This is a genomic window from Bradyrhizobium sp. UFLA05-108 (assembly GCF_059803455.1).
This window is the reverse complement of record NZ_JBANAZ010000026.1, coordinates 52550-107316: the sequence shown is the minus strand read 5'-3', so window position 1 is coordinate 107316 and position 54767 is coordinate 52550. Positions and strand designations below refer to the sequence as shown.

Annotated in this window: 59 protein-coding genes, 1 tRNA gene and 11 pseudogenes (2 of these 71 running past the window's edge); 38 read left to right on the top strand and 33 right to left on the bottom strand. The window is 57.8% G+C overall.

From position 1 onward, the window contains the following. A pseudogene (locus SO140_RS20600) lies at positions 1 to 95 on the top strand (FAD binding domain-containing protein); its annotated part reaches 18 nt to the left of the window's first position; the annotation flags it as partial. A gap of 453 nt (positions 96 to 548) precedes the next feature. Here the strand turns inward: SO140_RS20600 and SO140_RS20595 are convergent. Continuing rightward, the gene (locus tag SO140_RS20595; protein ID WP_498541822.1) at positions 549 to 794 is read right to left on the bottom strand and encodes a hypothetical protein; all 246 of its coding nucleotides are present in this window, start codon (positions 792 to 794) and stop codon (positions 549 to 551) included. Positions 795 to 823: 29 nt separating this feature from the next. Here SO140_RS20595 and pqqA point away from each other — a divergent pair. From pqqA to SO140_RS20550, 9 genes and pseudogenes are all read left to right on the top strand, one after another. Next, positions 824 to 921: pseudogene (gene pqqA / locus SO140_RS20590) on the top strand (pyrroloquinoline quinone precursor peptide PqqA). 92 nt (positions 922 to 1013) lie between these two features. Then, the gene (gene amoC / locus SO140_RS20585) at positions 1014 to 1805 is read left to right on the top strand and encodes a bacterial ammonia monooxygenase, subunit AmoC (protein ID WP_449384496.1); all 792 of its coding nucleotides are present in this window, start codon (positions 1014 to 1016) and stop codon (positions 1803 to 1805) included. 36 nt (positions 1806 to 1841) lie between these two features. Next, the gene (amoA, locus tag SO140_RS20580) at positions 1842 to 2789 is read left to right on the top strand and encodes a bacterial ammonia monooxygenase, subunit AmoA (RefSeq protein WP_498541821.1); all 948 of its coding nucleotides are present in this window, start codon (positions 1842 to 1844) and stop codon (positions 2787 to 2789) included. Positions 2790 to 2816: 27 nt separating this feature from the next. Next, complete coding sequence (amoB, locus tag SO140_RS20575; protein WP_498543068.1) at positions 2817 to 4139, top strand: bacterial ammonia monooxygenase, subunit AmoB; 1323 nt, start codon at positions 2817 to 2819, stop codon at positions 4137 to 4139. A 95-nt stretch (positions 4140 to 4234) separates the two neighbouring features. Then, complete coding sequence (locus SO140_RS20570) at positions 4235 to 4702, top strand: hypothetical protein (RefSeq protein WP_438101693.1); 468 nt, start codon at positions 4235 to 4237, stop codon at positions 4700 to 4702. A 127-nt stretch (positions 4703 to 4829) separates the two neighbouring features. Further along, positions 4830 to 5273 carry a copper resistance CopC family protein gene (locus SO140_RS20565; RefSeq protein ID WP_498543067.1) on the top strand — a complete coding sequence of 148 codons (444 nt, stop codon included), beginning with the start codon at positions 4830 to 4832 and terminating at the stop codon, positions 5271 to 5273. A gap of 9 nt (positions 5274 to 5282) precedes the next feature. Then, complete coding sequence (locus SO140_RS20560; protein WP_498543066.1) at positions 5283 to 7274, top strand: c-type cytochrome; 1992 nt, start codon at positions 5283 to 5285, stop codon at positions 7272 to 7274. Between the two features lie 43 nt (positions 7275 to 7317). Then, a complete protein-coding gene (locus tag SO140_RS20555; protein WP_498543065.1) occupies positions 7318 to 7830 on the top strand; it encodes a hypothetical protein in 513 nt (170 codons plus the stop codon). Further along, a pseudogene (locus SO140_RS20550) lies at positions 7827 to 8057 on the top strand (acetyl-coenzyme A synthetase N-terminal domain-containing protein); the annotation flags it as partial. The gene SO140_RS20555 and the pseudogene SO140_RS20550, both read left to right, overlap by 4 nt. Before the next feature lie 285 nt (positions 8058 to 8342). On the opposite strand, the gene SO140_RS20545 reads toward SO140_RS20550, so the two are convergent. Next, positions 8343 to 8430 (bottom strand) — tRNA-Met (locus SO140_RS20545). A 920-nt stretch (positions 8431 to 9350) separates the two neighbouring features. Between SO140_RS20545 and SO140_RS20540 the strand changes: the two genes are divergently transcribed. Continuing rightward, positions 9351 to 9587, top strand: a complete 237-nt coding sequence (locus SO140_RS20540; protein WP_498543064.1) for a nuclear transport factor 2 family protein — start codon at positions 9351 to 9353, stop codon at positions 9585 to 9587. 438 nt (positions 9588 to 10025) lie between these two features. Here SO140_RS20540 and SO140_RS20535 read toward each other — a convergent pair whose 3' ends face one another. Further along, complete coding sequence (locus SO140_RS20535) at positions 10026 to 10259, bottom strand: LuxR C-terminal-related transcriptional regulator (protein ID WP_498543063.1); 234 nt, start codon at positions 10257 to 10259, stop codon at positions 10026 to 10028. Positions 10260 to 10271: 12 nt separating this feature from the next. Further along, positions 10272 to 10643 (bottom strand): response regulator transcription factor, encoded by a 372-nt coding sequence (locus SO140_RS20530; RefSeq protein WP_498543062.1) that lies wholly within the window; start codon positions 10641 to 10643, stop codon positions 10272 to 10274. On the opposite strand from SO140_RS20530, the gene SO140_RS20525 reads away from it, so the two are divergent. The 3 genes from SO140_RS20525 (at position 10642) to SO140_RS20515 (ending at position 14386) form a co-directional block, all read left to right on the top strand. Beyond that, positions 10642 to 11007 (top strand): hypothetical protein, encoded by a 366-nt coding sequence (locus tag SO140_RS20525; protein ID WP_498543061.1) that lies wholly within the window; start codon positions 10642 to 10644, stop codon positions 11005 to 11007. The two genes, SO140_RS20530 and SO140_RS20525, sit on opposite strands and share 2 nt — an antisense overlap. A gap of 407 nt (positions 11008 to 11414) precedes the next feature. After that, entirely contained in the window at positions 11415 to 12299 is an 885-nt protein-coding gene (locus SO140_RS20520) for a hypothetical protein (RefSeq protein WP_498543060.1), read from the top strand. Between the two features lie 563 nt (positions 12300 to 12862). Next, positions 12863 to 14386 (top strand): hypothetical protein, encoded by a 1524-nt coding sequence (locus SO140_RS20515; RefSeq protein WP_498543059.1) that lies wholly within the window; start codon positions 12863 to 12865, stop codon positions 14384 to 14386. Positions 14387 to 14920: 534 nt separating this feature from the next. On the opposite strand, the pseudogene SO140_RS20510 reads toward SO140_RS20515, so the two are convergent. Together SO140_RS20510 and SO140_RS20505 are read right to left on the bottom strand one after the other, a co-directional pair. Then, a pseudogene (locus tag SO140_RS20510) lies at positions 14921 to 15420 on the bottom strand (IS66 family transposase); the annotation flags it as partial. A gap of 9 nt (positions 15421 to 15429) precedes the next feature. Continuing rightward, positions 15430 to 16128, bottom strand: coding sequence for a hypothetical protein (locus tag SO140_RS20505; RefSeq protein ID WP_498543058.1), 699 nt, complete (start codon positions 16126 to 16128; stop codon positions 15430 to 15432). 852 nt (positions 16129 to 16980) lie between these two features. Here SO140_RS20505 and SO140_RS20500 point away from each other — a divergent pair. Beyond that, entirely contained in the window at positions 16981 to 17268 is a 288-nt protein-coding gene (locus SO140_RS20500; protein ID WP_498543057.1) for a hypothetical protein, read from the top strand. Between the two features lie 292 nt (positions 17269 to 17560). Beyond that, on the top strand, positions 17561 to 17857 hold the full coding sequence (locus SO140_RS20495; protein WP_498543056.1) for a transposase: 297 nt from the start codon (positions 17561 to 17563) through the stop codon (positions 17855 to 17857). Positions 17858 to 17935: 78 nt separating this feature from the next. On the opposite strand, the gene SO140_RS20490 is transcribed toward SO140_RS20495, so the two are convergent. Beyond that, positions 17936 to 18232 (bottom strand): hypothetical protein, encoded by a 297-nt coding sequence (locus tag SO140_RS20490; RefSeq protein ID WP_498543055.1) that lies wholly within the window; start codon positions 18230 to 18232, stop codon positions 17936 to 17938. A 249-nt stretch (positions 18233 to 18481) separates the two neighbouring features. Further along, the gene (locus tag SO140_RS20485) at positions 18482 to 18754 is read right to left on the bottom strand and encodes a hypothetical protein (protein WP_498543054.1); all 273 of its coding nucleotides are present in this window, start codon (positions 18752 to 18754) and stop codon (positions 18482 to 18484) included. Between the two features lie 297 nt (positions 18755 to 19051). Here SO140_RS20485 and tnpA point away from each other — a divergent pair, with 297 nt between their 5' ends. The 4 genes and pseudogenes from tnpA to SO140_RS20465 all read left to right on the top strand — a co-directional run bounded on the left by tnpA (position 19052) and on the right by SO140_RS20465 (position 21380). Continuing rightward, positions 19052 to 19432 carry an IS66-like element accessory protein TnpA gene (gene tnpA, locus SO140_RS20480; protein WP_498543072.1) on the top strand — a complete coding sequence of 127 codons (381 nt, stop codon included), beginning with the start codon at positions 19052 to 19054 and terminating at the stop codon, positions 19430 to 19432. Then, a pseudogene (gene tnpB / locus SO140_RS20475) lies at positions 19429 to 19780 on the top strand (IS66 family insertion sequence element accessory protein TnpB). The gene tnpA and the pseudogene tnpB overlap by 4 nt, the downstream one beginning before the upstream one ends. 464 nt (positions 19781 to 20244) lie before the next feature. Continuing rightward, a complete protein-coding gene (locus tag SO140_RS20470; RefSeq protein WP_498543053.1) occupies positions 20245 to 20532 on the top strand; it encodes a hypothetical protein in 288 nt (95 codons plus the stop codon). A gap of 305 nt (positions 20533 to 20837) precedes the next feature. Further along, positions 20838 to 21380, top strand: a complete 543-nt coding sequence (locus tag SO140_RS20465; RefSeq protein ID WP_498543052.1) for a hypothetical protein — start codon at positions 20838 to 20840, stop codon at positions 21378 to 21380. Between the two features lie 146 nt (positions 21381 to 21526). Here SO140_RS20465 and SO140_RS20460 read toward each other — a convergent pair whose 3' ends face one another. Then, positions 21527 to 21946, bottom strand: a complete 420-nt coding sequence (locus tag SO140_RS20460) for a hypothetical protein (RefSeq protein WP_498543051.1) — start codon at positions 21944 to 21946, stop codon at positions 21527 to 21529. 1532 nt (positions 21947 to 23478) lie between these two features. Here SO140_RS20460 and SO140_RS20455 point away from each other — a divergent pair. Continuing rightward, a complete protein-coding gene (locus SO140_RS20455) occupies positions 23479 to 23784 on the top strand; it encodes a hypothetical protein (protein ID WP_498543050.1) in 306 nt (101 codons plus the stop codon). 82 nt (positions 23785 to 23866) lie between these two features. Next, positions 23867 to 25546, top strand: coding sequence for a methyl-accepting chemotaxis protein (locus tag SO140_RS20450; RefSeq protein ID WP_498543049.1), 1680 nt, complete (start codon positions 23867 to 23869; stop codon positions 25544 to 25546). 166 nt (positions 25547 to 25712) lie between these two features. On the opposite strand, the gene SO140_RS20445 is transcribed toward SO140_RS20450, so the two are convergent. The 4 genes from SO140_RS20445 to SO140_RS20430 all read right to left on the bottom strand — a co-directional run bounded on the left by SO140_RS20445 (position 25713) and on the right by SO140_RS20430 (position 28809). Further along, the gene (locus SO140_RS20445) at positions 25713 to 26213 is read right to left on the bottom strand and encodes a hypothetical protein (protein WP_498543048.1); all 501 of its coding nucleotides are present in this window, start codon (positions 26211 to 26213) and stop codon (positions 25713 to 25715) included. 2 nt (positions 26214 to 26215) lie between these two features. Beyond that, positions 26216 to 26587, bottom strand: a complete 372-nt coding sequence (locus SO140_RS20440; protein ID WP_498543047.1) for a hypothetical protein — start codon at positions 26585 to 26587, stop codon at positions 26216 to 26218. A gap of 505 nt (positions 26588 to 27092) precedes the next feature. Then, positions 27093 to 28433 carry an LLM class flavin-dependent oxidoreductase gene (locus SO140_RS20435; protein ID WP_498543046.1) on the bottom strand — a complete coding sequence of 447 codons (1341 nt, stop codon included), beginning with the start codon at positions 28431 to 28433 and terminating at the stop codon, positions 27093 to 27095. Positions 28434 to 28473: 40 nt separating this feature from the next. Then, a complete protein-coding gene (locus SO140_RS20430) occupies positions 28474 to 28809 on the bottom strand; it encodes a hypothetical protein (protein WP_449384069.1) in 336 nt (111 codons plus the stop codon). A gap of 275 nt (positions 28810 to 29084) precedes the next feature. Between SO140_RS20430 and SO140_RS20425 the strand changes: the two genes are divergently transcribed. The 5 genes and pseudogenes from SO140_RS20425 to SO140_RS20405 all read left to right on the top strand — a co-directional run bounded on the left by SO140_RS20425 (position 29085) and on the right by SO140_RS20405 (position 32833). Then, positions 29085 to 30014 (top strand): TauD/TfdA dioxygenase family protein, encoded by a 930-nt coding sequence (locus tag SO140_RS20425; protein ID WP_498543045.1) that lies wholly within the window; start codon positions 29085 to 29087, stop codon positions 30012 to 30014. 43 nt (positions 30015 to 30057) lie between these two features. Next, on the top strand, positions 30058 to 31086 hold the full coding sequence (locus SO140_RS20420; protein WP_498543044.1) for an ABC transporter substrate-binding protein: 1029 nt from the start codon (positions 30058 to 30060) through the stop codon (positions 31084 to 31086). Beyond that, positions 31083 to 31964 (top strand): annotated as a pseudogene (locus SO140_RS20415) (ABC transporter ATP-binding protein). The gene SO140_RS20420 and the pseudogene SO140_RS20415 overlap by 4 nt, the downstream one beginning before the upstream one ends. Continuing rightward, positions 31957 to 32457 (top strand): ABC transporter permease, encoded by a 501-nt coding sequence (locus tag SO140_RS20410; protein WP_498543043.1) that lies wholly within the window; start codon positions 31957 to 31959, stop codon positions 32455 to 32457. Before SO140_RS20415 ends, SO140_RS20410 begins: the two are co-directional and overlap by 8 nt. After that, the gene (locus SO140_RS20405) at positions 32447 to 32833 is read left to right on the top strand and encodes an ABC transporter permease (protein WP_498543042.1); all 387 of its coding nucleotides are present in this window, start codon (positions 32447 to 32449) and stop codon (positions 32831 to 32833) included. Before SO140_RS20410 ends, SO140_RS20405 begins: the two co-directional genes overlap by 11 nt. 326 nt (positions 32834 to 33159) lie before the next feature. Here the strand turns inward: SO140_RS20405 and SO140_RS20400 are convergent, their stop codons facing one another. The 10 genes from SO140_RS20400 to SO140_RS20355 all read right to left on the bottom strand — a co-directional run bounded on the left by SO140_RS20400 (position 33160) and on the right by SO140_RS20355 (position 40835). Beyond that, the gene (locus SO140_RS20400; RefSeq protein WP_449384074.1) at positions 33160 to 33990 is read right to left on the bottom strand and encodes a hypothetical protein; all 831 of its coding nucleotides are present in this window, start codon (positions 33988 to 33990) and stop codon (positions 33160 to 33162) included. 364 nt (positions 33991 to 34354) lie between these two features. Continuing rightward, entirely contained in the window at positions 34355 to 34894 is a 540-nt protein-coding gene (locus SO140_RS20395) for a HipA domain-containing protein (RefSeq protein WP_498543041.1), read from the bottom strand. Further along, on the bottom strand, positions 34818 to 35234 hold the full coding sequence (locus SO140_RS20390; protein WP_498543040.1) for a HipA domain-containing protein: 417 nt from the start codon (positions 35232 to 35234) through the stop codon (positions 34818 to 34820). The genes SO140_RS20395 and SO140_RS20390 overlap by 77 nt, the downstream gene beginning before the upstream one ends. A gap of 410 nt (positions 35235 to 35644) precedes the next feature. Further along, complete coding sequence (locus SO140_RS20385) at positions 35645 to 35905, bottom strand: hypothetical protein (protein WP_498543039.1); 261 nt, start codon at positions 35903 to 35905, stop codon at positions 35645 to 35647. Between the two features lie 239 nt (positions 35906 to 36144). Then, positions 36145 to 36504: a hypothetical protein gene (locus tag SO140_RS20380; protein ID WP_498543038.1), complete on the bottom strand. Its 360-nt coding sequence runs from the start codon at positions 36502 to 36504 to the stop codon at positions 36145 to 36147. Positions 36505 to 36596: 92 nt separating this feature from the next. Further along, positions 36597 to 37187: a hypothetical protein gene (locus tag SO140_RS20375; RefSeq protein ID WP_498543037.1), complete on the bottom strand. Its 591-nt coding sequence runs from the start codon at positions 37185 to 37187 to the stop codon at positions 36597 to 36599. 570 nt (positions 37188 to 37757) lie between these two features. Then, positions 37758 to 38471: a hypothetical protein gene (locus tag SO140_RS20370; protein WP_449384078.1), complete on the bottom strand. Its 714-nt coding sequence runs from the start codon at positions 38469 to 38471 to the stop codon at positions 37758 to 37760. A 381-nt stretch (positions 38472 to 38852) separates the two neighbouring features. Next, positions 38853 to 39035 (bottom strand): DUF3363 domain-containing protein, encoded by a 183-nt coding sequence (locus SO140_RS20365; protein WP_498543036.1) that lies wholly within the window; start codon positions 39033 to 39035, stop codon positions 38853 to 38855. A 265-nt stretch (positions 39036 to 39300) separates the two neighbouring features. Continuing rightward, complete coding sequence (locus SO140_RS20360) at positions 39301 to 40224, bottom strand: nucleotidyl transferase AbiEii/AbiGii toxin family protein (protein WP_498543035.1); 924 nt, start codon at positions 40222 to 40224, stop codon at positions 39301 to 39303. After that, positions 40221 to 40835, bottom strand: a complete 615-nt coding sequence (locus tag SO140_RS20355; RefSeq protein WP_449384583.1) for a type IV toxin-antitoxin system AbiEi family antitoxin domain-containing protein — start codon at positions 40833 to 40835, stop codon at positions 40221 to 40223. Before SO140_RS20355 ends, SO140_RS20360 begins: the two co-directional genes overlap by 4 nt. 89 nt (positions 40836 to 40924) lie before the next feature. On the opposite strand from SO140_RS20355, the gene SO140_RS20350 reads away from it, so the two are divergent. After that, positions 40925 to 44980, top strand: coding sequence for a helix-turn-helix domain-containing protein (locus SO140_RS20350; protein WP_498543034.1), 4056 nt, complete (start codon positions 40925 to 40927; stop codon positions 44978 to 44980). 297 nt (positions 44981 to 45277) lie between these two features. Here the strand turns inward: SO140_RS20350 and SO140_RS20345 are convergent, their stop codons facing one another. Together SO140_RS20345 and SO140_RS20340 are read right to left on the bottom strand one after the other, a co-directional pair. Further along, positions 45278 to 45475, bottom strand: coding sequence for a conjugal transfer protein TraD (locus SO140_RS20345; RefSeq protein WP_498543033.1), 198 nt, complete (start codon positions 45473 to 45475; stop codon positions 45278 to 45280). Between the two features lies 1 nt (position 45476). Then, a pseudogene (locus SO140_RS20340) lies at positions 45477 to 45689 on the bottom strand (conjugal transfer protein TraD); the annotation flags it as partial. Here SO140_RS20340 and SO140_RS20335 point away from each other — a divergent pair. Further along, a pseudogene (locus SO140_RS20335) lies at positions 45659 to 45910 on the top strand (MobA/MobL family protein); the annotation flags it as partial. The pseudogenes SO140_RS20340 and SO140_RS20335 sit on opposite strands and share 31 nt — an antisense overlap. 84 nt (positions 45911 to 45994) lie before the next feature. Here the strand turns inward: SO140_RS20335 and SO140_RS20330 are convergent. Then, positions 45995 to 46120 (bottom strand): annotated as a pseudogene (locus SO140_RS20330) (MobA/MobL family protein); the annotation flags it as partial. Between SO140_RS20330 and SO140_RS20325 the strand changes: the two are divergent. After that, positions 46113 to 46316: pseudogene (locus SO140_RS20325) on the top strand (hypothetical protein); the annotation flags it as partial. The pseudogenes SO140_RS20330 and SO140_RS20325 sit on opposite strands and share 8 nt — an antisense overlap. A gap of 63 nt (positions 46317 to 46379) precedes the next feature. Here SO140_RS20325 and SO140_RS20320 read toward each other — a convergent pair. Both SO140_RS20320 and SO140_RS20315 read right to left on the bottom strand, forming a co-directional pair. Beyond that, entirely contained in the window at positions 46380 to 46520 is a 141-nt protein-coding gene (locus SO140_RS20320) for a hypothetical protein (RefSeq protein WP_449384441.1), read from the bottom strand. Positions 46521 to 46963: 443 nt separating this feature from the next. Beyond that, positions 46964 to 47500 carry a hypothetical protein gene (locus tag SO140_RS20315; RefSeq protein ID WP_449384442.1) on the bottom strand — a complete coding sequence of 179 codons (537 nt, stop codon included), beginning with the start codon at positions 47498 to 47500 and terminating at the stop codon, positions 46964 to 46966. Between the two features lie 570 nt (positions 47501 to 48070). Between SO140_RS20315 and SO140_RS20310 the strand changes: the two genes are divergently transcribed. The 8 genes and pseudogenes from SO140_RS20310 (at position 48071) to SO140_RS20275 (ending at position 52327) form a co-directional block, all read left to right on the top strand. Continuing rightward, entirely contained in the window at positions 48071 to 48259 is a 189-nt protein-coding gene (locus tag SO140_RS20310; protein ID WP_449384443.1) for a hypothetical protein, read from the top strand. A gap of 317 nt (positions 48260 to 48576) precedes the next feature. After that, positions 48577 to 48819, top strand: coding sequence for a hypothetical protein (locus SO140_RS20305; protein ID WP_449384444.1), 243 nt, complete (start codon positions 48577 to 48579; stop codon positions 48817 to 48819). 47 nt (positions 48820 to 48866) lie between these two features. Next, positions 48867 to 48965, top strand: a pseudogene (locus SO140_RS20300) (helix-turn-helix domain-containing protein); the annotation flags it as partial. A 428-nt stretch (positions 48966 to 49393) separates the two neighbouring features. Further along, on the top strand, positions 49394 to 49834 hold the full coding sequence (locus tag SO140_RS20295) for an Hsp20 family protein (RefSeq protein WP_498543032.1): 441 nt from the start codon (positions 49394 to 49396) through the stop codon (positions 49832 to 49834). 78 nt (positions 49835 to 49912) lie between these two features. Continuing rightward, complete coding sequence (locus SO140_RS20290) at positions 49913 to 50410, top strand: Hsp20/alpha crystallin family protein (protein WP_498543031.1); 498 nt, start codon at positions 49913 to 49915, stop codon at positions 50408 to 50410. A 159-nt stretch (positions 50411 to 50569) separates the two neighbouring features. Further along, on the top strand, positions 50570 to 51007 hold the full coding sequence (locus SO140_RS20285) for a hypothetical protein (protein ID WP_498543030.1): 438 nt from the start codon (positions 50570 to 50572) through the stop codon (positions 51005 to 51007). 518 nt (positions 51008 to 51525) lie between these two features. After that, positions 51526 to 52023, top strand: a complete 498-nt coding sequence (gene greA / locus SO140_RS20280; RefSeq protein WP_449384448.1) for a transcription elongation factor GreA — start codon at positions 51526 to 51528, stop codon at positions 52021 to 52023. Between the two features lie 70 nt (positions 52024 to 52093). Further along, the gene (locus SO140_RS20275; RefSeq protein WP_498541644.1) at positions 52094 to 52327 is read left to right on the top strand and encodes a hypothetical protein; all 234 of its coding nucleotides are present in this window, start codon (positions 52094 to 52096) and stop codon (positions 52325 to 52327) included. 490 nt (positions 52328 to 52817) lie between these two features. Here SO140_RS20275 and SO140_RS20270 read toward each other — a convergent pair whose 3' ends face one another. The 5 genes from SO140_RS20270 to SO140_RS20250 all read right to left on the bottom strand — a co-directional run. After that, positions 52818 to 53012 carry a hypothetical protein gene (locus SO140_RS20270; protein ID WP_498543029.1) on the bottom strand — a complete coding sequence of 65 codons (195 nt, stop codon included), beginning with the start codon at positions 53010 to 53012 and terminating at the stop codon, positions 52818 to 52820. After that, positions 53009 to 53227: a hypothetical protein gene (locus SO140_RS20265; RefSeq protein WP_498543028.1), complete on the bottom strand. Its 219-nt coding sequence runs from the start codon at positions 53225 to 53227 to the stop codon at positions 53009 to 53011. The genes SO140_RS20270 and SO140_RS20265 overlap by 4 nt, the downstream gene beginning before the upstream one ends. Then, positions 53224 to 53490 (bottom strand): hypothetical protein, encoded by a 267-nt coding sequence (locus SO140_RS20260; RefSeq protein ID WP_498543027.1) that lies wholly within the window; start codon positions 53488 to 53490, stop codon positions 53224 to 53226. Before SO140_RS20260 ends, SO140_RS20265 begins: the two co-directional genes overlap by 4 nt. After that, the gene (locus SO140_RS20255; RefSeq protein ID WP_498543026.1) at positions 53487 to 53777 is read right to left on the bottom strand and encodes a hypothetical protein; all 291 of its coding nucleotides are present in this window, start codon (positions 53775 to 53777) and stop codon (positions 53487 to 53489) included. The genes SO140_RS20260 and SO140_RS20255 overlap by 4 nt, the downstream gene beginning before the upstream one ends. A 67-nt stretch (positions 53778 to 53844) precedes the next feature. Continuing rightward, positions 53845 to 54767: the 3' portion of a tyrosine-type recombinase/integrase gene (locus tag SO140_RS20250; RefSeq protein WP_498543025.1), read on the bottom strand. It continues 223 nt past the right edge of the window; the window shows 923 of its 1146 coding nt (coding positions 224-1146); the start codon falls outside the window, past its right edge; its stop codon occupies positions 53845 to 53847.

The window sequence follows — 54767 nt, the reverse complement described above, 5'->3', positions numbered from 1 at the left end:
CATCGCGCCTCCTCGGTCGACGAAGCGCGAGCCTGTTCGCCAAGGGCAAAGATTCGAAGCATCTCGCCGGCGGCCACACGCTGCTGCCGGTCATGGCGAGGCTGATTGAGGTATGTGCACGCGTCGAGCCTCAAGTTAATGATCCTCTGCGGATTCCGACGAAAGAAGCGCGAGGCGAACCCGCTTTCTCGACACTTGCCTCAATCAGCCTCGCTACAGCCATCAAGGCTTGATTCGTACGTGGCGTGAGGTTGTAACCTGAGACCGAACGCGCGGCCAATTTCCAAATTGAAGCCGGAGCAGGACGGCTCGTTTGAGATGAAAGCGGACCGTCTTGCGTCTATACGGGCCAGGTTCAAACCCGACGTGCCGCACCGCTCTTTCAAAAGGAGGGTGCGGGTAATGAGCGAACAGAGAGAAGGGGGAGGACTGTCGTTTTTTGGCTTTGTTGCGGTCGTCGACCTGAGCGAACGGCTTAGCTCCGGGTCAGCTATGAAGATTTACCTCATCTAGGGAGAGTGATGTGGAGTCCAACTATAACGAATCGTTCAATACGGACGCTTGGATGCATCAATACGCTGCTTTGCAAGAGCAGCAGCGGGCGAGGCAAGAGTCGGATCATATTCCTGCGGATCGTCGGATTGTCGCGCCAATCTCATCAGGGTGATGGCACAGCGCGCGGTGGCAGGGATGGCGTGATCATGGGTTTCTTTTTCGCCGAGCACTTGCAGCGCACTCGGTGAGTTCTCCCCCACTGCGAGGACCTCGTGTCCTCGCGACTTTTTGCGCCGCATTCATCTAGCCAGGAGCAAATCGATATGAGCTGAAAGCCCCAAAAATCGTCGAATACCGGTCGGTCTCGAAATCAACATGTATGCGTGCGCCGTTCGCAAGGAGGTAACCAGAAAGCTGGGAGCTTGAAGACAGATCCTATCCTTGCGGTCAACGATCGGAGTGAGCACTACCCTCGCAAAACAACACTACACCTTAGGCATTCTCAAGGAGGAGACAAGATGTCGATCACGATGACTGATAACGCCAAGTCTGCCGCTGAGGACCGTACTCAGCCGTTGGCGAATTTCAAACTTGCAGCAGGAGTCACTCTGGCGGTGCTAGCGCTGATGGTGTTCTGGCGCATCTTTCAGCAGGTCTATGCTTGGAGTGCCGGCCTGGATTCGACTGAGCCCGCGTTCGATGCCGCTTGGATGACGTTGCTGAAGGTTGAGCTTAGCGTCATCCCTTTGCTCTGGGTGGTGACCTGGGCGTATCTATGGTTCACGCGAGACCGCAATCTTGGCGCGCTCAAACCGCGGGAAGAGCTCCGGCGTTACTTCAATCTGGTCCTGTTCATCTTCGTCTATGCCTTTTGCGTCTGGTTCGCTACGAGCTTCTTTGCCGAGCAGGACGCCTCATGGCATCAGGTTGTGGTCCGGGATACAAGCTTCACGCCGAGTCACATCGTGCTGTTCTACGGCACCATGCCACTCTACGTGCTGTTTGGCGTGGGATCATTTCTGTACGCGATGACGAGGCTGCCGAAGTTCGCAACGCAGATCTCAATTCCATTCGTGCTCGCGGTTGTAGGTCCGTTTCTAATATTGCCGAACTTGGGCTACAACGAGTGGGGCCATGCCTTCTTCCTGATGGAAGAGGTGTTCTCCTATCCCTTGCACTGGGGTTTTGTCGTGATGGGCTGGAGTGTGCTGGCCTTGGGTGGGCTCCTGATCCAGATCGCGATGCACATGCTTGAAGTGATCGGGCGGCTTTCCCGAGAGGACGAAGTTTCGGTCGCCACCCAGCGCTGAAACCGCTTATGAACCATTAATCGCTGACAGCCCGGCATGTGCAAAGCATGCCGTCTTGTAAACATGTCGGGCGTCGGTTTCCAGGAAGGTCGATCTCAACTCGGTAAAAGAATTAAGGAGGAAGCCATGCAAGGAGGAACGTCTGTGAAACTGTATGGGCTCGAATGGCCTAAAGAGTCAGCAAGAATCTCAAGAGTGTTTGACCTTCTCGTCGCCGCCATCCTTTTTCTGGCCGTCTCCGGCGCATTCCACCTTCATTACATGCTGACCGCAGGGGACTGGGATATGTGGATCGATTGGAAAGACAGACAGTGGTGGGTCACCCTGACTCCAATTATGGCCATAACATTCCCTGCAGCTTTGCAGTATGTGTTTTGGACTAAATTTAGACTTCCAATCGCCGCTACATTTGCGGTCGTTTGTCTCCTGTTCGGTCAGTGGATAAATCGATATTTCGGTTTCCACCTGTGGTCGTACTTTCCGATGAGCGAGGTCATTCCAGCGCTGCTGATACCTGGCGCACTAGTCCTCGATGTCGCTCTTTTGCTGACCGGGAATTTTTTGTTCACGGCGATGTCCGGCGCCTTTGCATTCGCACTGCTTTTCTACCCGGCTAACTGGTTTTGGCTGGCGCCATATCGGCTACCCGTAGAAGTGATGGGGCAGCTTGTTTCCGTGGGTGATTACATCAGCTATGCCTTCACCCGCACCGCCCTGCCTGAGTATATCCGGCTGATAGAGCGGGGCACGCTTCGAACTTTTGGTGGCCACTCAGCCATTATCGCCTCCTTTTTCTCGGCGTTCGTATCCATACTGATGTATTTGGCGTGGTGGCATATCGGAATGCTCCTCGCTCGTGTGGTAACGACGCCAAACACCCTGAAAAATTTTATGGGCCTCACCGATAAGGATCAGCCAGCTGAGACAGCCCAAAAAGCCATAGACGGCACCAGCCTGCAAGGGCGCTTCGTCGCAGCCGAATGATCCTGCTGGGACTGTGGAGGACTCCAAATGAGAACATTCTGTTTCCGCAAAAGCTCATGCGTGCGTGTAATCTTATCGGCAGCGGCGGCGATCATGCAGATCGGAATACTGACCTTCGTCCCAGATGCTGCTCTGGCGCATGGTGAGCGCAATCAGGAGCCGTTTCTGCGGATGCGGACGGCTCATTTTTACGATGTGAAGTGGAGCACGAACGAAATTCCCGTGAACGGTGAAATCGTTGTCACCGGCAAGTTCCGACTCTTCCCGATCTGGCCAGTCAACCTACCCCTTCCCGAAGCGGCCTTTCTGGGAAACGGGACGCCGGGCCCGGTGCTAGCCCGAACCGAGAGCTACATTAATGGCGTCCCAGCAATTCAGTCCACCAAACTGGAGTTGAACCGGGACTATGAATTCAAAACAGTGCTCAAAGGACGAGTGCCAGGCCACCATCACGTCCATCCGATGATCAACGTGATGGGAGCCGGGCCGCTGCTCGGACCGGGAAACTGGCTGACGGTGACGGGGAACGAAAGCGACTTCAAGCTTCCAATCAAAACTCTCAGTGGCGAGACTATCGACAATCTCGAAACCTGGGGCCTTGGCAGGGTGTTCTTCTGGCATGGCTTGTGGGTTGCGATCGCCATCGTGTGGCTTGTCTGGTGGTTGCGCCGGCCGCTCCTGCTGCCGCGTTTTCGCGCGTTGACGGAAAAAGGCGGCGATCGATCTCAGCTCGTTACCAGCACCGATCGCCTATTTGGGGCCGGTTTACTCGTGGCGACGATTCTCATCGTATTCTTCGGCTTTCAGGCGACCGACACCGCTTATCCAAGGACCGTGCCGCTGCAGGGGGCCCGCGCAACAGTCGAGCCCCTACCGGAAGTGCCTGAGCAGGTCAAAGTTGTGGTCAAAAAGTCAAACTATGACGTCCCTGGCCGCTCGCTTCGTATGAACGTGACACTGACGAACAATGGGAGCACCTCAGCACAGCTTGGCGAGTTCTTAACTTCCAATCAGCGCTTCATCAACCATGAGGTTAGCCAGGCAATGGCGACGGTGGATCCGAATTACCCCAAGGAATTGCTTCCTCCGAATGGGCTTAAGGTGAGCGACAGCCGACCGCTCAAGCCGGGTGAAACGAAGACAGTCGATATCGAAGCGACCGACGCGGCATGGGAGACGGAGCGCTTGAGTAGCCTGATCAACGATCCGGACAACACGTTGGGAGGACTGTTGTTCTTCTATGACGAGCACGGCAAACGGACAATCTCAAACGTCAGCGGCCCCATGGTCCCTGTATTCACCGATCCCGACAACCGCACGGCTGAGAATCCGAAAGGAGGTGCGGGTTGAACATCGTAAAAGCCGCAGTGCTTGGAATTCCATCTTTGCTCCTCATCCTAGACTGCGGTGCGGCGCGGCCAGCGATTGCACACGGGGGAGTCTCGATGGAGAAAGACGTGTGCAAGCTTCGCGCTGGGCCCTATATGATGCATTTTACCGGATACCAGCCGGCCAAGCAGGGGAATCAGGAATTTTGCGAGGACATTCCGGAAATCGGCCGCACGGTCATCGTCTTGGATGCCGTCGGCGATGTGCTACGTGATCTGCCCATCGAGGTGCGGTTGTTGCGAGACGCCGGCAACGACGTAGACAGCGAGGCCGTCCTTCGAATCCCGCCAAAACAATATCCGACAGGCTCACTATCGTTTCAGTACACGTTCCCCGAATCCGGGCGCTTTGTGGGCCTCGTGACAGTCGGCGACGGACCGAAATACGTATCGAGATTTCCGTTTTCGGTTGGTTACGGCAACGGGATTTGGGTCCGATATAGGGACAGTTTCGCAATCGTTCTAGGAACGCTGGCAGCCGGGGCCGCCCTGTTTTGGTACTCCACGTTGCGCAAGGAAAGCTAGGCTAGCACTTTGTCGGCCGCTGTCCGGCAATAAGGTCACACTCATGTCTCACGAAAAACACGGAAACAAGAGCGATTACATCCGAGTAGCGACGGGGCCGTCACTCGGTCATGCTGGCACGTCAAACTTGACCGCCGGCACCGGCAGGGCGCGAACTAGGCTGATTCAAGGGACGGTAAAAGAACTCTCGTCCGCAAGCAGGCGTCCGGTATCAGCGCTTGGCATCACGTTGCTGTGCGTTGGCCTCGTGTGCCTGCCGACGGCTGCCTCTGCACATGCCGCTCTCGTGAAGTCCGATCCCGCGAGCCGGGCAGTGTTAGCTTATTCGCCGCAGCAGATCGAACTGTGCTTCAACGAACGCATAGAGCTCAAGTTTTCGAAAGTGGAGCTCAAGAACGCCAACGGTCAGTCGCTAACGCTCGGCGATTTGAAAGCAGGCAATGATCCGAAGTGCATGGTAACGGCAGTATCTGACATGAGGCCGGGCAGCTATTCAGTTCATTACCGCGTGCTCTCGCAAGACGGGCATGTGGTGGACTACGGCTATCAGTTCACCGTCGAGGAACGTTAGGCATGCGGAATGACGGTATTGTTTCCAGCTCTGTGCAAGGCCATCGCTGACATTGCGCTTGCATGGGTCATAGGCGGAGTACTCTTTCTGTTGCTGGCAGCGCCGTCTTCCGATCCGTTCCTTGCCGCTTGGCAAAGACGAGTGCAGGTGAGCTTTCTCTGGGCGGCCGGCATTCACCTCTTTGCTACCGCTGGGTTATTTATCGCTCAAGTCGCGATTGCGACAGATATGGCACTACCGGAGATAGTAGCGGCTGGCCAGACGCTGGAAAGATTCGGATTTGACACACATTACGGCCGGATCACGCTTGCAAGATTAGCGCTCTCTCTTCTTTTGCTGCTGCCGACAGCGATCCTAATTCGCGGCTGGTCGAGGGAGCAGCAACGTTTAGCTTCAATCGTGACAGCCGGGACAGCAGCACTGATCGCGCTGATTGGTCCACTTGCTGGACACGCCGCCGGGGAAGACAACAGCCGTTGGCTCGTTCCGACCTATCAACTTCACGTGCTCGCGGTTTCTGCTTGGCTTGGGGCCTTACCGGCTTGGATCTGGCTGGTGGCTTCGGTCGCTGTCACCTCCACGGAGACTCGGCGCGTCTATGTCGCAGCGACGCTACGACGTTTCTCCCAACTAGCAATCGGTTTCGTGGTCGTCGTCGTCGCATCAGGTTTGGTGCTCGCGTTTAGCTCCGCTAGTTCGGCTGGCGAGTGGCTTGGCACGACCTACGGTCAACTAATTATAACGAAGCTTGCTCTGCTTGCATGCATCCTGTTGGTGGCCAATCGTATTCGCACGCGCTTCCTACCCGTCATGGAAACCGTAGGAGCAAAACCCGCGGCTTTTCTTGCAGGAGCTGGATGGGCAGCAACTGAATTCTTTTGCGGTGTTCTGACCGTCGGCTGCGCAGCCGCGCTCTCTTCAGTCATACCAGCACGACATGATCAGCCCATCTGGTGGCTGCCGTTTCGCTTTTCGATCGAAGCCACGTGGCCGGCGTGGCCGACGCCCGTTATCGCGGCGGGCGCCTTCTCACTAGCACTATTGTCACTCTTCTGGGGCCTACTCGTTTGTTTGAGAAAGCCGCAAAAGGTAAAAGCAGTTGCAGCAGGCGCCGCCGCCGTTATTTCGGTCGCAGGCGGTCTGTGGCAGATATCCGTGCAAGCCTATCCCGATACTTACCGCCGCCCGTCGGTTGCCTATTCGACGATATCAATAACCAATGGAAAGCGTCTATTTGCCCAGAATTGTGCGGCTTGCCACGGCAGCGGAGGGCTTGGCGATGGTCCGGCGGCATCGACCCTTCCCAAGCCGTCCGCGAATTTGAGCGAACCGCATACTGCGCTGCACACGGCCGGCGACATGTTTTGGTGGCTTAGCCATGGAATTCCAAAAAGCGGCATGCCCGGATTTGCTGATGTATTGGATGAACAGGCCCGCTGGGATGTGATCAACTTCCTGCGGACGTTTTCAGAGGGATTTCAGGCGCGCCTCCTGTCGCCTGAAATCGTACCCGATCATCCGTGGCTGGGGGCTCCAAACTTTTTCTTAGAGGACGAGAATGGGGCGGAGAGGGAGCTGAAGGACTTCCGTGAGCAAAGCAATGTGTTGCTCGTGTTTCCTGAAAAGCCCGACGCAATGCGCATTAAACAGCTGCGCCTTGAGCAGAAAAGATTCCGGAAAGAACGATTGTGGGCGATTATCGTGTCGCCGGACGCAAAGCTGGCGGCGGGCGTCCCGAATGTCCGGCATGGAGCACAAGAGGTTAGAGAGAGTTACGATCTACTCTCCCGGAGCACTACAAATCGTGGAGATCCCAAGCGTTTGGAAATGGGAAGACATTCCATGGAATTCCTAATCGACAGGTTCGGATACATCCGTGCGCGCTGGTTGCAAGAGGAGGACGAAAGTGGTTGGCAAAATTCCGACGAGCTGATCTCGCAGGTCCGAGTTCTCAATAGAGAGTCCAAAATTCTCCCGCCACCCGCTCAACATGTGCACTGAATTAGTGGAAATCTTTCAGGGCTCGCAAACAAAGGAGGAAAGCATGCAAATATCATCCCGTCCCAACCGGTTTGGCGATCGATTCAAACAGTTCATTTGGTGCATGATTCTTGTGGCTGGCGCTCTGGTCGCGGCTCCAGCCCACGCACAACACCATGAGCCGGGCATGCACCATATGCACGGGTCTGACGGTGCGCTTGTTGCGAGATCGGGAAATACCGGCGAGTTGCCCGCATTGAAGATCCTCCTGCCGCAATCGGGTAATACCATCGGCGAGCGTGTTGCTTTCGTTTTCCAAGCCGACGATAACATCGCAGAAATGACCGTGAGCTCTGCCAATCCGAGCGTTCATCTGCATGTTGCGATGGACGAAACCGAGCTCATGCCAATGGCAGACCAACTGATCCAGCTTGGTGATGGCCGCTATCTCTATGTTTTCGATCTCCCTGCCAAGCCTGGTCGGCACACAATAAGACTCTATTGGGCGGATCCGCAGCATCACACAATCTCCGAGACGGTACAGACCCTCAACGTGGTTGTGAAGGAATCAAAATGAGCAAGCCGTCAATCATTGGGGGCTTAGGTGTGAGCTATTATCAGGAAAGTCTTGCGCGTGCGCTAGCTGATCCGGAAGGATTTTGGGCGGAAGCTGCGAAAGAGGTTGATTGGATCGAGTGGCCGAGAAAGATCTTCGATCCATCAATGGGCATCTACGGCCGTTGGTGCGCCGGAGGAGCGGTCAACACTTGCTACAACACGCTCGATCGCCATGTCGCACATGGCAGCTGGGCGGCGGCCGTTCCGGCGAAATGCGGGTCACGCGGTTCTTCGCCGCGCAGTTCCTCGGCGGCTTCAATGGGCGCCTCTTGCAATGCGACGCGTGACGAGCGCTGATCTGACGTGAGTTGCGGCGCTCGCCATCGACTTGTAATCAGAATTGAGTCATCGCGCCCCTCGCCGATTTTACGCTGCGACTTTCCTTCCGACGCTTCCACGAGCGAAATTTTCAGCCAAAATGGGAGCAGCAAAAAACCCTCGAAAACGGAGCGCTCTCAAGGACTTGAAACTTGGTTGCGAGGCAAGATTTGAACTTGCGACCTTCAGGTTATGAGCCTGACAGCTCGTCAATGGTTGGCCTGAACTGCTCCCTTGGGCGTCGATCTACACGATGCTTGCACACGATCCGAGGCTGGCGGCATGAGCCTGAACACGAGCGCGGGATATGTGCGTAAGCAATGCGCCAGAGAAAATTAAGGTAACTTTCGAATGCCATGCTGTGGCTAATTTCATTGGGCTTTCCTTTTAGAGTTGTCATCACTTCCAAGAACGTATCAATGCTGAAATCAGGCATAAGTTCTTATAGTATCTTGTTGCCCGTCCGCATTGAAAGATCAGTCTCAAAGAACTTTTGTTGTTCAAAAAGGAATCGCGTGCGTTCCAGAGAACGAGATCGACGGCTGTTGAACGTGTACGAAATCGCTGCCCAAAGCAGTGTGGCGGTCCCGATCATCCAGGAGCTAACCGCTGGAATACTGAACCAATCCTCATGAGTCTCTTCCAAAAGTTTATGGGGCCGAACTTGGCTGTACAAAAGCTACCGGCGCAACTGATCTTCGGGTTTACTTATCGTCGTTGCCATCATTGTCCGAGCCTGGGCAGTCTGGCTCGGGGCCGTCGACGTCAATTTCATCACCCGGATCATCCCTCTTTATGTACTCGCTTATTTGATCGTCGGGAATTTCGAGCGTTTCCTCTACAACGCGGCCGCCGTCACGCTCTCCCTAAAGTTCGACGTACTCCTGGTGCCGATTGTCACCCGCAGCGACTATGATCTCGCCGTTTCCGTCTTAAGCTGTGGTCCCGCGGGAGTCGGTGACTATCGTTCGTTCATCGCCCTCTGCGTTTACGCCGACGGTTGCTGTGGCCATTTTGGGATCTCCTAGCTTGGTATAAAACGAGAAAGATGCATACCGCGAAAATGTGACAAGTACCCGACGCATTTTTCGAAGCCCGAGACCCCTTTCCCGCGTGTTCTGCAAGAAGCAGCAATCCTGAGACGTTTTGAGGGAGAGTGGAATGCGCGGGCTTGTTCTGGCGGTTTGCTTCGCGGTCGTTTCGACCTCGTTGGCTTATGCGGGGCCGAAGGAAGAGACTTATCAAGTCATCGAAAAATGGGCCAAGGCGTTCAGCGAAGCTGATGTCGACGGAATTGCCCATCTGTACGCGCCCGATGCCCTGATGATTGGTACGCTCGGGAAGGTCGTTCTGACCAGACCAGATCCACAAATACTTCGATGTTGCTCTAAACGCTGACAAGCCTCGCACCGTGAAGCTCGAGAATACGGACGCCATGGTGACGATGAAAGTACGGTGGTCATCGCGCGATTTGACACCCTTACCAGCACGAGAGAGGGACCACCGATCTTTTCAAAAGGGCGAGTGACTTTCGAGGTTGCCAACGCGGTGGGGACTGGATAATTGTTCACCTCCATCGGTCACCGTTGCCAGCAACATAGGCCTGCTGCTGAATCAGCAGCCCCACGATTCATCGAGCAAGCTAGCCCCCCGCTGACCGGAGCTCGAATTTGCACCGCCCACACCGAAGGGGCCGGTCGCGCCGCCCACGACGGCCACGCGTGTGATGAGATGTGCCCCTGGCGTCTTCCGTGCTTGGTGGACGGCACAAAGTTGGTGTTGCAGGCCTACCCTCATCCGCGCGGACGAAAGCGGCCCGAAAAACTATGCTCGTTTTCAGGTAGACGGTCGCAGCATGCTTTTGCGGGGAGGGACATATTCTCTCGAGACTTCGCGCTTCGACCTGGCTTGGAAGTGCGCGACGTTTGATCGGACGAGGCCTGGACGTGCCGTCCCTACATCGGTTCTGATGCTGTCGACGAGCCTAACGACCTCTACGGGCGAACGCAGCTCCAGCTTTCTCATCATCCGCGCACGATTGACCTTCACCGTGACCTCGCTGACATTCAACCTGACAGCGATCTACTTGGCGATCAATCCGTCCGCCACCAATGGCAGGATGTCGCGCTCCCGCGGCGTGAGACCCTCGACGCGAACTCGGGCTTCGCGCGCGACCTGCTCGCGCTCCAGGCGGCTTCGGTCGCGTTCCACGCCAATCCGTACCGCATCGAGAAATTCCTGTTCACGGAAAGGCTTCGGCAGGAAGTCCACTGCCCCGCGTTTCATCGCTTCCGCGGTGACGCGCACATCCGAAACGCCACTGATAAATACGATCGGAATCAAGATGCCTGAATTGGCGAGAGTTCTCTGCAATTCCAAGCCCGTCGGCGACGTGCCGGGAAAGCGAACATCAAGCACCAGACAAGATGGACCACCGGAGAGACCTTCCGTCATGAATTCGTCGATTCTAACTGTGGAGCCGCACTATGAGCTTTGGGGAATGGGCTTCGATAGCCTGGCAGCAATTCGGAAGGCCGCTGTTGAATGCGGTGAACTCTATGCGTTGACACCTGAAAAGCATGTTCCCATCAACGTCAAAAATATCGTAGCGCGACTGAGAGCAGAGGTTGAGGATCTTTACGAATTCAGAGACAGTTTTACCAGATTTTCCAAGGGCAAGCTGATCACTTCTGAAGCCCAAATTGCTAAGTGGAGTGACTTCGAGCGGGCGAAGCATTCCCTGTCAGTGTTGCAGACGGACTTTCGAAGAAAGAAGGACGAACTTAAGACCTTTCTTTCTAAGCTCGATTCTTACTGAGCTGCGGCACAAGGTGGCCCATGCGGAAGCGGATAATAGCGGCTCTCGCTTTATGGCTTTCCGCCTCGAACCCTTACGCACAGAGCGTCAGACCGAGCCTCTCGCCGGCATTAGCATAGATGGATCTGCTTTTGAGGTCCGACCGAGATAAGCTATGCCAAAATCACGCAGACCGGCAAGCTTGTGAAGCGGCATATTTGGTTTTGCTGCTAAGAACCGAGAACGCTAACGTCACCCGTCTTGCGGCCGAAATATTGATGAAGAAGGGGCAGGTAGCTAAAGCACAGGAGGCGCTAGATCGTTACTCGGTTATGGCCGACGATCTTATGAAGGGCGCGGTCGCCTTAAGGGCTAAGTATAAGTGAGCCTGGCTTCCGCTGGCATGCAGTCCAACGAGGTTTGCGAATATGAACGCTAAAGTACCCGGTTCGGTCCTTGATAACCGCACGCGAGAGAGAGTCGAGTTGGAAGTAGTATCCCTTGAAGCACGGCTTCACCTGACGCGACTGCTGCGAAAGGTCGTGAAGACGACAGGCTCGGACGAAGAACACCAGATGGCACTCATCCGGGCAAATAAGATCGTAAATCTGGCCAATGCCGTCCTCGCTCGACCGATTTACATACTTGAACTCAGCGACTGGGATTATCAACCCGCGGAGTATGCATGGCATAACGGCGAGTTAGAAGTTGTCATGCGCCGTCCTGAGGCGGCTCAGTTAACCGAGATATTGGTTGATTTTATCGACGAGGGGGTACTCCCGATCGAAGATGTTAATGCTGTTCTAGAAGCGGATGGATGCAGCATTCGCCTCGAAGAAGGCTCGCGCGGCACAAAGGTGGTCCTCGTCACGATCGCAGAGTTGCCAGACGAACCTCTGGCGCCGGGCGAGCACCTGAATGTTCGCAAGCTTGTTGATCGAATGGACAGAGCGCTACAGGATCGCGACTGGTCCCTTGTGCTGCATACTGCAGCTTCAACATTTGAGACGATGGCGAAGCTCGTCGTACCTAGTCCGAGTGTGCAAAACCGTAGCCTAGGAAGTTGGTTCAGCCTGTATAGAAAGCAGTCTAAACTAGCGGCTCCATTACTGGACACAATCGAAGAGATCTTTAAGCGCCGCAACATAGAGCCTTTAGCGGGCCACGGATCGCCCTCCGACTCTTCAATTACCGAAGGAGAGGCGATTCAAGTTCGAGAGCTGACAGTTGCGCTCGTGCGTATGGAGCGGACCCTATCGAACCTATCCTCACCTACCGCCAAGGCGCCAGGAAGGAAGTCGCATGCGAAATGAAGTATCCCTTTCTGGTTCTCCTCATAGGCATATCCATCAATGCTATCGAGCACCGTTAGGAACGGCCTGAGCTGTCGGACGGCTCAGCCGAACGAAAGGGTTTCTGGGGTTCGTCAGAATCCAGTAAGTCAGGCTGGGAATGGCGCCGACCGAGCCGGCACGCCCTCGCCTAGCAGGCAGAAGTCTAATTTGGGCATGATGGGAAGATTAGGGACTTGGGCGGACAAGTGCGAGAGCCCGGACTAGCTAGTGACCATGATCGGCGCCGGCCATCACATGCCCCTTGGGGAAGCCCTGTCCAATAACAACCAGTGCGGGAGCGTAAAGCTGGAAACCGGATTCTGCCAAGGTCATGCCGCTGCGTTCGTACCATTCTCTCCGGCAATGCCGGGACAACGCCGCGGGGCACCAGCGCCTGACAGGTCGGCGGGTCGAAGTTTTCGGAGTATTAGAAACGCGCTTAATGCTCTAACTTGCGGTCCGGTTGTCGGGCCGCCCATTTTCGTTCCCCGAGCCGTACAAAACACGCTAAAGTTGGGTGACCAAGGTGCGTGAGGCTGATCATGAGCGAGGATCCCGAGAAGCAAGATGCGGCGCCAAAGAGTGCTGTAGGACGTACGCTATGGGATGTTGCCGCGGAGACATTGCGTTTGCTCGGCGCCCAAGCCTCTCTGATTGTGCTCTTCGCGCTGGCCTTATATGCAATTTACCAATTTCAACATAGTTTCGAGGAAGCACAGCGCCTAAATAACGAGCGCGCCGAAAGAGCGAGCCGAGAGTACAGTCAGAAGTTCAATGAAGCAGGAGCGTTGTTGAACAAGACCTACGAGGCGATGGCAAACCTTAATTCTACTCAGGTTGCAACCCTTGATCGTCTTTTTGACGTAATGGGCAAGGCCACAAAAAAAACCGAAGACGAAAAGGCAAAAGCGGATAAAGCAAGTGCTGATGCCACAGCGGCGTCCGTGGAACGCGACAAGATACAAGCATCGCTCGAATTGCAGAAATCTAAGCTTGCTGAAGCCCAAATTGCATTATCAACTAGCAATCAACGTTTGACCGAAAAAACGAACCTAGTCGATCTGGTTAGGTCGCGGATTTTGGAGCTAACAGCTTCGGTGAACGCTCGGGATTGGAAGACCGCCGCGCAGGCAATGAATGGTCTCCTGAAGGATACGGGCCTACCTCTAAATCTTCAGTTGAATTCGCAGCTGCTGTCTAATTTGAATCCACCATCGATCGGGAGGCAGCAACAATCGCCTTCTGCGACAACAGGCGCGCTGACCAAGATCGAGCGAAGCTTATCACCCGAGTTTGTTGGTCGCATTCAGATGATGTTATGCGTAGACAAATCTACGCCCTTCGCCAGTTTTGCGAGTAACGATCCTCGTCAAAAGATTTCGCCAACCCGAGAAGCATTGGGGAATTTCTTTTATGGATACACTTATGAGCTGAACCCAAGATCTAACAGAACAAGAGGGCCGCTGCCGCCAATCGTTCGGGATAGCGATTGGCCTATCGATGAAAAAACTTATGCAATCGACACCGATGAAAAGCTCAGCGCAATCAAGGTCGGACTTGGCAGGTATCAAGACTGTGATCGTCATCCTCTTTTGGATGCATTCGAAGTTGGATTGTTTACTCACCTGGGGCGCGAACGAGTTTGGGCGTTCCTCCGAAAGGCAGCAGTCTCGGCCAAGGTAAGCATGAACGTGACTGACCCAAGCATCGAAGATATGAGGCCTGTAGTGAAGGAGTTGAGAAAGAGGCATCTAACCGATGGTGATACCGAAGACGAGTCCATAGGTGCGGCGTTGTTGGATGCCATCAATGACGACATTCGGGCAGCGAATGATCCGGGTCCCGATCGCCTTCGTTCGTTGTTGTTTCCGAATGGCGCCACGACGGCCGATGGAGAGCTCCTCGCCTATGTCAAGAAATTGCTTGGTAATGAAAGCATTGCACTCGGGCCGATCTTAGCGAACGCGGACTTCGCGACATTACGGCGACGGCTTTCAGCTTGCATTGTCGCCCAAAAAGCGGGCGCTCCGTGCGCCGATGGTTCCCTAGCCCATTTCGTCCAGTAGCAGGTAAGGGTCGAAGTACCTTGGCTTGGAACTAAAGCGGAGCAGCAATCCGCGGATGTCCGAACTGAAGATTTTCAGAACTGCCGAGGTTCTTTCCTTCCTGTACAGGTCGACCGGTCAACTCATGCAATCCAAGCGTTGGATAAGCCACCAGAGCGTGGCGAGGAGTACAAAAATCGCCCGTACAAGGAAAAAATTAGCAGCGTAGCGGCCACCACTACTAAAAGAGCGGCTCACCAGTCGGGAACGCCGGTTTCGTAGTTGGTTATGTCTCGCAGAACTGACGCAGATTGTTTCGACGCGTGTGCGACAATGCTCGGATACCCTTGCACACACCTCCTTACACACCCCGAGAGACACCCCCTGATAACCGTGTCCATATTGCGCTACGTCGCGGGCAATGCGGGCTATGGAAATACACGGCATCGAAAATATCGTTTCTTAGGTCGGCGCGGAGCCCGTTTAAGGGTAAGCCTTAGCATCCGGTGAGCACCGCGGCGAGTTCACTCGCGCGGTAGCTGATCCCGGGCATGGTCAGGCGGCCTGAGTGGTCTGCGCGTTGCGCCTACGCCAATTCCACGGCAGCAATTCGTCGAGCCTTTGGACGGATGCTCGGCGATGCGAGCGAGAACGTCGGCCAGCCAGGCCTGCGGATCAATATCGTTCATTTTCGCCGCGACGATCAGGCTGTACATCACCGCGGCCCGCTCACCGCCACGGTCCGAGCCGCAGAACAACCAGGATTTTCTGCCCTGGGCGATACCGCGTACGCCGCGCTCGGCGGCATTGTTTGACAGGCAGATGCGGCCATCGTCGAGGAATCGTGTGAACGCGATCCAGCGCTTGAGCATGTAATCCATGGCCTTGGCGACATCGTTGCCGCGCGAGAGTTTGGCGCGCCGCTCAATCCAGGTCTCCAGATTGGCGACCAGCGGCGCGCTGAGCTCCTGTCGAAGAGCCCTGCGCCTTTCAGGAGTCTGTCCGTTGATCGCCCGCTCGATCTCGAACAGCGCCTCAATCCGGCGGACCACTTCCGCCCCGGATCAGCTAGAAGTTTTGCCGCTATCCTTAGGTGTTTGGGAAGGCGTTTGCGCCGGATGGAGCGAAGTAGGAGCGGCTGGAGCCGTTGGTAGCGCAGCCGGCGCCTCGGGACTTGGGGACGGCGCGCTCGGCAGCTTGGGGAGTTCTGGCAATGGGGTCGTTGCAGGCTTATCGAGATTGAGACTGCTCAAGAACTCAATATTTGCAGCTGCAACGGCCGTCTTAATGCGATCCAACTCATCTCGGACATTTTTCGCCGACAGTCGAGCAAGATTAGTCAGGAGATCGCTGGCGACAGCCTTATTACCCTGTTGATTTGCCTTTATCACGTCGACCAGCTGGTCATTGTAGTTGGCTTGAACTTTACGTATTGTCCGGTCGATGGCTGCCGCTGCGACAGTCTCGGTCATCATCCGCCTGTAATTGGAGAATAGCTGGTCAAGCGCAACGGCTACCGAAATCACGATTCCTAGGATCACCTTATCCACGCTAAGGGTGGCGACGGCCAATCCTCCAAACAAGGCAATTCCTTTGAGAACTACCGCAAGGTAATAGCGCCATCGCGCGTGTTTTTCATAGCTAACTTGAGAGGCCTTCGCTTCGTTTATCGCCTCATCCAAGATTTTCTGCACGTACTCAAGTACATCACCTTTCAAATTACGTAGAGGCTCTACCGCGCGGGTTTCCGTCTTGGAGGCCATTGTTAGGCCTCCTGATTGACGAAAAAAGAGGATGAGCTCCCACGATCAACTACCGTCAATCGAAAGTCGCGAGTATCGCCGGTAGCGTCCTCTACTGTGACATGGAGTTCGCCTCCACCTGCCTGGTCGAAGGTGCTTTGATCCGCAGTGATGTCGATCGCCGCGCCACTCTTTAAGGCAATCGTTCCGCACGAAGGACACGCTTTGTAACCCGGGGGAGGCGGAGCATTCGTGAAGCATTTGATCGCCACGGTCATAGGAGCGTTGGCGAATGCCTTTAGCGATCGCCTAGCGCCTGATTGTATCGGACTTACGTCAAAGATAACTTCACTAATCATGATGATCTCTGACTGTTAGGAACGACAATCGCGTCGTCCGGGTTCAAAACAAACTAAGGCGAACATAAAATTTGCCGCCGGAATCGAACGGTGTCAGTCAGGGTGCAGAGCGGGAAAAAAGATACAGAGGGTTGCAAACGGTGTCAACGGGTGGAGTTTCAGCTGCCAATTTTGCTCCAGAGATAGTCGGCGTGCGCACAAGCCTCCCAAGCTCTCCACAACGTGGGGTGTTCATTGCGTAGAATGGCGTCTCTCCGCGAAAGCAGACATCAGCCCAACGATGTCCAAACAGTTCGGCGGCGAGCCCGTCGCCTAGTCGCATCTACAAGGCTAAAGAGGCCACTCCCTACACCCCTCCGTAAGGCGGGTGCGCGGAGAGCATGCGATAGTATGAGCAGCACGGCCTCGTGCGAGCGTGCTACAGTAGAGGCGCTCGACGGGACAATTGCTCGGTCATGGCGCGGTCGACGAACTCGAGTGCGGGCCACAAGGGCTATGTCGCGGTTTTCAAGAGTTGGATGACGGCATACGTCAATTCTGCGAACGGACGAGCATGGGCTTAGAGCGGTGCACTGACTTCGATGCCAAAAGACAGTTTGTAGCCGATCACGTTGAAAAGGTCATCTATTACCGGGATATGGTCACGCTTATCGGCTCCGTTCCAATGGAGCTGAAGCAGGCTCGGCTGATCACCGGGAGCACAATACCGTTTCGCATCGAGGGACAGATTGACCGGGCCATGCTGCGGAGCCTGCCGAGGAGGAAAAGGAAAGTGGGCATGGCCGGACAGCTCGATAAATAGAAATAGACGCCGCGCTCCCCGGCGACCGCTGACCCCGAGTGAGGCCGGGAATGGTCCCCTCGCGAAATGACGAAGTCTTTGACCCAACTCACAATTCCGCGCTCATCCCCCCAACGGAGATGCTGACACGGTATGAGGGGGTGCTTCGAGGGATGTGTCCCGGGGTGTCTGTAGGGCTTAAATGCGAAATGCGCTCCGGGGGTCAGGGACAGATATACCGTCCTCAATTCGGAGGTACTCGTCCGAGGACGGCCGTCTTGCGAGTTTATCCGGTCTGTAGCTGACTGTCGGTATGGATATCCTTACTGATAGTCGCCAGATGCGTCGCCTTGAAGTTGTGGAGACTGGTCGGCGTCGGCGCTGGTCGGCTGCCGAGAAGCTGCGGATTGTCGAGGAAAGTTTTTCGGGTCCGCGGCTGGTGTCGGCGACAGCACGGCATCACGGGCTTTCGAAACAGCTTCTGTTTTCGTGGCGCAAGGCCTATCGCGAAGGACAGCTTGGCACGATGACGATCTTTTATTTCGTGGCACGCACCGAAGAGGCATCTTTAGTAATTGGTCGAAAGAAAAGACTGCGCTCGATCTCCTGATATTGAAAAGCGGTCATGAAGTTCTTCCGTGGACGCTCCACGATCTGCGGCGGACGCCACCACCAAGCGGACGCATCTCTAAATCCATTGCTTGGGCAATGTCAGATCAGGACGGCGCTGATGGATCGCTCCCATAAGCTTCCGGATATCGGCCCCCACAAAGTGCTTCAGCGACACATCGATAAATTTTCCTGCGTCAGCGTGTTTCGCGTAAATTACTATTCGTCTCATGGGCCGACTGAAAGTCACCAGGGTCTGCACGTCTGAAGTTTCTTGGATAACATCTGTAATCTCATCAGTTTTTATTTTTGTCAGATTTCCGGCGACCGCTTTCTGAATTATCTCTCCATTGTTCCAAGAGATGCGATACTGCATGCCAAACCATGTGTTGAACACAACAAATGCCCAACCAAACAAAGTATATAGGCCAAATGTGTCGTGAGAAGTAAGCGCGTAGTAGAGCCCGTACGTCGTGTATAACGACGTAATGATAACTAACCCCCAGTATGGTCGGAGGCTACGTCGAAGCACGAACGAATTTGAATCTTGATTGTTATGGTCTCTTTGCATTTTGTTGTTGCGGCGCACTCACCGATGCGCGCGCGATGTCAACTATAGCGCCGCTTAATAGCGCAAGAACCCGATCAAAAAACAAAGGATCAAAAATACTGCGACGCCCCCGCCCACCTGATTGGCGAGCTTTTTGCCGCTTATGAAAAGAAGTCCGAAATACAGGCCAATTGGCAGGAAGGCTGTGGTAAAGAGCGCCTTTGTCAGCAGCGGAATATTTTTATGATCTATCTCTGCACCACTAAGTTTGAAATGATAGAAAAAAAATATGAAGGCAATTGCTGCCAGGAGCATTATCGCGAGGCCCTTCTCGTCTTGCGATTGCATAACTACTTTTGAGTGGATCTGTCAGCTCTACCTCGAGCAAAGTCAATTACGCCACTACCAACCGTTCTGTAAGCATCCGACGCTTGTGAGCCTACGGCCGATTTCACAGCTGTGTTCACCGACATATTCCTGATTGTACGTGAGCGTCATCCAGGGACCACGCTCTGAGAGCTAATCTGGTCGGTTAGGAAGATCTCGTGGACTGAATCATCACGAGGTCTCGCCATGTCTAAGGATAGCCGTAAGGATAGCGATAGGGATAGGCATACGCCTATCCTCAAGGATTTTTCTGACACGCTGCAGCGTGTAGAGATCATCACTGGGGCCGGCCGGCGCCGACGCTGGTCGGCCGATGCGAAGGCGGCGATTATCGCGGAGAGTTTTGCGCCGGGTGCAAGCGTGTCCGCGGTCGCGCGGCGACACGACATCAGTCCAAGCCTGTTGTTTCTGTGGCGTCGTCAGAGGACGCGGGTGCAGGTCGCGGAGCACGGGGCCGGAGACGTGCCACCTGGCTTTGTGCCGATCGCGATCACCGGCTGCGGGGGCGAATTGCCGTCGCGCGAGGAGCAGGCGGCAATCGAGATCGAGGTCGGCGCGGTTCGCATCCGTGTCAGGGGAACGGTCGACCGGCGGGCGCTGTGCAAGGTGCTGGCGGCAGTCGGGACGGTTGGCCGATGATCGGGCTGCGACCCGGGTTGTCGATCTGGATCGCGACGCAGCCGGTCGATTTCCGTCGCGGGATGGACTCGCTGGCGATGCTGGTGAGCGAGGCGTTTGGAGCCGATCCGTTCGACGGCGGACTTTTACATCTTCCGCTCCAAGCGCCGAGATCGCGTGAAGATCCTGACCTGGGACGGAAGCGGCCTTGTCCTTTACTACAAGAGAATCGAGGGGCAGTTCACCTGGCCGCCGATCAAGGAAGGCGTCATGCCGCTATCTCATGCTCAGCTCTCGGTGCTGCTCGATGGCTCAGACTGGAAGCGTTTGCCGATGCGTGTTGTGGATCAGCCAGCACGAGCTGGTTGATCTGAAATGGACCCGCGAAGCGGGACCACTTGAGCGCATCGCTAAAAATATGCGTTGACGGAGAGTGCATTGCCGGGGAGGAGTTCTAGCAGCTGTGATGCTAGGGGGGGAGCTTAAGGAGCCTGGTCTGTTGCGACCGGTAGATTGCCATTCACTCTGAAAAGATATCGGAAGCGTCCCCCTCCCCGGAATTGTTCGCGCGAGCGCGGCCACTTCCGGACGAGCGAGGTCCGCGATCACGCGCCATCGCCCTATGATCGGCGTTGGAAAGCATGCGATCAAAAAACAGTATCCGCGAGTAGCGGCTTACAATGTAAAAAAATTCAGCCCTCAAGCTGTTGAAGAGACACACTCCCGGATATCAGCAACGGCTTACTTTTCGGTTTTAGCGAAGCTCTCTATCTTGCCGGGGTTCTCAAAATCAATCATCTCGGTTCCGTTCCATCAATACAGCGGGGCCGGCAATGACTGAAACTTTCCTTCCGAATTCCCTGTATGCGATCATCGTTGATCGCGCGACCAAGGTCGCTGGCAAGGGCGATGTTAAGCTGATTGAGATCGCTATGGGGCCGCTGCTTCATGATCGCCCGGGTCTGGCGCGGCGTCTCGCCGATCTGGAGCCATGCCCGGCCAGGGGCCATGTGACGGATAATGAGGTCAAGGTTTGTCTCGGTCAGTTTGGCAACTATTGGCCCAAGGCGATCTACGGCGACGTGTTGCTGGCTAGCGTCGAAGCCTCAACCGTTCGCTGACTGCGGAAAATAATCCTATTCTAGATTGTCCCCCGCGCTTAGATTGCGCGGGGGATTTTTCATGCGAAAGACATTGCTTTTAGGCTGCCTGACGCTTGGCGGGTGCGCGGTAAACACCGTCAACACCCCGCCCACTGTGGACATATGGGGTGTTGATCAAACCAGATATCCGGATCTCGCGGGCTTGCCAGGAACAGGCCCGCAATGGCGGCTGGATACAGCTTGGCGCGCGTGTGGGTCGCTGCTTAGAAGAGCGCGGCTATCGGGTCACTCAGCGGCTGAGTTAGATTGTGGGGGATTTTACTATGCCGGGAACACCGATCGATGCTTGGGCATCGCCCGAACAACTCAGCTCATCAGCGGACGAGGTAGCCAAACAGGCGATTCAAGATACCGCCCGCCACGAAGAGCAAATCGTCAAACTGGTCCTGTTCCAAGATGACCGCGCGCTGAGAGTTCTGGCGGTCTACGTGCCAGTGATAGTCGCCCTCACCACCGCCGCAATCGCTCTACAGCAGGCGCACAATCTGACGCTCTATGTTGGCTTGATGATTGGGGGAGTAGCCTTCAGCTTGTTCCTGGGATGCGTCAAGGCAGTCATGGTGCTGTGGCCTGCCCCCATTTACTTGCCTTCCAGAAGGCCGGAATTTTGGAAGTGGGCGCTCCAACACGATATAGCTCTGCACGCTATGGCGAAAGCCTACGTAGACATTGCAGACGATACCGTTGCACACAATCAAAAGCACAACGCCTACGCGTCGGCGAATTTGACCGAGGCATACCTATGCGGCATCGCGGCTCCGTTTGTCGGAGCCGCTTTGATTTGGATGGCCTATTGGTCCCGCTGACTACCCCCGGGGCATCGGCCTGGGAGGCGGCGGCGGCGGGGGCGGCCTCGGAATACCCTTCTGGACCGTTGTGGGAGGCGGCGGCGGGGGTGGTGGTGTCTTTCCCTGAGACATAGAGCGGAATCCCTCCTGCAGTTGAGCCCTAACTATAACGTGATTCCACGGCCCGCAGCGCGAATTTGGTTTGCATCGGAAGTCAAAAGCACAACGGTGAAGCGGAAGTGTCCATTCTCGTCGACATCGGCAATCACCCGCGAGTAGATGCCGGGCACCGGATTGGTCGGATCGACGACGTCGGGCGTATTGGAGCTGGAGACGTCGACTGCGCCGACCGGCGCGAGATACCCCGTGAACGAAACGACGCTGTGATCGAGCGACAGGTTGAGGGCAATCTCTGACCTGGACGGGAAGCTTGTGACCATCTGGTCCTTGTTGGCGGTGGTGCCGCGCTCAGTGCTGTTCGGGACCTCGAGCGATTGCAGGTGATCGCCGTCGAGCCGCAGCTCGTCGAGCATGATCTTGGCGGTGATGCCGAAGGAACCGTCGACCAGAACGTTGTTGAACACTGAGGATAGGTACCATCGGCGGTCGCGGTGACGCAGTTGGGCGCCACGCAGTTGGGCGGCAGTTGGGTGATGCCAGGCGTGATGGCTAGGGCCCCCTGCGCGCGCTGGCGCGGAGGGAGCGCTGTGGAGGCGAGCAGCGCGATCGCAAGGCCGGGCTTGAGCGAACGCCCGGTCAAGGGGCGCAATGCTTGAAGGATCATTGTCATTATCCTGGTGTGAAATTTGAGCGATGCGAGGGCCGCGTTAACGTCGCTGCGGCGCGCGCGAAATCTGCGCGCGGTCTGTTACAGCAATGCGAACGAGGTGCGACGGTTGGCCGGAGCATCTGGTCACGGCCGCCCGCTCGCGATGTCGCTCAACCGACCGCGACGTCGTCAAGTGTGACCACTTGGCGGTCGACAACCAATACCGCAGGGGTCACTGGAGAGGCTGGCCGGATGCAGGATTTGGGCGCGAATGTACGATTCGTTGCATTTAATCGATTGAACGAAGCAAATTGTGAAGCCTAGACGACGCACTCAGGTGAGAAATGACAATGATGTTCGTTTGGTACAACTTCGGTCGGGGCAAAGCGGATGGGGATAATGTTTGAACGTGATGGTGACTTGATATCTCAGCTTCTGCTTTACATGATCGTTTTGCTTATTCTTGCGTCTCTAATGATTGTTGCATGGCAGCTTGCCTGATGATCGAAACCGTATCGGCGCGCGTTGCTCGCCCAGTTGCGCTAGGCAAAGCGTGGGCGCTGATGATCGGCACCGGCCAGAGGTGCCGCGGTGATGAGGCGCGACACTGCTCGGACAATGGCGATACGATCGGAGGCTTCGCACCAGCGGAAATGGACGAGCGGAAGCTGCGCAGGACCCTTTGATTGAACGAGGCCCGGAAATGGAGGCAAACCTCGTGATCTAGGCGCGCATTGCACGCTTCGACCGCACTCGACCTATCATCTCGGCGATATAAAGTGAATATCCCAAATCGACTGTTTTGCTTTCGTCGAAGGAATGCCGACCTCGATTCGCGTTTTCTTGGATCACTACAAGAGAGTGCGGGTCAGTACTGAGTGCCGATACCAATGATCGGCGATCCGGCTCGCTGCCGATGGAAATTTTCGAATATTTTTCTTGTGTGTCTGTTCGTCTGTGATGGGATCAATCGCTCGTAGAATCCCAAGTGGTTCTTCGAATCCGCCGTGCCTGCTCTTTTCCTTTCATGTTGCCTGCTATCCTGAAGAATTTCCGCGCGGCTTGGATGTCTCGCGCAGAAATTCAACTAGCTTGCGCAGGTTGCGGTCCACAGCCTTGACCGACCAAAGTAGCCGATCGTTTGTGGCGCGCTAGCAGATCACGCGCATTTAAAGAAGTTTGTTAACTGACGCCGCCCTACAACCGAACCAATACGCAGTCGCTACGTGTGCATTTCGACACATCGGCGGATCCAATCGCGTAACTGCAAAGCGCAGAACTGCGGACGCAGTTTCATCGAGGTGCGAAATGCTCAATGTTGTTGAGTTTCGCCGGCCGGATGCACCGGTGCAGGTCGATCGTGGGCCGACACGAATAAACGTTACCGGCAAGCGCGGCGCGCGGATCGTGAAGTTGCGGGTGCCGATGGCATGCGATCCCGATAGACGCACAGATCAACGGCTCGAAACCGTTCAAGCGAATGCCAAGCTTACGATCGATCACGCGATCGCCGCGCTCGAGCAGAACCATCATCAGATGCGAGCGGTGATACAAAAGATTGGCGACGCTTCAGCGAGGGCCAAACTGGAAGCTGCTCTCAATCTGATTGAGCAAGACCTCGAACTCGCAAAACTCAAATCTTCCAGGCTCTAGCCGACGTTCCTGCCGGACCGTCAGCTCGCTACACAAGAACATTCGAAGCAGGACTATCTCTCAATATTGGAAAGTCATAGCAGTGCTTGCAAACATTAAAATCGCCGCTCGGCTCATGATCGGTTTCGGATTGCTGCTTATGATGACCGCCGCAATCGGCGGTTACTCGGTCAATGCGTCCCGGAGCGCGAGCAGTTCGTTGGCAACTGTTGTTCGTCAAAAGAATCATGTGGTCGAAGACGAGCGCATCGAAAAGTATGTGTTTGAAGCTCGGATGCATGCGTGGATCGCCTTGGCAACTGACGATCAATCGCATTGGGCGAAGGCGGCAGAGGGCTACAAGAGGGCCTTTGCGCAGCTCGATGAGCTCGCTGCCGACACCAAGGACGTGGGTCGCCTGGCCAGAGTTAGGGACTTGAAATCAGCTGTCGCGGACGATGCAGCGAAGGCGCTTGGCCCGAAAGACTACAGAGGAAGAAACGGTGCCCTCGATACCGCCGAAGCGAAATCCGCCGTAAGTTCTGCACTCGCGGCTGGACGCCACGTTGACGAGCTCGCAGAGCCGCTCGCAAACGATTACGAGAAGGCTTCGAAAGAGACTGTCTCGAAGGCCGAAGACGACCTTCAATTGGGTGTGACGATTGCCCTGGTTCTTGGCGCCCTTAGTATGCTCCTTGGTGTAGCCCTCTCAGTGCTTACGTCGCGCAGCATCAGTAAGCCGATTCGGGAGCTGACGGCCTCGATGTTGGACTTGGCCGAAGGCAATTTCGATGTTGTGCTCTCCGGTCTTGGGCGCAAGGACGAAATCGGCGAAATCGCCAGTGCGGTCGAACGGTTTAAAGTGAAGGCGGCTGAGAAGGCGAAGGCGGAGGCCGCGGCAAAAGTGGACCAGGATCGGATCGTCGCCGAGCAACGAAAGGCCGACCTGCGCCAGGTTGCCGATGCATTCGAAGGTGCAATCGGAGAAATTGTCGACACCGTTTCCTCTGCGTCCACGGAGCTGGAAGCATCCGCGGGCTCACTGACCAGGACGGCGGAATCGACCCAGCGGCTGTCGATCGCCGTCGCATCGGCCTCCGAACAGGCCTCCGCTAATGTTCAAACTGTCGCGTCGGCCACGGAAGAAATGTCAGCTTCAGTGAACGAGATTAGCCGGCAGGTGCAGGAATCAGCGCGTATTGCCGGTGAAGCCGTACGACAGGCCCAGAACGCTGACGAGCGTGTGTTGTCGCTCTCCCATGCCGCCGGCAAGATTGGTAATGTCATCGAACTCATCAACACCATCGCGGGTCAAACCAATCTTCTTGCCTTGAATGCGACAATCGAAGCAGCACGCGCCGGAGATGCCGGCCGCGGTTTTGCGGTCGTCGCCTCCGAGGTGAAAATACTGGCGGAGCAGACCGCCAAGGCAACCAAGGAGATCGGCGAACAAATCACCGGGATCCAGTCGTCGACGCAAGAGTCGGTCGCCAGCATCAAGGAAGTAAGTGGCGTTATCCGCCGCATCTCGGAAATCTCTTCGGCCATTGCCTCGGCCGTGGAAGAGCAAGGCGCCGCCAATCAGGAGATCGCCCGGAACGTGCAGCAGGCTGCAATCGGTACAAATGAGGTCGCCTCGAATATCGCAGAAGTTAACCGCGGAGCGGGCGAGACTGGCACGGCATCGACGCAGGTACTTGCTGCCGCCAGATCCTTGTCTGAGGAGAGCAATCGCCTCAAGCTGGAAGTGCATAGATTTCTCGCCACGGTCGGTGCGGCTTAGGACAGCGTTGGCGCACTTAAAGGCGAAAAAGCAGCGGTCGAGAGCGATGACCCTCGTTCAATCCCAAGGGCCCACGACCTTGTGCAGATTGAAGCCTTTAACCAGAACGTGCTGAGAGGGTAGGCTTGAAGAGCTAGTTGCCTTCCAACGACCTTGAAGGCCGCCGCTATTTAGGTGCTGGTAGTTGTTGTTGAGGTGCCTGAAGACCGGGAAATGAGTCAATTGGTTGGAGGCCGTGTCGCTGTTTTATAAATTCCATCGGCAACTGCCGATGGTATTCAATCAGCTCTGGCGGACACGCCTTTCCTAGTTTTTTGATCTGATCTGCGACGAACGCTTGATGTTCCAAAAATAAGCGCTCTTTCCGGCGGTCGCGGCGTTCAAACAACATATTCTTCGGACCTCGCCAGAGGATGGTGCCCAGTGTGATTCCCAAAACGCTGCCTAATGTCAGGCAGATGCCCTGCGAAGCGAACGTATGTACTTGCAAGGAAATCGCGTACCCACCTATTGCCCCGAATACGCCGCCCAACGTTCCCACCAGCGTTTCGGAGGTCCTCTCCGCCAAGCGCTCAGAGATTGTTGACAAGGTGCTGAGAAACGCGCCCGTTTCGCGGGAGATGTTCTTTAGATTTGAAAGGGCGCTTCTTTGCCTAGCGGCCGTCATGTCTAGTAACCATCGCGCAAGCACTCTTCGGCCTGCGAAATGGCGTGATCCTGAGCATGGAGGAGGATATTCGTCTTCCAAACCGCCTGCAGAGCGCTGAAAGCACCGAGAATCAACTCAACGACAACAAAGGCTCCAAGAAGTCCGAGAGAACCGCCGAGAAGGTCTAAATGAGAGGTAAAACCATCGCCGAAACGAAGTTGCCAAAATATGTAGCCTGCGATCGCAAATGCGACAGTGAGAGCGGCCAGCATAAACATCCAGAATTTCATGCGCAGCATATGATGCGATGAAACGAGTAAGCGCCGTTCGAATAGGTTTATTTGAAGCTGGGCGTCAAGCTCTTCCAAGCTATCGTCTGGATCGACTTGCATGTTTTGGTCCAACGAGGCAGAGACGTACAATGAATGCCCAGCTTGCAGGTCGCCGGAGCGTTTCGCTAGTGGCGTAGATCATTGCCAACCCGTAAGGCGTTCGACCGCGGATGTGATCTCATCCGTCCCTCGCCCAAGGCTGTTAATGGGCCATTCGCGACATATTGCAAAGCTGCACGACCTCAGTCGCTTTGCGAACAAAGCAGGCATGGCCATATCGTTGCGCCCCGCCAGCAAACGGCCGAGCAAACAATTCCGATGGTGGTTGGGTGGGAAAGGACTCGGGAGCGAGTGCTTCGGGCCACGCTCGCAGAGCGCCTCGAGCCACTCCGCAAGTGCGAGGTCGGACCGGCGCATCGCGAATACTCGTCAAAATCTTAAGCCGAGGCCTCCGCCGTGCGCTATTGCGCGCGAGAGCAGAAATCCTGCATGCCTGATAAGAAAACGCACGATATCAGCGCGGATGCCGACCTAGCTAGATGCCAAACGAAGAAGAGAGAAGCGGTCATGCGGTTGCTTGGATGCGGCCGGAGAACAAGCTGTTTGGACGGTCAAGGCCGTAGTGCTCGCGCAGGGTTGTGCCCGTGTACTCGTGACGAAACAGGCCGCGTTTGCACAGGATCGGTACGACCTGCTCGGCGAACAGATCAAATCCTCCCGGCAGCCATGGTGGCATGACGTTGAAGCCATCGGCGGCGCCATTTTCGAACCAGGTCTGGATATTGTCGGCGATCTTCTCCGGCGGACCAGCGATGACCCAATGGCCGCGCGCACCGGCGAGGCGCTGCACGAGCTGACGGATCGTCGGGTTTTCGCGAGCGACGATGTCGACGATGAGCTTGAAGCGGCTTGCGACGCGATGCGCACCATCGATGTCGATCAAATGGCGCGGGAAGGGGCCATCGAGATCGAAGCCGGTGAGGTCGAGCCCCGTCATCTGGCGGAGCTGGGTGAGCGAGAATTCCGGCTGAATCAGCCTATTGAACTCTTCCTGGAGGCGGTCGGCTTCCACTTGCGTGCTGGCGATGAACGGAGAGATGCCGGGCAGGATCTTGATTTGATCCGAGCTGCGGTCGAATGCGCGTGCCTGGCGCTTGATGTCGGCATAGAATTCCTGCGCGCTCGCCAACGTCTGGTGCGCGGTGAAGATCGCTTCCGCAAAGCGCGCGGCAAAGGCGCGTCCGTCCTCGGACGAGCCAGCCTGGACATAGACCGGCCGGCCCTGCGGCGTCCGCGAGATATTCAGCGGACCGCGCACGCGGAAGTGCTTTCCGATGTGGTCGATCGTGTGGATCTTGCTGGTGTCGGCGAAAATGCCGGAGACTGGGTCATTGACCAGCGCGTCGTCTTCCCAACTGTCCCACAGGGCGGTGATGACATCGAGATATTCCCGCGCCCGCTCATAGCGTTCGTGATGCGGGGGGTGCTCGGGCAGCCCGAAATTCTGGGCGGCCTGCGACGAGCTCGTCGTCACGATGTTCCATCCGGCCCGCCCGCCGCTGATGTGATCGAGCGAAGCGAACAGCCGCGCGAGGTTGTAGGGTTCGGTGTAGGTCGTCGACGCCGTCGCGATCAGGCCGATGCGCGTCGTGGCCGACGCGATCGCGGTGAGGAGCGTGATCGGCTCCAGCCGGAAGCGTTGCGCGTAACGGACGTTGTCCGATAGCACCGGGCCGTCGGCGAAGAAGACCGCGTCGAACTTGTGGGCTTCGGCGCGTTGCGCCAGCTCCTGATAGTAGGTGACGTCGAGAATGCGGTCGGTCGTCGAGGCCTTGTGACGCCAGGCGGCCTCGTGATGACCGTCCGGATAGATGAAGAAGTTCAGGGAAAGCTGCCGCTTGCTCATGGTCTGGCTCGCAAATATTGGTCGTCGTCGGATCGCGGCCTCACCGGGCGCGCGTTAAACCGGACTCTATGTCGACGCTCGCAAAGCTGTCGATGAAATGAATTTGCGTTGTTACCCGCGAAGCGAGCATGAACCCTGTGAGCTTGTCGCTGATCGGAGATGAGTGCGTTCCTGCCGATGGGGTAAGGCGAATGAATCGGGTCTTTCGCGGGTCGGTTGGCCTGATTTTCCCTATGATCGCGTGCTCGCGGCGCTCGCGCGGACGACATGATCGCAAATATTTCCATCTCCGCGTGACCAACGAAGCGATCATTGCTCGCTGCGGAAAACAAAGCTGGTTTCGTTTCATTGACTGGTCCGCGATCGCTTTTACCATCTGCTGGGTCCAAGCAAGAGTCGTTCACCATGCGGCAATCCGATCCACACGTCGTTCGCAAAGGAGCCCGGCCGATGGCGCTGTGTGCGCCGTGTCGCGCTGACGCGATGGTGGAGAGCTGTACCGCCGGGATCCGTGTGCCGCGAACGGTCTAGCCAGCAACGTGATCCCCTAGGACCAAATCCAAGAAACCACCCATCCAGTCTCCCCGCCGACCCAGCTGTACGGCGCACGGCGGAGCTTTGTTCAGAAATTCAAAACGAGAGATCACGATCATGAGCAACGCGACCACCATCGACAACGTCATTCCGCGCGCCGATATCGTCAAACGTGCCGCCCGGCTCGGCGCCGAGATTCGGAACGTCAAGCTGTCCGGCGATATGTCCGACGACGTCATTCGCGCCATCAACCGGGTGCTGCTCGAGCACAAAGTCATCTTCTTCCGCGACCAGGGGCATCTCGACGATGTCGAGCAGGAGCGATTTGCTGTCCGGCTCGGCAAGCTCGTGCCGCATCCGACGGTCGGTGCGACCAAGGGAACGTCATCGATTTTGGAACTGGACTCCGGCCGCGGCGGTGGCCGCGCCGACCAGTGGCACACGGATGTCACGTTCGTCGATGCCTATCCGAAGATCTCGGTGCTGCGCGGTGTCGTGATCCCGCCCTATGGCGGCGATACCCTGTGGTCGAACACGGCGGCCGCCTATCTCGACCTGCCGGCGCCGCTGCGCAAGCTCGCCGACGAGCTCTGGGCGATCCACAGCAACGCCTATGATTACGCCGTGAAGACGCGCGCGAGCGAAGCGGACCGCAAGCACTTCGACGAGGTGTTCACCGGCACCATCTACGAGACCGAGCATCCGGTGGTGCGGGTCCATCCCGAAACCGCCGAACGCACGCTCGTGCTCGGCAATTTCGTGCAGCGCTTCGTCGGCTTGCCGAAATATGACGGTCAGAAGCTGTTCGACCTGTTCCAGTCGCATATCACCGCACCGGAAAACACGGTGCGCTGGGCTTGGCAGGCGGGCGACGTCGCCATCTGGGACAACCGTGCGACCGAGCACTACGCGATCAACGACTACGGCGATCAGCATCGCATTGTCCGCCGCGCCACCATCGATGGCGAGGTGCCGGTGAGCGTCGATGGTCGTCACAGCGTCACGCGCATCAAGGCGCCGAAGCCGCAGACGGCAAAGGCTGCCTGATGAAGGCTGCTCGATCTCCGCATCATTGACAGGATTTGCCAAAATGAACGCTTCGTTTGGATTTGTTCGTGCGCGGTTGCTGCTCGCGGGCGCTCTGGCGCTGGGCCTTGCAGCTCCGGCCTTCGCCGAGCCGCCGCTCGACAAGACCGAGATCCGCTATCAGGGCTGGGCAGGGCAGGTGAGCTTCATCGAGCTCGCCGACGACCTCGGCTATCTCGCGCCGCTGAAGCTGAAATGGGTCGGCAACACCATCAGCGGTCCCCAGGACATCCAGACGGTGGTGACCGGCGATATTGACATCGGCGGCGCCTTCTACGGTGCGATCCTCAAGCTGATCGCGGCCAAGGCACCGATCAAGGCGGTGGTCGGTTATTACGGCTCCGATGCCAACACCTATTACGGCTACTACGTGAAGGACGACAGTCCGGTCAAGACGGCCCGCGACCTGATCGGCAAGAAGGTTGCCGTCAACACCCTGGGCGCGCATCTCGAGTTCGTGCTCCGCGAATATCTGGCCCGCAACGGCCTTTCCGCGAGCGAGGTCAAGCAGTTGACGCTGGTGGCGATCCCGCCGGTGAGCGGCGAGCAGGCGCTGCGCCAGGGCCAGGTCGAGGTGAGTGCGCTCAGCGGCGTGCTGCGCGACAAGGCGCTCGAGCGCGGCGGCATCCGCTCGCTGTTCAACGACACCGATCTATTCGGCCAATTTACCGGCGGTTCCTATGTCCTGCGTGACAGGTTCATCAAGGACAATCCCGACGCGTCGCGCAGGCTGGTCGAGGGCATTTCGCGCGCCATCGCTTGGGCGCAGACGACACCGCCGGAAGAGGTTCGAGCGCGCTTCGACAGGATCATCGCCGAACGCAAGCGCAATGAGGATGGCTCCTCGATCAAATATTGGAGGAGCACCGGCGTGGCGAGCAAGGGCGGCGTGATCTCGGACGCTGAAATCCAGGTGTGGATCGACTGGCTAGAGAAGGACGGCTTGTTCAAACCGGGCCAGATCAAGGCCTCCGATACCTATACCAACGCGTTCAACTATTTCCGCCCTGGCAAGACGGCGGAGGCACAATGACCCAAGTGAAAACCAACCAGGTCAAGATCAGCTTCGAGCGCGTCCGCAAGGAGTTCGTGACGCGAGGCGAGGGGGGCGGTCCGGCTGGCCGCTTCACGGCCCTGGAGGACATCGCGCTCGACGTCCGCACCGGCGAATTCCTGGCCCTGGTCGGCCCAAGCGGCTGCCGAAAATCCAGCCTCCTCGATCTGCTGGGCGGACTGACGACGCCGACCAGCGGTCGGATCCTGCTCGATGGCCAGCCGATCACGGGACCCGCGCGCGACCGCGGCATCGTGTTCCAACAATACGCGCTATTTCCCTGGCGCACTGCCGCGGAGAACGTCGAGTTCGGGCTCGACATCGCCGGGCTCAAGGCGGCGCAGCGGCGCGAGATAGCGCGGCATTTCCTCGATCTCGTCGGCCTGTCTGGCTTTGCCGGCCGCTATCCGCACGAGCTCTCCGGCGGGATGAAGTAGCGCGTCGCGATCGCGCGCAGCCTTGCCTACGATCCGGAGGTGCTGCTGATGGACGAGCTGTTTGCCGCGTTGGATGCACAGACGCGCGAGACACTGCAGACCGAGTTGCTGCGGATCTGGCGCGCGACCGGCAAGACGATCGTCTTCATCACCCATGGCATCGACGAGGCCGTGGTGCTCGGCCAGCGCGTCGCCGTGATGACCTCGCGCCCGGGCCGGATCAAGCAAATCATCGACATTCCCCACGCGCTGCGAGGCGAGGTCGATGACTTGCGCTCGCTGCCGGAGTTCGGCCATGTCAGGCACGAGGTCTGGAGCCTGCTCCGCGATGAAGTGCAGAAGGCGCAGCAGGGTCAATTGAACGGCGTCGTCGCCACGCGTCGCGTTGACCGTAACGTGAAGGAGGTTGTGCATGTCTAGCCTTGAGACGCTGACGCTGCTGGAGCTCGAGCACGGGCGTCCGAGGTCCTTGTCCGACGTGGCACGTCGTCCATCGCCGATCGTCGACCGCCTTCATGCTGCCGTGCGCTCCCTCAGTGCACTCGGGCATCGCTCGCTGCTGCTCATTGCGCTGCTGTCGGTATGGGAGGCAACCCCGCGACTCGGCTTGATCGATCCGGTGTTCCTGCCGCCGTTCTCGGAGGTGATCGCCGCGGGCTGGCAGCTCGCGCAGACCAGCGAGCTCTACGACGACGTGTCCGCAAGCCTGCTGCGTGCCCTGAGCGGATTTCTGATCTCGGTTGCCTTGATCATCCCGCTGGGCCTTCTCGTCGGCTGGTACGCGCGGCTCGGCGATCTCCTGAACCAGTTCATCGAGATCTGCCGCAACACCGCGCCGCTGGCGCTCCTGCCGGTGTTCATCCTGCTGCTCGGAATCGGCGAGATGTCGAAGATCACCATGGTTGATCTATAGCTGCGCTTGGCCGCTGCTGCTCAACACCATCGGTGCCGTCAAGCAGGTCGATCCACTCCTGATCAAATCGGCACGGACGATGGGCGCGAGCCCGCAGCAATTGTTCCGCAAGGTCATCCTCCCGGCGGCGCTTCCGACCATCTTCGTCGGCATTCGCCTTGCCAGCGCGTCCGCCATGCTCGTGCTGGTCGCCTCCGAGATGGCCGTTGCTAAGGCGGGGCTCGGCTATCTCATCATCAACAGCCAGTACAGCTTCCTGATCCCGCAGATGTATTTCGGCATCCTGGGCATCACGGTGATCGGGCTGGCGTTCAACGCCGTGCTCGAGGCGCTGGAGCGGCGCTTCATGCGTTGGAAGGCGCCGGTGGTGGCATGAGCCGCGGGTCCGACTGCAATCGTTCAAATGGGGAGATGTGACCAATGACCACTCAAATCCACCGCGCCGAGCGCAGGCCCGCACCAAGCGAATCGGTTGAATATGACGCCGACGTGCTGGTGCTCGGTGGCGGGCCGGCGGGCACTTGGGCAGTGGTGAGCGCGGCGCGCGCGTGGTGCTCGCCGACAAGGGATTCTGCGGCACATCGGGCTTCAGGCACGAAAGCCAAATGTTCCTGCTGAACACGGTAGCCCTCCTTACGCTGACTGCATTGCGTTCTCTTTCCCGTTCAGCCCGGTGACAGGCAAATTGTCGTGGGTTTCGCGTTACCGGCGGCTAGCCGACGCGTCATGCACGCAACGCGCCCAGTTCGAATCGTCCGCGGCCGATCGTCGAGCCCCTTGGTTGCCGCTTGGACCGGCGATGTACGGATTCGGTTCGCTGGCCGTCCGATACTCGTCCAGATTCCCACCGCGAAACAATACCTCAGTCTCTTCCATTGGTGTTTTGCTCAGTGCCACCATGAGGTCTATATCCGCATCTATTATCTCGTCCCTATCTTGGACGTCCATTCGGAGCGAAATGCTGTTGATGATCCCTTCGGGCGTCCAGATGGTCGCCCTCGGTACCGTGTAGCTATACAACGTTGTCGCGTTATTGGCGATTGCCCTCGCCCAATGGTCTCGTGAAACGACCAGTTTTGAGGCGTCCTTGACCAACGAGACGAAAGGTGAGTTCGTCAGACCGCGCATGTGCCGTCCGGCCGTGCGCGCCAGATCCAGAGGATATTGTTCCAGAGAATGGCTAACGGGAGAATGTTCGCGCGCCAGGGTACGTACGTGCGATATTGCGTTCGTCTTGTCTTCCGTGCGTGGCTTGCAATGGCTGGCATCGTTCTGAAAACGCTGCAGCTTTACATACGACGATGCCACTACGTCGTCGAAAATGCCATCGCCATCGACGCTGCTAGCCGAGGACCCTGTCGCTGTCGACCATTGAGCTGATCGCTGCCCGGCCAGCTCGATGTCGTTCCTAAGCGCCCCAACGCTCGCGCCGGTCAGTGTTGCGGCAAGCTGAGCGCGCGCCTTAACGAATGACGAGGCTCTGCACCGTTCCCCTGCCCGAATCGCGCGCGCTCTCACGTCGCCTTCCGTCACTGCCGGGGGCAATCCAACCTCGGGTGCCATCAACACAGAGGGCGAGTGTGCTGGTGAGCTGGGCTGTGGACTCGTGGTGCTCGGTTGTTGTCCCGCCGGGTCAGTTGAGTTGGTATTCACCTCGCCCCTTTTGGACATATGCACTGGCATTGTCAGGTCTCCCGTCGGCGATGCCGGATACCACCGCGCATTCGCGCTTTCCGGGGACAGCAATTTGGGTAACGCTCGTGCCATCCTCCCCAATGAGAAAGCTAATTCCGTGCCAAGGATGTCCGCCCCCTCTAAAGCGGCAGATCACACTTGAAAGAATTCGCAGCTTTGGACAGTCGCTTCCTTGATCCTGTGGTTCATGCGCTCGATCTGGTCATTGGTCTAGGGAAGCGGCCGAATCGATGTTCCTTGGATTTGCGAGCACGTTCTTTGCATTTGCAAATCGCCCCTGCTCGCCAACCTCCAGCGCTAGATCACGATGTTCCTGCGAAATAACCGGCGAGGGCGTCAGATCATAAGCTGGCGAAAGCTGCCAAGTCCGCTCTTTGGCTACCAGCGCGTGGTTGCGAAGATGATCATGCAGGTTGGAAGTCAGCGCATTGAACGTCATGCGTCGGAAAAGTTCTTTGGCATCCCTTTCAGGCTCCTCCGTGACCCGGCGCATCTCCTCTGCCATCAATACGTAGGACCAGCGGTCGCGCATCTCGACGGCTTCATCGGCTCGCAGAACGGTTAGTCCGCTAATCATCCGCGAACGCGTTATCCCTTGTCCGTCTTCGTGCGATCGAAGCGCTTGGCGAGAAACGTCCTTAGCACCGATGCTGATAGTGCGGCTCTCAACCACGCGAAAGACCGCAAGCCTTGGCCAACTCAAGCATCGCGTGCTCGACGCGCGTGTTGTTCCAGCGGTCATCGGGGCGGTTGAATTTTGCGATCCAGAGACCGTCGTCCTCTACGACAGCTTTCGGACGGGCTCCGCCCATGGAGGTGCCTAAGAGCATCAAGTCCTGAACCTGTGCGGCTTCCTCGGTTTTTACATCTTGCTCATGCATCAAGGCTTCGGCGATTTCCTGAAGCTTTGCGAGTTCGGGCGTCTTATTGAATTTGCGACGTGGTGCCGGAGGTTGTTGGCCAAGTCCAAAACCAGCGCCCCCGTCGTCGGCTGAGTTCAGGAGGTAATCGAGTTCACCTAGCTGAGGAACTCCGGCATGCTTCTCGATGATACAACGACCCCAGTAGTCACGGGTCTGCATCGCGCAACGCGCCAAAGATGCCATTCAATCGGCCTGTTTCGTAAGTCTCGCCCGATAGCTTAAGCTCGACGGGATCAATTGCGACCGCATCTCCTCGTGAGAGATACGACTTGCCGTAGACGAAGCGGCCCAATGCATTGCCACGGCGATCCTTGGCGAGCTGGAAGCGGCCGGCGGTTATCGCCGGTTTGACCGGGCAGCGTGATGTAGACGAAGCATTCGGTGTTGCCTTTAGCCTAGGCCAACCGGCCGAATGGCGAGATTTTAGAAGTTGGTTAGACGGAAACGAGCCAACAAAAGTCGCCGTTACAGGCACGTCTCTCATTGCGCAAAGCAAGCAGCTGTACGAGGCCTGGTCAAAGCAATACGGCGTCCGAAACTCCTTCTATCGCTTCACGGACGAGGTGCTACTACCTGACGCGTTGCAGCGGCTGCTCGCTGGCATCGAATACCTGATACTCAGCAATCCTCCTACGATCACCCAACAGAATGGCGATGACGATAAAAAGAAGAGGTGGTTGTTTGAGGTGCGCAATCTCTTTACTCATGGCGCGCAGGTGAATAAAGGCTTTCATCCTGAAAGATTTGGACCGACGCCACTCGCGCGGCAAAGTAAACAATACCGGTTCGGACCCCACTCCTGGGAGGTTATTTTTGTGGAAGTTGGCCAAGGCGTGTCATTGAAGCTGTTCGGTGCGGCCTTGCCACTAAGATTAGGAGATATTCAGCCGACGCCTTTGACGTACTTAGCTCCTGGTCATCAGATTTGCATTCAGGCGTTGGATCCCCCTCGGTTCTGTCGTTCATCTGGTGAAGCACCCTATTCGCTTCAGGCGAAGTCGTGTCGGCATGGCTCCAATAGCCCTGGCGAAGGCGATGGAATACAAAAAGAGTGCGGGCTATCCGAGACTCAATCGAGCCGTTCAATGACTTCCGCCGGTACGTGCGAGAAGGCGAGCGCAAGCGACGCATGGTAGCGGTGCACGCCTGCACGGACCCGATAGCGCCGTTGGCCGGAGTCAGCTAGCTCGACGAAGATTGCGGGAAGCGAAACGTCGTCCCGAATGCCGATCAGAATGCGTATCATTCGATCATGCCGAAAACCGTTGGCGTCGAGCGGATACCCTGATCTGCGCAACGGTACTTCAATATCAACCAGTGCGATGCACTGATGCGGATCATCACAACGATAGGCGTTTCGCGCCGGCCCAAAATCCTGCACGCCGGCTTCTTCCAGCCATTCCGACGGAATTATCATGGACTCGGGCATAGCAACCTACGGGCACGGGAGTTCTTTTTTTGGTGACGACGGGCATTCCACAATCCAAACCGCACATCATACAGCATGCTGGCTGTTCGTCCTCACGACCCGTCTTTGGAAAGTATGTGCGGGTCGGGTGTGAAGACGAGGGCGCCGGGCATCGCAGGTGTGTTGGGCCAAGGAAAAGCGGATTCAGGAAAAATTGGAATTGCGGAAGATTCGTTGTTGATTGCATTCGCAAGCTGGCGACCGAATGAAATGAATGCTTCCATATCGTCAGCTACTTGTCGTAGCTCGCTGAGCCTCGGAACAGCCATCACGGTATTGCCCCGCTTGGACGTCTTGAACAGCACTGTGTGTTCGCTTCCAGTCCAAGCTAGATTGGAATGCATTAAGTGATTTCGATTGTCCGTCAGAACGGCCGAACCTTTGAAAAAGTGTTCTACGAGTTCGTTGGCTTGCTCGGTCCACTCATGTCGCGGTAGCATTTGCCGCGCGAAATATTGGCAACTTGCAGTGCCAATCTTCGAGGCTATCTTTGTTGCTGCATCCACACCGCTTCCCGTCACTGTAGCCAGCATGAAGATTATCACCGACTCAAGTTCAGCGAATTTGATGCTCACGACGCCCATTGCAAATATGCTCTTGCGCGGACCGATTGGATAGGCGGGCCAACCGTCGACTGCTTCCATGCTACTGCCCGTCTGACATTTGCACTTCTTTTTCAGCGACCATACATGCCAGAAGCGCTTCACCTTTATTCCAACTCACCTTCTTTGCTTCTTCAATTCTGTCGTGGCATTTCCTGCAAATGGCCACTAAAGGTGAAATGTCGTCACCGGATAAGACCCTCGGCCGATAATCCCTGTGGTGAACTTCTGTTGCCCGCGAAGGACAACACGCGCATTCGTAGTCCGCCGCAGCCAAGACGCGCTTCCTAATTGCGCGCCATGTCGATGTCTTGTGATAAGCTTCGTAGTACCCGTCTGGCAGCCAGCCAGCGAAGGCGACTAGGAACAGGTCAGGGTCGCACCTCTTCGCATCACATCTCCAAAAGAAGCTAGCAAACGAGCGACGCTGGCTTTCGGGCCATGTAGCTGGGTAGCGATCAAAATACTCGCGACATTGCGCGTCTGTCGGCTCTGGATCGGGTGGGATAGCTGGTAGTGGCATTGTCTGCTCTGCTTTCTGCACATTCGCGGCAGCGGGATACAACTACCGCTCTGGCCGCCAACAGTGCAGCCGCATGTCGCTTCGTCGTCTCATCGCGCGTGAGCTTCCGCAATATTGGGTACAGTTTGCAGTCGCCGCCCCCTCCACGTCTTGTCAAAAAGTAGCTGGACGAACGATGCTGATGGCCACTCACGAAGTATCTGACGTCGGTCAACTCGTAAAAAGCGGTATTGATCTTCCGAGTGCAGGCGGAATACAGCGCCATTTGGCGCGGTGCTATCGATAGTTGTCAGGTCAATCGACATATCTTGCAAATCATCGACCGGAACCTTGACTTCAATTCCACGACTGAAAAGTGCAGCGGTTCCTATTTGCGCTGGCCGCCCCCAAATCGAGATGCGCCCTTGGATCGCAGCGTCTCGCAGAGATTCGTCAATGTCATCCTCTAAGAGATGGTCGGCGCGACTGTCACTATAGTAGAGGCGACCGATCGACCACTTGGATCGAACATGGATGTAGCGGAATGCCTCGCGCAAATCCCAATCAGGGCTTGGATCAACGGGAAATTCATGATCCCTGACGGCTCGCCAAATTTGGGGAAGCAAGAACGTGGCGACCGAAAGTCCTGCAAAAAATGCGGCTAGCAGTGGATGTGCTGCATGAGTTGTCCACCAAGACTCGACAGGTGCGATCAACTTCAATGCCGCTCCCCAATCTTTGGGCGGAGTGAAGTCAAAGAAAAAGGATAAGACGAACCCAACTATCGGCAGCGCGCTGCCGAGATGTTTCAGCTTAAAGCGCATATGAGTGTACCTATCGGATTGTCGCCGGACGCAAGATCTGATCGGATTGCGCCGACTCACCCAGTTGCTCTCATCATAGTCCATAAGCAGCGCCAAATCTCGGCCCCCCTAGGGCGGCCGGATCGGCGCAACCGCATACGGCACCGACTTGATTGCACGTTCACTGAACCGTTTGGCAACCGCATCGCGGTCCTCACCCGATCGTCGACCGCGCCCCATCGGCGCCGGCAACGCGCTGTCTTAGAAGCGAAGCGCTCTGCTTCGATCCCGTCAATTGCACGACGAACTCAGGCCGGCGGCGGTCCGGCCCAATTGATGGCTGCAGGCGCCGTTCACTTTATTCCGGCCTACAACCTCCCTGTCTACGCTTCGCAGTGGCCGTTACCGGACACTTCCACGCCTGATCAGTTTGATCCGGCGCTGGCTGAAAGCAGGTCGCTCAGAGGCTGCGCTACAGGCTGAGCCCCGGTTTCTTCCAAATGTCCACTCGATGCCACCGTCGTCGCGCTGAAGGCCGCTGATGTGCTGGCCAATGCGCTTCTCGAGGAGGGGTTGCCAGGGCACAAGCTGAAAGCCAATCCCCGTTGTCGATCACGGCGAAGCGCCGGCTGACGAGACTGGCGATGCCAGCGCGGCAGCCATCTACGTACTCGCCGCAAGTGCGTCGGGCCGCGCTTTCTTGCCATCTGTTGGCCACACGATCGGCCTCCTGTCGCTCAAGAGTCGCCATAGTGCCGACAGCACATTCTTGAGTTCGTCTGGTGGACGTTGCAAGGATCTGCGAGCGAACAATGCCATGACGTCGGTCTAGGCTCGCCTCCGTTTGCATTTACTCCCAGGCGCTGCGGTCGGGGTTCCAGCGACCGCTCGCGCTCTCAGGCAAACCGAGAGCGGTGAGTATCGGCTCGAAGAATCGACGCAACTCCGTCAATAGCTCATCGAATGGCGGCGGCGGCAGTGTCGGCGGGTTGCGGCGCAAAAACCCTGTCCAGAGCGCTTGTTTGTCCGCCATCTCAGCAAACTGCGGCGTCAGCGCCACCGGCGTCTCCGTCGGCGCAGTGGTCTCCCGCCTTTGGAGGGTGCCGGCGATGGCCTCGACCAAAGTAGAGAGGTCAAAAGGGAAGGTGCGCGCCGTGACCCAGATGTCGTGGAAATCTTTGATCCGGCCATTCGTTTCGCCGAAGCGAAGCATCGCTTCGAATTTCTCTGCCACGACGGTCTCGGGCGGGTACATTAGAACGTCGGCCGCAGGCAGATCGGACAGCAGGCTGGGGAAATTCTTGCGGCTGGGCGCGGGATAGACGCGGTCGCCAAAGCCGATATCCACCTGGACAGGAATAACCGCCGTACCCAAGCGGCCACTCAGGGTCAATCGAACGCCTTGGTATTTTTCCTCCTCGCGGACTTCCTCCACCCGCAAGGTGGACGGGTCAAAGATGATGCCGTCGGCCGGCATCTCGACCTGGCAGATGCGGGTGAACAGTTCGGTGATGGCGCCAGGGTCGGGATCTCCATGTCCGAGAAGGTCGAGATCACCGGTGGGCCGGAAGACTTGTTCCGGCCAGGTCACGAAGAGCATAGCGCCCTTGAGGATATATCCCTCTCGCGCTTCGGTCTGGCTCAATCGGAAAAGTAACCGCTCGATCGCGTAGCGCGTGAGGATTCGCTGATAGTCGTCGCCTTGCGCTTTAGCATGATTGAGGAGGCGCTGGCGGATCGAGGCGCTGGTGTTTTTGAGAGGTTTGGGTGTCATTGCAGCGCTTTGAGATAGGGACGGATACGCTCGGCCACGCGATCGATCTCGGCGTATCGCAGAATCTCGGCCACCGTCGTCTTCCGCATGCGGAGCGCATCGCGCAGCGCCTCGATGGCGACATCCTCACCGATATGGCGTCGATGCTTGAAGCAATCGGCGATGGTCTTCGCCACGCCGTAGATCGGAACGTCGACACCTTCAACCTGCACATGCTCGACACCGGCCGTGAGCACCTCACCGGTCGCCCGAACGATCTCGAGCGGCAGGCCATCGGCCTTCGGGGTCCTGGCTTTGTGCGGTATGGTCAGCCAGACGGCGTGAGGGAGTTGGGTCGTCAGCCCATGGTGGCGCAACGCGCTTGCAAGGCTGACGACGCCATTGGGAACCGCCCGCGCAGCTTCGGCAAGATTATGGGCGATGTCTTCTCCTGCTCGTTCCGGATCCTGGTAGAGTCCCCTTCCGAGCCGAACGAGTTCCCCGCTGTCCGTCAGGCGCTTCAGGTAGATCAGCGGAATGCCAGCTGCCTTGAAGTCGCGCGCGCGGGCGATGCCTCGATCCTGGACCAGGCTGAGGGCACGCTCGCGATGATTTATATGACGTCTCGTCATCTTGTTATCTTTTGTCGGCAAATATTAAATATTGCCGACGATAAAGAATATTTTGGAAATCGCAACTGACGTCATATATTTCCTATGACATGCCGCCGTCCAGTCTCAATATCGAACTGACCCCAAAGCACGTACGCGCCGCGCGCGCGCTCTTGGCTTGGTCCCAGCAGGACCTCGCCAAGAACGCGGGCGTGGCGACATCGACAATAGCCGACTTTGAACGAGGTCGACGCACGCCAGTGGCAAATAATGCCCAAGCTATCCGCGACGCGCTGGAAGCCGCTGGCATCAATTTCTTGCCGACCGGCGCAGTGATCGGCCCTCCGCCCCCCCAAATCGCCAAGTCCGAGCGTCCAGGCGCACCGATCCGCTGGGTGGATGCCGAAGATCTAGCTGTCTGGGCAGACCGCCTGGATGGCGCGGCGAGCCTCCCCACTCTGCTGGCACATCTCATCCGTGCCACCTCCGGGCCCTCGGTCGAGCTCCGCTTCCCATCGGACGAAGGCATCCGATATTCGGGCTGGGACGGTCGTACCGTCGCCGCCGAAGGAGGCGCTTACGTCCCGCAAGGCGAGGCCGGCTGGGAAATTGGCAGTCAGCGCGGAGGGATCGCGCAAAAGGCGACTGAAGACTACAAGAAAAGGACAGCCAAACCCTCGCCGCTGAAGCCTGCGACCTCCACCTACATCTTTGTTACCCCCCGTCATTGGCCGAAGAAGAGTGAATGGGCCGAGGCCCGAGAGATCGAGGGTCCTTGGCGCGCCGTCCAGGTCTATGACGCCGACGACCTCGTCCACTGGATCGAACAGACGCCCGCCGTCGGATTGTGGCTGGCCACCCGCCTCAATAAACGGCCACCCGGCACGCGTCAGCTCGAAGAGGTCTGGGAAGAGTGGTCGCTCGCCACCCAGTGGCCACTGACCGAGGATCTGGTTCTGAGCGATCGGGACGAGGACGCTGCCGACGTTTTGCGCTGGCTCCGCGGTGAGCCATCGGTTCTCTCCATCCAGGCGACCACGACCGAGGAAGCCGCCGCCTTCTTCTACGGCACATTGAATACGCTGCCGGACGAGGCGGCCGCCCACTACCGAGCGCGGTGCCTCGTCGTAACTGACGCCGCGGCCGCTCGCGCACTTGCGAATGCGCCGGCGCCGCTGATCCTCGTGCTCACTGAACCGAACCCCGGGCTTGCGCGCAGTCTGGCGGACCGCGGACATTTTGTGTTGCAGACGTACGATGATCGCCCCGTGTCACCTGGCGAGGTCCGGAAGCTGGCGCGACCCTCCCGTGAAGGCATCGCCAGCGCGATGATCGACGCCGGTGTCGCCGAGGCGCGGGCGCACGCGCTTGCGCGCGATAGCGCGAGGAATCTTGCCGTTCTTCGACGGCTGATTCCGACAGCGCCGGGTCGGCTTCCGGACTGGGCGCAAGAGGCGCCGCCGCGCGCCCTGCTAGCGGCGCTGCTCGCTGGGGGATGGGATGACGAGTCCGAGGCGGACAAGGTCAAGCTTTCCCAATTGGCGGCTGAACCCTATGACGACGTCGCCGGCGAACTCGCCCGATATGTGGGCGACTTTGACAGTCCGCTGCGCAAGGTCGGCTCGACTTGGCGGGTCGCCTCACCACCCGACGCGTGGCTACTGCTCGCACAATATCTAACCGCAGCCGACGTCGGCCGTTTTGAGGCGTCCGCGCATGAAATCCTGGGCTCGGTCGACCCTCGTTATGACATGGACCCGGATGATCGCTGGATGGCTTCAGTCCGTGGGGTTCGCCCAGACTATTCCGGTCTGCTACGCCATGGTGTCGGCGAAGTGCTGATTCTGCTCGCCCTGTGGGGCGACAAAATTCGAACGATGCCGAACGCTCATCGGCGCGCGGACGCTATCGTCGGTAAACTGCTCAAGGATGCCGATAAACGACGATGGTGGTCGCTCTCGCGAGACTTCCGACTGCTCGCGGAGGCTTCGCCGAGTGCCTTCCTCACGGCCATCGAAGACAGCCTTAATCAGAATGATCCGCCGATTCGCGCATTGTTTGGCACAGACGAGGGAGGCCTGGCCGGAACGGAGCACCTATCTGACCTGCTTTGGGCTCTCGAATCGCTGGCTTGGTCGCCGGAGCTTCTGCCACAAGTGACGCTGGTGCTGGCGAAGCTGGATGCCATCGATAACCCGCCCGGTCGCTATATGAATCGTCCAGCTAACAGCCTTCGCCAAATACACTTGCTCTGGTCGCCGCAAACCTATGCGACCCTCGATCAGCGCCTACGCGCTCTGGACCTGACCCGCAAACGCGAGAGCGATGCGGCCTGGAAGCTGATGCTGAACGTGCTGCCCCAGGGACACGATACATCCAGTCCTTCGCCGGACCCACGTTGGCGGGACTTTACGGTCGACAAGATAGAGGCGGTGACCTGGCCGCTCATCGCGCGCGGCGCCACCGCCATCAGCGAGCGCATCCTGGCCGACGTTGGTCTGCACGTTCCGCGCTGGCTGCATCTGCTTGACCGGTTCGCGGACATAGCGCCGGATCGCGATGCAGCCATCGGCCTCCTCGACAAGGCTGAGCCGCGGATTAAGCCCCAATCGGAGCGGTCAGAGCTATGGACAGGCCTGCGCAAGTTGCTTCACCATCATCGGCAGTTTGCCGATGCCGATTGGTCGCTTCCCGCAGCGGAGCTTGATCGTCTCGCGACCATCCATGACCGGTTGGCTCCCTCCGATCCGCTTGAGCGAGTGGCGTGGCTGTTCGAACCATCAGTGAGCCTGCCCAACCCGTCGCATCAGGGCTGGCAGGCCAACGAGCGCCAGGTCGACGAAGCGCGACGGCAGGCAGCAAGGAACATCTTCTCCACACAGGGCGTCGACGGAGTTCGACGGCTAGCTCGTCTAGTTCCGACTGCCGGCTACATCGGCAAGGCGCTTTTCGAAGTCGGTCTTGATGAGCCGGACATCGATAAACTCCTGGAAGCATGCTTGCGCAGCGACGATCCGCGCGAGCGCGACGTTGCTCACGGCCTGATCATCTCTGCGTTCCGAGATCGAAAGGAGCCGTGGGCCGCGGCGCTTATCGCCAAAGCGCGCAAGAAGAAGTGGGGGGATACAGCGCTGCTTGCTATCCTGCGCGCGCTGCCCCAGCAGCGTTGGACCTGGGATCAAGTAGCGCAGGCCGGCGAGGCGATCGAGCGGGTGTATTGGCAACGTGCGCCAATCCTCTGGATAGAAGAGGACGATGATGCCGCTGCCTTTGCGGTGCGCAAGTTGATCGCGGTCGGTCGTGCGCGGCACGCCGTGCACCTTGCGGGCCGTGACCAGCAACGTCGACTGCCAACCGATCTCGTGATGACGATGCTGACGGAGGCGGTGAAACAGCCTTTTGAGGGGGACAGCGACGGCAACGAAGTGACGATGTTCCAGCACCATGTCATCGAAACCCTCGATCGGCTGGAATCGGAAGTGACGACGGACGTCCTCGCTCGACTGGAATGGGCCTATTTGCCGTTGCTTCAGCATTCTCGAAGGCGGCCAAAGGCTTTGCTAATGGCACTCTCCGAACAACCCTCCCTCTTTGTCGAAATGCTCCGCGCGGTCTTCAAGCCGAGCGAGGATAGCGGTGTGGTGGAGCCCGAACAGGCCGATCCGGAACGAGCGAAGGCCATCGCCCATCAGGCTTATCGGCTACTCGACCTTTGGAACCGGCTTCCAGGAACTCGCGAAGATGGCACAATTGACTCCGACGCGCTGAAAGCTTGGATCAACGAGGCGCGTTCACTTGCCAAAGCCGCGGGACGAGTTGACATCGCCGACAGCCGCATCGGAGCCATGCTTTCTGCATCGCCGAATGGCACTGACGGCATTTGGCCCGCCGAGGCGGTGCGGGAGGTCATCGACAACTTCGACAGCAAGCCGATGCTCGACGGCTTTTGGATCGGAAAGCGAAATCGGCGCGGTGTCACTTCGCGGCTGCCACGGGACGGCGGCAAGCTGGAGCGCAACGAGGCTGCAAAATACCGTGGGTTCGCCACCGCCCTCGCTTACGAACACCCTCGCACAGCCAAGGCTCTCGACAGTCTTGCCGACAGTTACGAGGAGGAGGCGCGCGGCCACGATGAGAACGCCGAGCGGCTCGATTGGGAATCCTAAAGCTCTGTCGGCCAAGCAGCCGCACGATAACGATTTTGGGCACGTTCCATGACCGTATCGCCGCATAGCAAACGCTATCCGACATTGGGCGCGGCCCCGCCCGCCTTGAAAGGGCGGTGGCGGTCTGGTCCAATTGCTTGGAGCAGGCGTGCCTTCGCCGTGACTGCACTACAACTGAGCCCCCAATTTCTTCCAAAAGTCCACTCGATCCCGCCGTCGTCGCGCTGCAGGCTAACGTGCCATTGACGCGCATCAACGATTTGTGCGTACGTGCGTCGTCGGGTCCGCCTCGAACGCCTACTTCCCCTTTGCGGCCCACAGCGCTCGTGCCCGTTCGCCTTGATCGCTCTTGAGCTTGTCGGCCATCCAGAGCAACGCGCCGAGAATGGTGGCGCCGTCGTCGGTTAGATCGACTATACCGGCTTTAACGATGAGGCCACTCAGTTCTATGAGGTGCCGCGTGCGCTTGCGGCGCTCCACCTGCCACGCGCGCATGTCATGTCGCGCCCTTTCGGCTTGATGCCGGTTGCGTGCCGCTCGGTTGCGACTGAGCGCCGTCCGTGTTGCGGTCAGTTGTCGGTGCATTTCGCTGCGTCCGGCTTTGAAAGAACGCGGCCCCGCGCCTGGCCCATGCCTCCCTCTTTCCGGCCTCCTTCGTCTCGGCTAGCACGATCAGCGCGCGCGTTCGAAGTCCGGAAAGATGCTCAGCTTGCCCGTGAGGTCGAATTCGCCATCCCGCGCGAGATGAGTGAGGCGCAGGGCATCGAACTAGCCCGCAACTTCGTTCGTGGCGAATTCGTCGATCGGGGCATGGTTGCCGATCTCAACGTGCATTGGGACATGGCCGAGGACGGCATGCCCAAACCCCATGCCCATGTCATGCTGACAATGCGCGCGGTGGACGAGAACGGCTTTGGCCGGAAGATTCGGGGCTGAGCCACCGCGCTGGAGCCAGACTTGCGGCCAATGACCTTGACGTGAAGATGATAGATCGCCATCGCGCCAGCGCTCCACCACCTCAGTGCGGTTCCAGTCCTCGAAGTCCCGATCCTCGATACGTTTGGCGGACGCGCCGATCTGGCTTTGCGGCTCCAGCGCGATGCCTTGGGCTTCCAAACTGCGATGGTCAATGCGAGCGTCGGGCGAAGGGACCGAGGCCGACCCCGCCGAGATGCACCGCGAGATCGCGCGCGGCAATGGGGAGCGGATCATCGCCGATCCCTCCCTTGGGCTGGACGCGATCACCCAGCAACAATCGACCTTCACACGCCGCGACATGGCAAAATTCGCGCACCGTCACAGCGATGGGATCGACCAGTTCAACGGTTCGACCGGACAGTCGCGCTTGGCATGGGAAAATAGGTGAATACCCGCATTGAGAGGTGGAACAGAAGACCCATCAAAGCGAGCCAACCTGAATGATTGCCGCGTTCTGATCATCGAGGACGAGTAATTTCTGGGCAATGACCTCGCCAAAGCGTTTCGGTCGCTCGGCGCTCGCGTGATCGGACCACTCGCCGAACTCAACGATGCGAGCCACCAGGCAAGACGGTTTCGATGGCAAGGTGATTGATATCAGCCTGCGCGGGGAATGTGCTTATCCGGTCGCGGACGAACGTGCTGCGTTCCCGGCAGGCCTCTTGCGCTCATCAACAAAAGGCGCTCTCCCGCTCTGGCCACATTCGTCGCTTCAACTGCCGTTTTCTTCAGCTGAGACTATCAGGGTGTAACTTTCCCATGAGTGAGATTGTGTCGGGTTCGATGCGCGTCTTGAGCGTCGCCCGTCAGTCGTGAATAGCCGGTCAGGCCTTACGACGTGGCTACGTCGGCGGAAACGGAATGGGTCGCGCTATCGAGCCTGAAGCGCGTGATGGGCTCCCTGCCTTGACTTCATATTGATCGGCAAGCCTCAAGAGGCGTTGCTTGGTAAACGGACAATAAGGAGTAGGGGTTTTCTTCGTGACCGAAGATGGGGTTGCGCCCTCAGGCGGCTTTTCGTTTTCCCTCCGGATGACGATGAAGAGTTTTTGAAGGGGAGGGGAAACGCGTGAATCGCCCCCCGCTACCCCACGCATGACCCACTATTATGGTGGGCCTGCGGAAAGACCTCCCCGCCGATAACATACCACTGAGTACGAGCCTTTCGATATCGCGCAGGTAGACGATCCTGCGATGTGAACAGCTCCTGCTCTCGCGAACCGCCGAACAACGAATCCTTGTCCTTCCGGTCGCGTCACGATCGTGAATCGACGCAATTCGAAGCTGTTCATCATTCTTCAACTTGTCTTCCCATCCACCCTTCATTGTCCCGTCCTGTCTCGCGAGCAGTTGGACCTTCGCAGCAACGGGCTTCACATTCTTTGGCAATTCCTGCTCAGCCTCATCGGGCGCGTTGTTATCAAGCGATGAGGTAACCACGTCGGCATCGAGTGGCGTAACGCTTAGCTCATCACTCACGAGCGCGCGGAATTGCTTCTTGCATGCGATTTTCTCGCCCAACTGCACGTCGGCGTCGTTCACGTCCCAGACAAGTTCATTTTGGTCATGCCGGAGGACGGCTTGGAGTTGTCCTGCCACGTGTCTGGCCGAAAGAAAATCGCATGGGGGTAGCGTTCGACTAGGATCGGTCGAACCGCTCGATTGGCCCGACTACGTTTGTTAGTCAGCCCCGTAAATATCCCAAGTGCTTGGGCTCGGCAGATCGGGTAGCGCTCAGCTATGCGAAGCGGCGAGCAACGACCAATCTGCGAGAAGTGCGAGCGCGAGATGACTCGCGTTGGCAAACTGCCGCCGGTCGGTAATCGTGAGGCTGTTGTGGTCTATCGGTGCGTTCCTTGTAAGCGAATAGCCTCCATGCCTCCGGCTCAGTAGTTCTACGGAGTACCGGTCGTTGTATGCTCAAACGTCATTTTTCATGAGCTTTTTCGAATGAATATCAAAGCCGTTATGGCAAGGATTATCGAAGCTGAGCTACTGGCACGCGGCGTACATTCGCTGGCGCCGTCCGATTGCGAACAGATCGTGGAGCGGATGGTAGAGCAAATCTGCGAACTAGAACCGAAGCTAGGCGCGAGATAAGAACGACGAGCCGTGAGCGGCTGGAAGCGTCCGTTTGACGATCCGATAGCATTGCCCAACGGCACGCAGTTACCTAAGCGCGAACACGACGCGCCGGAATGGTTGGTAGCGATTGAAGCGCTGATGCTTGTTGCTGAGAAGGGCGGCCCGACAATGTTTTGCCCGCATCGCATTCAAGCGCGCGTTGAATCACGGGAATAAGGCCGATCGGCGGAAGAGGCAGGCGAAGGCATACAGGGTTGGTGCGATCATCGCCGCTACACCTACGTCCTTACCTATGTGATTTCGAGCAGACATTGAGCAAGAAGCGTCTTCTCGCGCTCTGATCGAAACCAATAATTGCGGTCACGGCCGGGATCGGGGCGGCTTTTTTGAGCCGACGTGAATTGCTTCACACTGATTTCTGGGACCGATCCTAAAATCGTGGCGCGCAATGACGCGCTCCTCGCTAAGGAACTAGGAATCCATTTGCCGGGCCGCTGTTGTGCGGCTAACTCTGCTTCAGCAGGGGACGGTAAATGCAAACGAAGGCGCGCGAGTACATTGATTTTTGGGTCGAGAACAGCATTCACGCCGCTGAGCAGTACGGGACTCCCGGCTCTTCGCAGGACGTGAGCGAATTAGTCGGTCGTCTTATCGAAGGGGCGAAGGAGCAAGGCATTTCCCAAAAAGCTATGGAGAAAGAGGTCGGTGGCTTGACGGACTATGTCCGTGACAAACTCGCGACTGCGAACAAAGTCGAGAAGGATCGCCGCGAGTGAGCTAGAACGGGATTGTTCGACGATAGTCAAGCCGAAAAGCGGCCCGTGCATTGCTTGGGTGGTCACAAGCTTATCTAGCGCAAGGCTGCAAAATGCACCGCAACACGCTAGCCGATCTTGAAGGCGGCAAACGTTGTTCGTCGTGATGAATGAGCTCAGCAACGCCGGAATCGAATTCACCGAAGCTGGCGTTCAACTTCGGAGGCGCCGTCCCGCGTGTCAAAAAGTATCGCTCAACCTAAGGTAGTGGATGCCGATCCCCCGGCTTAGGGGGCAATTTGCAGGTCGAATGACAGGAGACCACCGCAGCTAACGCGCGTCGTCAGCGAGGCCAAAGCACGGCCGCCGGGGCCTTGCTTTGAGCCGAAACTAAAATTAACCGTGCAGATTCCGCAAAAAAATTTTGCGGAGCTCTTGAAATGGACCCCGGTTTTTCTAATTCGTTTTTTGCCGCTTGCGGGCGGTGCCGGGCGCCAGCTTTTGGGACCGGCGGACTGAACAGGGCGCCAGACAGGGTCCTGAACTGATGTCTTGCGCGCCTTCGTATCCATCTTGCTCTTAGGAGGACTTGGCTATGAGGACTTACGATTTTGCTCCCCTGTGGCGTTCGACCATTGGCTTCGATCGCCTTTTCGATCTCCTCGACGAAACCCAGCACAGAATGGAGGATAACTACCCGCCCTACAACATCGAGCGGCTGGGCGAAGATCGCTACCAGATATCCTTGGCGCTGGCTGGTTTCAGCCCGGATGAGATCGCCGTGACCGCTGAGCAGAACGTGCTCACGGTGGAAGGTGGCAAGAGCGATAAGGACCAGCACGAGTACCTCATCTCGGCCCGACCGTTCAAGCGGCAGTTCAACCTTGCCGATTACGTGCAGGTGAAGACCGCGACGTTCGACAACGGTCTGCTGCGGGTCGAGCTCGTCCGCGAAATCCCCGAAGCCCTGAAGCCCCGGCGCATTGCAATCGACGGTGGCGCTTCAGCCAGGCAAATCATGCAGAAGGCGGCCTGAGCCGCGTCTTGCCTGATCGTGTCACGCGCGGGCAGCATCCGCCCACGCATCAATAGGCTTCATGTCAAGGAGGATACCATGGGTGTTCGTGACCTTATTCCACGGACGAAAGGCCAGCAGCTCTCGACCGGACAGGAGGCTTTCGATCCGTTCTTCACGCTTCATCGCGAGATGAACCGGCTGTTCGACGACGTCTTTCGCGGAGTCGGTTCGTTCGGACGATCGGCCAATCCGCTGACGGAAGGCCAGTTCGGCTGGCCCCGGCTCGAACTCAGCGAAACCGATAAGGTTATGACTGTTTCCGCTGAACTGCCGGGTCTCAGCGAAAAGGACGTTCAGGTTGAAATCGCCAACGGCGTTCTTTCTATCCGCGGCGAGAAGAAGGTCGAGCGAAGCGACGAATCGAAATTCGTCAGCGAGCGGTATTACGGATCGTTCCAACGTCAGATACCGCTGGAGGACGTTGAAGAAGACAAGGCCCAAGCAGATTTCAAGAATGGCGTCCTGACTGTGACGATCCCGAAGTCAGAGCAGTCAAATCGCAACGTCAAACGCATAGCTATCAACACTAACTGACGCCGAAGGCGGCGGCGTCTCGCCGCCGCCCCAAACCCATAGCAACTCGTCTCTCGACGAAAGGAGCAAATGGAGACAAGAAATGAGCGAGGCTGATCGTATTGCCAAGTGTGCTGATTCCTTCCATCCGTATTCCACTACGATTCCCCGGACAGCGTATTGAACGATACCGAACTTTCGACAGACGAGAAGCGAGTGATCCTCTCGTCCTGGGCGTCGGATATGTACGTCGTCGAATCCCACCCAGCGCTTCGTGAAATCCCCGCTATCCCACACAGACTGCGTTTGGACGACATCCTCGCGGCACTCAAGCAATTGGACGACGAGAATGATCCGCCGCCTCGTGGTGGGATGGCCATGCGGGTGTCTCGTTTGAATAGCCTCGATTGCGGCTGTTTCGACAAGCCGCAGCCTTCCATCGGAGGGCGGGCCGCCACGATACCGTATCGATCGACTCAACCTTCACGCCCGCACGGTCATCCGCGGTGGACGCGCGAGGCGAATGTGAGGCGATATCGCAAGCTTCTCAACACACAGCTGACCGATATTGAACGCAACTTCATACAGCGACGGCTAGCCGAAGATTTGCAGGCTTAATTAGTCGTCAAGGGCCAACTCGAACCGAGTTGATCGGAGATGTCTGCGATCGATGAAAGCCCCAGCGAGATCAGATCAGTGCGAAACGACATTTGGCGTGGTCGCAGGCTGCTTCAGGCCGATCTGTCCGATGCTGAGCGAGCAATCATTGACAAACGGCTGCTTGAACAGCGGCGAACTTTTGAATTGCTGTTAGCCTCTACGTTCCCTTTAACGTTGAAGCTCTGAAGCAGTTCGGGGAAACTATAAACCACCGCGCCAGGAGGAATTAGGTATGACTGCAGGCTCGTTAGCTCAGGTCAAGATGGGCACGGAAGCGCTTGCTCTTTGTGTGGCCGGTGTCTTGTGCGAACGCGATCCATCTCTGTTGGCCGCCTTTCGAGAAAGAGTACAAATGCTCAGTCGCGTCCTCGAAGATCGCGGAGACCATGAAGCGGCGGCAATGGTTAGCGCATTTGGGAGAACGTTGGTCGATCCCGCATTCAGGTGTCTCCCGAACTAGTCGGTGCAAAAATCCAATGACAAGATTTCCTGTAACCGCTGCAGGTCATGTTGCCCTCGAAGAGGAGTTGAGGCACCGCATTCGAGTCGCGAGACCTTGCCTTGTTCAGAGAATCCAGCAGTCGATTTCCGACGAGGCCAACCTGATTGAAAACTCGGAATACCAGGCTGCGCTCGCGGAGCAAAAACTTAATGAGGCTCGAATCGCCGACTTGGAAGACAAGCTCGCGCGCGCCGAAATCGTCGACGTATCGAAGCTTTCCGGCGATACGATAAAGTTTGGCGCCACAGTGACGCTGATTGATGACGACACCGGTGAGAAGCGGATCTGGCAGATCGTCGGTGAGCCCGAGGCCGAAGCGAAGGAGGGCCGGATTTCAGTGACTTCACCGATCGCTAGGGCTCTGATCGGCAAGACCAAAGGCACGACGGTACTCGTCGAAGCCCCGGGTGGCGCGAAGGCTTACACTGTCCGGAAGGTGGAGTGGTTCGAGGACAAGCGAAAGAAACGATAGCTGGTGTGATGGCAAAGCTCCATCTAACGATGCTTATGCCACACGCTGTAGGCAAATTAGGACGGCCACCATGCCGACTAGCGCTCACTACAATCAGCTCCCAGCCAGTGAGGAAGAACGGAACTACCTCGAATCGTTGATCCGTGAAGACTTCGAGCGATGCCATCCCGGTGAGACGCTTGAAGACTTTAAGCGGCGAGCCTCATTTTCGAAGGAGGACAGGGGACTGCTGCGCGACTGGATGGCAATCGCGGCGCGACGCGCCGCGGCTGATCAGGCCAAGCGACTGACCTCAACGGCGTAGGGGTACCGCCGGTTGGCTTGGGGTCTGGGAGGCGGGCACCTCCTCGTCTCGGGAGACGTGTTGAAGTCGTGTGGCGGGTTTGTTGCCTGCCTAGCAACCTTTGGCGTTGGTACAAAAGGGCGGTACCCAGCGCACGTCCTGCTCTAGTCCGCCGGCTCCGAGACGAAGAGGGGGCCTTTTCGGCGATCGGCGAGGCCCTCGGTCGCTGGCGCGGCCCGCAGCCTTTGGCGAGGAAGCGATTTCGAGTCGACCGGGTCCAATAGCAACTGCACCGGTCGCATTCGTTCGCGCGGGGCCGATGGCAGAAAGCGGAGCCATCAGCGGACGTCTGTGCCCCGGCTGTACCCTGAGATTTCCGGGGCACAGACGATGGGAGACGGCAAGGCAAATTGTTGATTTTGTTGCGTTTTTGGTGGGCGCACAAGGGATCGAACCTTGGACCTCTCCCGTGTGAAGGTGTTGGGCGTCACCTCCTAGCGTGTTGATTTACTTAGGCTTTACCGTGTTTGGCGATCGGGCTGGGCGGATTTTGGGCGCTGAGCACGCGGTACATGAACAGGTCGCCGCAGTCACAGCGCGGGCACCGCGCAATGTTCACAGGGAATTGCGGCGAGCGTACCGTCGCCGCGTCGGCCGCCGCAAAGAGCAGCCGGCAGGCCGTGCACGCCATGCGTTGCGCCGTCATGGCTGGAAGCCCGCCTTGTGCAAGACTCGCCGGCGATAGGTGGCATCCGGTTCCATCGGGGCGCCCTCCATCTGCATGATCACCTCGCGCGGCGGAACGCCGAGCCTCGCCGCGATCGCGTCGAGGCCTGCGCCCTGGGCTAGCTCGATCTCGATCCGGAATTTCTCGGCGGCCTCGGCGAGTACGATACGCTCGGCCGGTGTCAATTCCGTCATGGCTCGGCCCCGGTGAGTTTGGCGAACATTTGCGCGGTGGTGTCGGCGTCGAGCAAGGTGTCGGGCGTTACGGTGCCTTGGATCATCCTCTTTTCGGCCGGCGCCGACGGAGACCGATCGAGCTTGGTTCCGATGCGATCCATTTCGGTCAATAGCGCGAAGATGTCGGCGAGCATGTCGGTGTCATCCGCAAACGCCTCCGGTGCCGCCATGAGATACCGGCGAATTTGGTGTGCCGCGTCGTGCAGGGTGTCGGAGATCATCGGGCAACTCCCAGGGCGTCGCGGATGTCCGCTTGCGCTTGCTGATAGCCGACCTCGCGCGCCGTCTCGATCGCCAAGACGAGCGCGTGACCAACCATCGCCCGCAAGGCGTCGGGCTGCTCAAACATATGGTCGCCGATATACAAGTCGCCGATGCCGCTCCAATTGTGCGGATCATTGCGGCGCTCGCCCTTGTCAACGCACACGAGCTTGACGTGTGCGCCGTCAACGCGCGCCTCGATCGCGGCGTTGGCCTTGGCGTGTGGAATGTTCACGAGTCGATGCATCAGTTCTCCCCTGCTAGTCCCGCCGCAAGGCCAATCCCCGCGACGATTAAAATTTACTCGCGCACGCTCATGACGTCGCCGCCTTGCGCGCGATCGCCTCGACACTTGCCGGCGGCGATCCTTGCGCCGTTGTCGGCACGCCGATCGAGGGCATCTTGTTGATCGAGGGCGCGGCGTGCGCGACGTTGACGTGCGCGTAACGCAACACCATGTCGAGCGTGGCCCAGCCGCCAAGCTCCTTGAGCAAATTGAGATCGCGGTTCTCTTGGTAATGCCACGTCGCCCAGGTGTGGCGGCAATCGTGTGGATGAAAATTTGTCAGTCCGGCGCGTTTGACGGCGGCCTGAAACCCCTTCTTGATCCGCGAGCCTGCCGAGACGTCGCGCGGATCGTCGGGATCGAGCGGGGCATAGGGCTCGCCGAGCAATTCGATCACCTCGCCCGCATTGGCGCCGCGCGGTTTGATGCGTTTGCCTTGTTTGCGAAAGACACAGCCCTCGCGGTGCGGAAGATTGGCGAGGATGGCGACGAGATCGGGATGCAGCGGCACGCCGCGATCCTTTTCGCTCTTGGTGCGCACGGTGCCGTCATTGACGAATTGCACCTGGGCGCGCTGCAAATCGACGTTGCGCCAGTCGAGCCACAACGCCTCGCCCATGCGGGCGCCGGTGTAGAACAGGAAGGCGACGAGCGGTTTTAGATGCGGTGCGCACGCCTCGATCAGACAAAAGGCCTCGGCGTGGGTGATCCAGCGCACGCGGCCTTTTGGCTTTTTAGGGCGCTTGAATTTGACGGCCGCGAACAAGCTAGGACGCTTTTGCGCCGCCATGTTGATGACCGCGGCGAGCGGCGTGTAAAGCTGGCGATCGAGCGTTGATGGCGCGAGGCCGGGATAGATCGCTTTCGCGGCTGCGTCGGCCGCCTCCTGATCAATCTTGCCGGCGATCGTCGATCCAAAATGGTCGATCAGCGGTTGCAGGAATCGCGCCT

What these genes read in the sequence shown, in the direction of transcription:
- SO140_RS20595 (WP_498541822.1), bottom strand. Translation starts at nt 794, where the DNA reads ATGCGGCGCAAAAAGTCGCGAGGACACGAGGTCCTCGCAGTGGGGGAG.
- amoC (WP_449384496.1), top strand. Translation starts at nt 1,014, where the DNA reads ATGTCGATCACGATGACTGATAACGCCAAGTCTGCCGCTGAGGACCGT.
- amoA (WP_498541821.1), top strand. Translation starts at nt 1,842, where the DNA reads ATGTGCAAAGCATGCCGTCTTGTAAACATGTCGGGCGTCGGTTTCCAG.
- amoB (WP_498543068.1), top strand. Translation starts at nt 2,817, where the DNA reads ATGAGAACATTCTGTTTCCGCAAAAGCTCATGCGTGCGTGTAATCTTA.
- SO140_RS20570 (WP_438101693.1), top strand. Translation starts at nt 4,235, where the DNA reads ATGGAGAAAGACGTGTGCAAGCTTCGCGCTGGGCCCTATATGATGCAT.
- SO140_RS20560 (WP_498543066.1), top strand. Translation starts at nt 5,283, where the DNA reads ATGACGGTATTGTTTCCAGCTCTGTGCAAGGCCATCGCTGACATTGCG.
- SO140_RS20555 (WP_498543065.1), top strand. Translation starts at nt 7,318, where the DNA reads ATGCAAATATCATCCCGTCCCAACCGGTTTGGCGATCGATTCAAACAG.
- SO140_RS20540 (WP_498543064.1), top strand. Translation starts at nt 9,351, where the DNA reads ATGCGCGGGCTTGTTCTGGCGGTTTGCTTCGCGGTCGTTTCGACCTCG.
- SO140_RS20525 (WP_498543061.1), top strand. Translation starts at nt 10,642, where the DNA reads ATGAATTCGTCGATTCTAACTGTGGAGCCGCACTATGAGCTTTGGGGA.
- SO140_RS20530 (WP_498543062.1), bottom strand. Translation starts at nt 10,643, where the DNA reads ATGACGGAAGGTCTCTCCGGTGGTCCATCTTGTCTGGTGCTTGATGTT.
- SO140_RS20520 (WP_498543060.1), top strand. Translation starts at nt 11,415, where the DNA reads ATGAACGCTAAAGTACCCGGTTCGGTCCTTGATAACCGCACGCGAGAG.
- SO140_RS20515 (WP_498543059.1), top strand. Translation starts at nt 12,863, where the DNA reads ATGAGCGAGGATCCCGAGAAGCAAGATGCGGCGCCAAAGAGTGCTGTA.
- SO140_RS20505 (WP_498543058.1), bottom strand. Translation starts at nt 16,128, where the DNA reads ATGGCCTCCAAGACGGAAACCCGCGCGGTAGAGCCTCTACGTAATTTG.
- SO140_RS20495 (WP_498543056.1), top strand. Translation starts at nt 17,561, where the DNA reads ATGGATATCCTTACTGATAGTCGCCAGATGCGTCGCCTTGAAGTTGTG.
- SO140_RS20490 (WP_498543055.1), bottom strand. Translation starts at nt 18,232, where the DNA reads ATGCAGTATCGCATCTCTTGGAACAATGGAGAGATAATTCAGAAAGCG.
- SO140_RS20485 (WP_498543054.1), bottom strand. Translation starts at nt 18,754, where the DNA reads ATGCAATCGCAAGACGAGAAGGGCCTCGCGATAATGCTCCTGGCAGCA.
- SO140_RS20470 (WP_498543053.1), top strand. Translation starts at nt 20,245, where the DNA reads ATGACTGAAACTTTCCTTCCGAATTCCCTGTATGCGATCATCGTTGAT.
- SO140_RS20465 (WP_498543052.1), top strand. Translation starts at nt 20,838, where the DNA reads ATGCCGGGAACACCGATCGATGCTTGGGCATCGCCCGAACAACTCAGC.
- SO140_RS20445 (WP_498543048.1), bottom strand. Translation starts at nt 26,213, where the DNA reads ATGACGGCCGCTAGGCAAAGAAGCGCCCTTTCAAATCTAAAGAACATC.
- SO140_RS20440 (WP_498543047.1), bottom strand. Translation starts at nt 26,587, where the DNA reads ATGCAAGTCGATCCAGACGATAGCTTGGAAGAGCTTGACGCCCAGCTT.
- SO140_RS20435 (WP_498543046.1), bottom strand. Translation starts at nt 28,433, where the DNA reads ATGAGCAAGCGGCAGCTTTCCCTGAACTTCTTCATCTATCCGGACGGT.
- SO140_RS20430 (WP_449384069.1), bottom strand. Translation starts at nt 28,809, where the DNA reads ATGGTAAAAGCGATCGCGGACCAGTCAATGAAACGAAACCAGCTTTGT.
- SO140_RS20425 (WP_498543045.1), top strand. Translation starts at nt 29,085, where the DNA reads ATGAGCAACGCGACCACCATCGACAACGTCATTCCGCGCGCCGATATC.
- SO140_RS20420 (WP_498543044.1), top strand. Translation starts at nt 30,058, where the DNA reads ATGAACGCTTCGTTTGGATTTGTTCGTGCGCGGTTGCTGCTCGCGGGC.
- SO140_RS20410 (WP_498543043.1), top strand. Translation starts at nt 31,957, where the DNA reads ATGTCTAGCCTTGAGACGCTGACGCTGCTGGAGCTCGAGCACGGGCGT.
- SO140_RS20395 (WP_498543041.1), bottom strand. Translation starts at nt 34,894, where the DNA reads ATGACCGCTGGAACAACACGCGCGTCGAGCACGCGATGCTTGAGTTGG.
- SO140_RS20390 (WP_498543040.1), bottom strand. Translation starts at nt 35,234, where the DNA reads ATGCAGACCCGTGACTACTGGGGTCGTTGTATCATCGAGAAGCATGCC.
- SO140_RS20380 (WP_498543038.1), bottom strand. Translation starts at nt 36,504, where the DNA reads ATGCCCGAGTCCATGATAATTCCGTCGGAATGGCTGGAAGAAGCCGGC.
- SO140_RS20375 (WP_498543037.1), bottom strand. Translation starts at nt 37,187, where the DNA reads ATGGAAGCAGTCGACGGTTGGCCCGCCTATCCAATCGGTCCGCGCAAG.
- SO140_RS20370 (WP_449384078.1), bottom strand. Translation starts at nt 38,471, where the DNA reads ATGCGCTTTAAGCTGAAACATCTCGGCAGCGCGCTGCCGATAGTTGGG.
- SO140_RS20360 (WP_498543035.1), bottom strand. Translation starts at nt 40,224, where the DNA reads ATGACACCCAAACCTCTCAAAAACACCAGCGCCTCGATCCGCCAGCGC.
- SO140_RS20355 (WP_449384583.1), bottom strand. Translation starts at nt 40,835, where the DNA reads ATGACGAGACGTCATATAAATCATCGCGAGCGTGCCCTCAGCCTGGTC.
- SO140_RS20350 (WP_498543034.1), top strand. Translation starts at nt 40,925, where the DNA reads ATGCCGCCGTCCAGTCTCAATATCGAACTGACCCCAAAGCACGTACGC.
- SO140_RS20345 (WP_498543033.1), bottom strand. Translation starts at nt 45,475, where the DNA reads ATGCGCGCGTGGCAGGTGGAGCGCCGCAAGCGCACGCGGCACCTCATA.
- SO140_RS20305 (WP_449384444.1), top strand. Translation starts at nt 48,577, where the DNA reads ATGCAAACGAAGGCGCGCGAGTACATTGATTTTTGGGTCGAGAACAGC.
- SO140_RS20295 (WP_498543032.1), top strand. Translation starts at nt 49,394, where the DNA reads ATGAGGACTTACGATTTTGCTCCCCTGTGGCGTTCGACCATTGGCTTC.
- SO140_RS20290 (WP_498543031.1), top strand. Translation starts at nt 49,913, where the DNA reads ATGGGTGTTCGTGACCTTATTCCACGGACGAAAGGCCAGCAGCTCTCG.
- greA (WP_449384448.1), top strand. Translation starts at nt 51,526, where the DNA reads ATGACAAGATTTCCTGTAACCGCTGCAGGTCATGTTGCCCTCGAAGAG.
- SO140_RS20275 (WP_498541644.1), top strand. Translation starts at nt 52,094, where the DNA reads ATGCCGACTAGCGCTCACTACAATCAGCTCCCAGCCAGTGAGGAAGAA.
- SO140_RS20270 (WP_498543029.1), bottom strand. Translation starts at nt 53,012, where the DNA reads ATGACGGCGCAACGCATGGCGTGCACGGCCTGCCGGCTGCTCTTTGCG.
- SO140_RS20265 (WP_498543028.1), bottom strand. Translation starts at nt 53,227, where the DNA reads ATGACGGAATTGACACCGGCCGAGCGTATCGTACTCGCCGAGGCCGCC.
- SO140_RS20260 (WP_498543027.1), bottom strand. Translation starts at nt 53,490, where the DNA reads ATGATCTCCGACACCCTGCACGACGCGGCACACCAAATTCGCCGGTAT.
- SO140_RS20255 (WP_498543026.1), bottom strand. Translation starts at nt 53,777, where the DNA reads ATGCATCGACTCGTGAACATTCCACACGCCAAGGCCAACGCCGCGATC.